This window comes from Flavobacterium pectinovorum, assembly GCF_022802975.1.
Classification (GTDB): Bacteria; Bacteroidota; Bacteroidia; order Flavobacteriales; family Flavobacteriaceae; genus Flavobacterium; species Flavobacterium pectinovorum_B.
In genome coordinates this window covers 461,372-512,621 of the sequence record NZ_JAFEVZ010000002.1, presented here as the reverse complement: position 1 = coordinate 512,621, position 51,250 = coordinate 461,372, and the positions used below count along the sequence as shown (strand labels likewise).

Annotated in this window: 48 protein-coding genes, 3 tRNA genes, 1 pseudogene and 1 riboswitch; of the genes and pseudogenes, 28 read left to right on the top strand and 24 right to left on the bottom strand. The window is 34.2% G+C overall.

Annotation, left to right across the window (positions count from 1 at the left end):
• Nucleotides 1–203: 203 nt before the first annotated feature.
• The 3 genes from FLV_RS04970 to FLV_RS04960 all read right to left on the bottom strand — a co-directional run bounded on the left by FLV_RS04970 (nt 204) and on the right by FLV_RS04960 (nt 514).
• Nucleotides 204–286 (bottom strand) — tRNA-Leu (locus FLV_RS04970).
• 42 nt (nt 287–328) lie between these two features.
• Nucleotides 329–401: transfer RNA gene (locus tag FLV_RS04965), tRNA-Lys, on the bottom strand.
• A 40-nt stretch (nt 402–441) separates the two neighbouring features.
• A tRNA-Lys gene (locus tag FLV_RS04960) sits at nt 442–514 on the bottom strand.
• 126 nt (nt 515–640) lie between these two features.
• Here FLV_RS04960 and FLV_RS04955 point away from each other — a divergent pair.
• Entirely contained in the window at nt 641–1,159 is a 519-nt protein-coding gene (locus FLV_RS04955; RefSeq protein WP_243231378.1) for a shikimate kinase, read from the top strand.
• Here FLV_RS04955 and FLV_RS04950 read toward each other — a convergent pair.
• Nucleotides 1,151–1,651, bottom strand: coding sequence for a phosphoribosyltransferase family protein (locus FLV_RS04950; protein WP_243231375.1), 501 nt, complete (start codon nt 1,649–1,651; stop codon nt 1,151–1,153). The two genes, FLV_RS04955 and FLV_RS04950, sit on opposite strands and share 9 nt — an antisense overlap.
• 152 nt (nt 1,652–1,803) lie before the next feature.
• The gene (locus FLV_RS04945) at nt 1,804–2,193 is read right to left on the bottom strand and encodes an RNA-binding S4 domain-containing protein (RefSeq protein WP_243231373.1); all 390 of its coding nucleotides are present in this window, start codon (nt 2,191–2,193) and stop codon (nt 1,804–1,806) included.
• A 79-nt stretch (nt 2,194–2,272) separates the two neighbouring features.
• Here FLV_RS04945 and FLV_RS04940 point away from each other — a divergent pair, with 79 nt between their 5' ends.
• Complete coding sequence (locus tag FLV_RS04940; RefSeq protein ID WP_243231371.1) at nt 2,273–3,493, top strand: FKBP-type peptidyl-prolyl cis-trans isomerase; 1,221 nt, start codon at nt 2,273–2,275, stop codon at nt 3,491–3,493.
• A 467-nt stretch (nt 3,494–3,960) separates the two neighbouring features.
• On the opposite strand, the gene FLV_RS04935 is transcribed toward FLV_RS04940, so the two are convergent.
• From FLV_RS04935 to FLV_RS04910, 6 genes are all read right to left on the bottom strand, one after another.
• A complete protein-coding gene (locus FLV_RS04935) occupies nt 3,961–4,515 on the bottom strand; it encodes an REP-associated tyrosine transposase (protein ID WP_243231368.1) in 555 nt (184 codons plus the stop codon).
• Nucleotides 4,516–4,918: 403 nt separating this feature from the next.
• A complete protein-coding gene (locus FLV_RS04930) occupies nt 4,919–5,428 on the bottom strand; it encodes a hypothetical protein (protein ID WP_243231361.1) in 510 nt (169 codons plus the stop codon).
• 207 nt (nt 5,429–5,635) lie between these two features.
• A complete protein-coding gene (locus FLV_RS04925) occupies nt 5,636–7,075 on the bottom strand; it encodes a TolC family protein (RefSeq protein WP_243231359.1) in 1,440 nt (479 codons plus the stop codon).
• Nucleotides 7,068–10,235: an efflux RND transporter permease subunit gene (locus tag FLV_RS04920; protein WP_243231358.1), complete on the bottom strand. Its 3,168-nt coding sequence runs from the start codon at nt 10,233–10,235 to the stop codon at nt 7,068–7,070. Before FLV_RS04920 ends, FLV_RS04925 begins: the two co-directional genes overlap by 8 nt.
• 147 nt (nt 10,236–10,382) lie before the next feature.
• Nucleotides 10,383–11,462 carry an efflux RND transporter periplasmic adaptor subunit gene (locus FLV_RS04915; protein WP_243231355.1) on the bottom strand — a complete coding sequence of 360 codons (1,080 nt, stop codon included), beginning with the start codon at nt 11,460–11,462 and terminating at the stop codon, nt 10,383–10,385.
• 172 nt (nt 11,463–11,634) lie between these two features.
• Nucleotides 11,635–12,015: a hypothetical protein gene (locus FLV_RS04910; RefSeq protein WP_243231354.1), complete on the bottom strand. Its 381-nt coding sequence runs from the start codon at nt 12,013–12,015 to the stop codon at nt 11,635–11,637.
• A gap of 283 nt (nt 12,016–12,298) precedes the next feature.
• Here FLV_RS04910 and FLV_RS04905 point away from each other — a divergent pair, with 283 nt between their 5' ends.
• From FLV_RS04905 to FLV_RS04885, 5 genes and pseudogenes are all read left to right on the top strand, one after another.
• On the top strand, nt 12,299–13,189 hold the full coding sequence (locus tag FLV_RS04905; RefSeq protein ID WP_243231353.1) for a Fic family protein: 891 nt from the start codon (nt 12,299–12,301) through the stop codon (nt 13,187–13,189).
• Nucleotides 13,190–13,309: 120 nt separating this feature from the next.
• Nucleotides 13,310–13,810: a tetratricopeptide repeat protein gene (locus FLV_RS04900; protein WP_243231346.1), complete on the top strand. Its 501-nt coding sequence runs from the start codon at nt 13,310–13,312 to the stop codon at nt 13,808–13,810.
• A gap of 107 nt (nt 13,811–13,917) precedes the next feature.
• Nucleotides 13,918–14,145 (top strand): annotated as a pseudogene (locus tag FLV_RS04895) (Inward rectifier potassium channel Irk); the annotation flags it as partial.
• 73 nt (nt 14,146–14,218) lie between these two features.
• Nucleotides 14,219–15,118: a MerR family transcriptional regulator gene (locus FLV_RS04890; RefSeq protein WP_243231345.1), complete on the top strand. Its 900-nt coding sequence runs from the start codon at nt 14,219–14,221 to the stop codon at nt 15,116–15,118.
• A 239-nt stretch (nt 15,119–15,357) separates the two neighbouring features.
• Nucleotides 15,358–16,653, top strand: a complete 1,296-nt coding sequence (locus tag FLV_RS04885; RefSeq protein ID WP_243231344.1) for a cryptochrome/photolyase family protein — start codon at nt 15,358–15,360, stop codon at nt 16,651–16,653.
• 267 nt (nt 16,654–16,920) lie between these two features.
• Here FLV_RS04885 and FLV_RS04880 read toward each other — a convergent pair whose 3' ends face one another.
• Together FLV_RS04880 and FLV_RS04875 are read right to left on the bottom strand one after the other, a co-directional pair.
• Entirely contained in the window at nt 16,921–18,225 is a 1,305-nt protein-coding gene (locus tag FLV_RS04880) for an ABC1 kinase family protein (protein WP_243231343.1), read from the bottom strand.
• Nucleotides 18,222–18,884, bottom strand: coding sequence for a TetR family transcriptional regulator C-terminal domain-containing protein (locus FLV_RS04875; protein ID WP_243231337.1), 663 nt, complete (start codon nt 18,882–18,884; stop codon nt 18,222–18,224). Before FLV_RS04875 ends, FLV_RS04880 begins: the two co-directional genes overlap by 4 nt.
• A 98-nt stretch (nt 18,885–18,982) precedes the next feature.
• On the opposite strand from FLV_RS04875, the gene FLV_RS04870 reads away from it, so the two are divergent.
• Nucleotides 18,983–19,894, top strand: a complete 912-nt coding sequence (locus FLV_RS04870; protein ID WP_243231336.1) for a TIGR01777 family oxidoreductase — start codon at nt 18,983–18,985, stop codon at nt 19,892–19,894.
• 6 nt (nt 19,895–19,900) lie between these two features.
• Here the strand turns inward: FLV_RS04870 and FLV_RS04865 are convergent, their stop codons facing one another.
• The 4 genes from FLV_RS04865 to rmuC all read right to left on the bottom strand — a co-directional run bounded on the left by FLV_RS04865 (nt 19,901) and on the right by rmuC (nt 23,075).
• Nucleotides 19,901–20,467: a YceI family protein gene (locus tag FLV_RS04865; RefSeq protein ID WP_243231335.1), complete on the bottom strand. Its 567-nt coding sequence runs from the start codon at nt 20,465–20,467 to the stop codon at nt 19,901–19,903.
• A 213-nt stretch (nt 20,468–20,680) separates the two neighbouring features.
• A complete protein-coding gene (locus tag FLV_RS04860) occupies nt 20,681–21,070 on the bottom strand; it encodes a VOC family protein (protein WP_243231334.1) in 390 nt (129 codons plus the stop codon).
• A gap of 18 nt (nt 21,071–21,088) precedes the next feature.
• Complete coding sequence (locus FLV_RS04855) at nt 21,089–21,637, bottom strand: acyl-CoA thioesterase (RefSeq protein ID WP_243231333.1); 549 nt, start codon at nt 21,635–21,637, stop codon at nt 21,089–21,091.
• Between the two features lie 64 nt (nt 21,638–21,701).
• Nucleotides 21,702–23,075 (bottom strand): DNA recombination protein RmuC, encoded by a 1,374-nt coding sequence (gene rmuC / locus FLV_RS04850; RefSeq protein WP_243231331.1) that lies wholly within the window; start codon nt 23,073–23,075, stop codon nt 21,702–21,704.
• 189 nt (nt 23,076–23,264) lie between these two features.
• Here rmuC and FLV_RS04845 point away from each other — a divergent pair, with 189 nt between their 5' ends.
• From FLV_RS04845 to FLV_RS04825, 5 genes are read left to right on the top strand one after another with little or no spacing between them, the layout of a single operon-like run.
• Nucleotides 23,265–24,128: a protease complex subunit PrcB family protein gene (locus FLV_RS04845; RefSeq protein WP_243231330.1), complete on the top strand. Its 864-nt coding sequence runs from the start codon at nt 23,265–23,267 to the stop codon at nt 24,126–24,128.
• Nucleotide 24,129: 1 nt separating this feature from the next.
• Entirely contained in the window at nt 24,130–24,528 is a 399-nt protein-coding gene (locus tag FLV_RS04840) for a hypothetical protein (protein WP_243231327.1), read from the top strand.
• A gap of 50 nt (nt 24,529–24,578) precedes the next feature.
• Entirely contained in the window at nt 24,579–25,130 is a 552-nt protein-coding gene (locus FLV_RS04835; RefSeq protein ID WP_243231324.1) for an RNA polymerase sigma factor, read from the top strand.
• On the top strand, nt 25,127–26,863 hold the full coding sequence (locus tag FLV_RS04830) for a hypothetical protein (protein ID WP_243231321.1): 1,737 nt from the start codon (nt 25,127–25,129) through the stop codon (nt 26,861–26,863). The genes FLV_RS04835 and FLV_RS04830 overlap by 4 nt, the downstream gene beginning before the upstream one ends.
• A gap of 16 nt (nt 26,864–26,879) precedes the next feature.
• Nucleotides 26,880–27,413, top strand: a complete 534-nt coding sequence (locus FLV_RS04825; RefSeq protein ID WP_243231318.1) for a MepB family protein — start codon at nt 26,880–26,882, stop codon at nt 27,411–27,413.
• A gap of 60 nt (nt 27,414–27,473) precedes the next feature.
• Here FLV_RS04825 and FLV_RS04820 read toward each other — a convergent pair whose 3' ends face one another.
• On the bottom strand, nt 27,474–30,893 hold the full coding sequence (locus tag FLV_RS04820) for a T9SS-dependent choice-of-anchor J family protein (protein ID WP_243231316.1): 3,420 nt from the start codon (nt 30,891–30,893) through the stop codon (nt 27,474–27,476).
• 337 nt (nt 30,894–31,230) lie between these two features.
• On the opposite strand from FLV_RS04820, the gene FLV_RS04815 reads away from it, so the two are divergent.
• From FLV_RS04815 to FLV_RS04805, 3 genes are all read left to right on the top strand, one after another.
• Entirely contained in the window at nt 31,231–31,797 is a 567-nt protein-coding gene (locus FLV_RS04815) for a pseudouridine synthase (RefSeq protein WP_243231315.1), read from the top strand.
• 141 nt (nt 31,798–31,938) lie between these two features.
• Complete coding sequence (locus FLV_RS04810; protein WP_243231313.1) at nt 31,939–32,394, top strand: tRNA (cytidine(34)-2'-O)-methyltransferase; 456 nt, start codon at nt 31,939–31,941, stop codon at nt 32,392–32,394.
• Nucleotide 32,395: 1 nt separating this feature from the next.
• Nucleotides 32,396–32,884 carry a hypothetical protein gene (locus FLV_RS04805; protein WP_243231307.1) on the top strand — a complete coding sequence of 163 codons (489 nt, stop codon included), beginning with the start codon at nt 32,396–32,398 and terminating at the stop codon, nt 32,882–32,884.
• On the opposite strand, the gene FLV_RS04800 is transcribed toward FLV_RS04805, so the two are convergent.
• The 4 genes from FLV_RS04800 to FLV_RS04785 all read right to left on the bottom strand — a co-directional run bounded on the left by FLV_RS04800 (nt 32,871) and on the right by FLV_RS04785 (nt 36,470).
• Nucleotides 32,871–33,647, bottom strand: coding sequence for an ABC transporter ATP-binding protein (locus FLV_RS04800; protein WP_243231304.1), 777 nt, complete (start codon nt 33,645–33,647; stop codon nt 32,871–32,873). The genes FLV_RS04805 and FLV_RS04800 overlap by 14 nt on opposite strands.
• Nucleotides 33,648–33,742: 95 nt before the next feature.
• Nucleotides 33,743–34,156, bottom strand: coding sequence for a GxxExxY protein (locus FLV_RS04795; RefSeq protein ID WP_243231302.1), 414 nt, complete (start codon nt 34,154–34,156; stop codon nt 33,743–33,745).
• Between the two features lie 141 nt (nt 34,157–34,297).
• Nucleotides 34,298–35,326: an iron ABC transporter permease gene (locus FLV_RS04790; RefSeq protein WP_243231300.1), complete on the bottom strand. Its 1,029-nt coding sequence runs from the start codon at nt 35,324–35,326 to the stop codon at nt 34,298–34,300.
• A gap of 1 nt (nt 35,327) precedes the next feature.
• Nucleotides 35,328–36,470 (bottom strand): ABC transporter substrate-binding protein, encoded by a 1,143-nt coding sequence (locus tag FLV_RS04785; protein WP_243231297.1) that lies wholly within the window; start codon nt 36,468–36,470, stop codon nt 35,328–35,330.
• Between the two features lie 148 nt (nt 36,471–36,618).
• Between FLV_RS04785 and FLV_RS04780 the strand changes: the two genes are divergently transcribed.
• The 8 genes from FLV_RS04780 to FLV_RS04745 all read left to right on the top strand — a co-directional run bounded on the left by FLV_RS04780 (nt 36,619) and on the right by FLV_RS04745 (nt 45,164).
• Complete coding sequence (locus FLV_RS04780; RefSeq protein WP_243231294.1) at nt 36,619–36,981, top strand: DUF5522 domain-containing protein; 363 nt, start codon at nt 36,619–36,621, stop codon at nt 36,979–36,981.
• Nucleotides 36,982–37,155: 174 nt separating this feature from the next.
• A complete protein-coding gene (gene cobU / locus FLV_RS04775; RefSeq protein ID WP_243231290.1) occupies nt 37,156–37,665 on the top strand; it encodes a bifunctional adenosylcobinamide kinase/adenosylcobinamide-phosphate guanylyltransferase in 510 nt (169 codons plus the stop codon).
• Nucleotides 37,666–37,889: 224 nt separating this feature from the next.
• Entirely contained in the window at nt 37,890–39,569 is a 1,680-nt protein-coding gene (gene cobT, locus FLV_RS04770) for a nicotinate-nucleotide--dimethylbenzimidazole phosphoribosyltransferase (protein WP_243231283.1), read from the top strand.
• 78 nt (nt 39,570–39,647) lie between these two features.
• On the top strand, nt 39,648–40,433 hold the full coding sequence (locus tag FLV_RS04765) for an adenosylcobinamide-GDP ribazoletransferase (protein WP_243231280.1): 786 nt from the start codon (nt 39,648–39,650) through the stop codon (nt 40,431–40,433).
• The gene (cobC, locus tag FLV_RS04760) at nt 40,418–40,951 is read left to right on the top strand and encodes an alpha-ribazole phosphatase (RefSeq protein WP_243231278.1); all 534 of its coding nucleotides are present in this window, start codon (nt 40,418–40,420) and stop codon (nt 40,949–40,951) included. The genes FLV_RS04765 and cobC overlap by 16 nt, the downstream gene beginning before the upstream one ends.
• A 70-nt stretch (nt 40,952–41,021) precedes the next feature.
• Nucleotides 41,022–41,227: riboswitch (cobalamin riboswitch) on the top strand.
• A 27-nt stretch (nt 41,228–41,254) separates the two neighbouring features.
• The gene (locus tag FLV_RS04755; RefSeq protein ID WP_243231276.1) at nt 41,255–43,090 is read left to right on the top strand and encodes a TonB-dependent receptor plug domain-containing protein; all 1,836 of its coding nucleotides are present in this window, start codon (nt 41,255–41,257) and stop codon (nt 43,088–43,090) included.
• 2 nt (nt 43,091–43,092) lie between these two features.
• Entirely contained in the window at nt 43,093–44,124 is a 1,032-nt protein-coding gene (locus FLV_RS04750) for a YncE family protein (protein WP_243231269.1), read from the top strand.
• 53 nt (nt 44,125–44,177) lie between these two features.
• Complete coding sequence (locus FLV_RS04745; RefSeq protein ID WP_243231267.1) at nt 44,178–45,164, top strand: T9SS type A sorting domain-containing protein; 987 nt, start codon at nt 44,178–44,180, stop codon at nt 45,162–45,164.
• Between the two features lie 134 nt (nt 45,165–45,298).
• Here FLV_RS04745 and FLV_RS04740 read toward each other — a convergent pair whose 3' ends face one another.
• Nucleotides 45,299–45,607, bottom strand: coding sequence for a GNAT family N-acetyltransferase (locus tag FLV_RS04740; RefSeq protein WP_243231266.1), 309 nt, complete (start codon nt 45,605–45,607; stop codon nt 45,299–45,301).
• A gap of 263 nt (nt 45,608–45,870) precedes the next feature.
• On the opposite strand from FLV_RS04740, the gene FLV_RS04735 reads away from it, so the two are divergent.
• Both FLV_RS04735 and FLV_RS04730 read left to right on the top strand, forming a co-directional pair.
• Complete coding sequence (locus tag FLV_RS04735) at nt 45,871–46,530, top strand: alpha/beta hydrolase (RefSeq protein ID WP_243231264.1); 660 nt, start codon at nt 45,871–45,873, stop codon at nt 46,528–46,530.
• A 163-nt stretch (nt 46,531–46,693) separates the two neighbouring features.
• Nucleotides 46,694–47,191 carry a hypothetical protein gene (locus tag FLV_RS04730; RefSeq protein ID WP_243231261.1) on the top strand — a complete coding sequence of 166 codons (498 nt, stop codon included), beginning with the start codon at nt 46,694–46,696 and terminating at the stop codon, nt 47,189–47,191.
• A 172-nt stretch (nt 47,192–47,363) separates the two neighbouring features.
• Here FLV_RS04730 and FLV_RS04725 read toward each other — a convergent pair whose 3' ends face one another.
• Nucleotides 47,364–47,879: a DUF2892 domain-containing protein gene (locus tag FLV_RS04725; protein ID WP_243231258.1), complete on the bottom strand. Its 516-nt coding sequence runs from the start codon at nt 47,877–47,879 to the stop codon at nt 47,364–47,366.
• Between the two features lie 166 nt (nt 47,880–48,045).
• Between FLV_RS04725 and rpmH the strand changes: the two genes are divergently transcribed.
• Entirely contained in the window at nt 48,046–48,207 is a 162-nt protein-coding gene (gene rpmH, locus FLV_RS04720; protein ID WP_008464848.1) for a 50S ribosomal protein L34, read from the top strand.
• 147 nt (nt 48,208–48,354) lie between these two features.
• The gene (gene carB, locus FLV_RS04715; protein WP_243231256.1) at nt 48,355–51,210 is read left to right on the top strand and encodes a carbamoyl-phosphate synthase large subunit; all 2,856 of its coding nucleotides are present in this window, start codon (nt 48,355–48,357) and stop codon (nt 51,208–51,210) included.
• Nucleotides 51,211–51,250: the final 40 nt, after the last annotated feature.

Sequence of the window (51,250 nt, the reverse complement as noted above, 5' to 3'; positions counted from 1 at the left end):
TTTCAATGCAAAAATAAAAGCTTTTAGAGCCCAGTTCAGAGGCGTAAGGAATGTAGAGTTTTTCCTTTTTAGGTTAACTAATATTTATGCCTAAATTTTATCAATCCACAGGTTTTTGCATTGATCCAAAATAAAGACACAATTTTCAAACCATAAAAAAAGCCCGAGAATATAAGGATTCTCAGGCTTTTTGTTTTTTGAAGTGACCATGGAGGGATTTGAACCCTCACGCCCTTGCGAACACCACCCCCTCAAGATGGCGAGTCTACCGTTTCTCCACATGGCCTTAAATAAAAAAAGGTCAAGTAAATTAATACTCGACCTTTTGTGACCCGACTGGGGCTCGAACCCAGGACCCCATCATTAAAAGTGATGTGCTCTACCGACTGAGCTATCGAGTCATTGCTTTCAAGAGACTTAATTTGTTAATCACAAAATTTGTGACCCGACTGGGGCTCGAACCCAGGACCCCATCATTAAAAGTGATGTGCTCTACCGACTGAGCTATCGAGTCATTATGTCTCTTGAATGCGGGTGCAAATATAAGGAGTTTATTTTATTATTTGCAAGCATTTTTATTATAAATTTGTCTTTTTTTAATCAAAATTTACAACACCTTCGTTTATAAGGTTTTATTACAATGAAAAAAATCATCTTATTAGGTTACATGGGTTGCGGAAAGTCAACAATTGCCCAAAATTTATCAAAAACTACCAATATTCCGTTTCTTGATTTAGACAAATGCATCGAAAAAAGAGCAAATTTATCCATAAATGAAATTTTTGAACAACATGGTGAAGTCTTTTTTCGAAAATTAGAGCATGAAATGTTTGTAGAATTACTTCAATCTTCAGAAAATAGTATAATTGGTTTAGGTGGCGGAACACCCTGTTATGCCAATAATCATGAATTATTAAAAAGAGATGATGTTACCTCGGTTTATTTAAAGGCTTCTATAGACACTTTATATGACAGACTGGTGCATAATAAAAGTAAGCGCCCTTTAATTGCCAATATGAATGAGGAAGAAATGAGAGAGTTTATTGCGAAACATTTATTCGACAGAAGCTTTTATTACAACCATGCGCAGCATAAAGTTTCTGTCGATGATAAAACTGTAGAGGAAACAGTTCAGGATATTCTTGAAATATTAGCTTAAAGAAGCATAATTGCCTCCATTTTCGTCAAAAACAACCTTAACATGTTCTAACAAGGATGTAGATAGCGAAATTCCTTTAAAATCCGCTTTTACAGGGTATTTTTTGTGATTTCTGTCAACCAGCACTGCCGTTTTGAATTTCTTTAAAGGAACATCCAGGAAATGACGAACGGCATAGATTAATGTAGTTCCTGAATTTAAAACATCATCAACCAATACCAAACCTTTGTTTTCATATTCTGATACAGCCAAAGAAGTCTGTATAGGTAATTGAGGATTTTGTTTGTCTACAATAACTTCGCACAAAGAAATCTTAAGTGTCGATATGCTGCTTAAAGCTAAAGCAATTTTTTCGGCAAAAACAGATCCGTTGGTCGCTATTCCGGCAATTACAACTTCATCTTCGTCAACAAAAGTCTCATAAATTTGATAGGCGATACGTTTTATTTTATGTTCAATTTCCTGATTGGTTAAGATGATATTATGACTCATGATTTATTTTTTTGCTAAAGTACAAATTTTAAATTCCAATTTATAAAAGGAAATTCCAAGTTTTTTAAATCCCAAATTCCAATTACAGAACTCAGGTTTGTTGAGGTTTTAGTTTTTTTTGAATTTGGATTTTGGATTTTTTATATTGGATTTTAACTTTCATCTTCCTCGTCAAAAATTTCATTCCCGTACTCATCAATATCCCTTCTGTCTTTTTTTGTTGGCCTTCCGGTTCCGCTTTTGCGATAGTGTTCTTTGGACAGTTTTAACAGTTCTAAATGAGCGTAAGCTTCCGGAGGGGTTTCATTCTTTCTGTAAATATCAACCAATTTTGCCCCAACACGGCTCTCGGGAATATCCAGAACTGTTATAATCTGTGTAATCTGATCTTTTCTAAATGTAATTCTGTCTGTAGGAAAAACTTCTTTAGAAGGTTTTGCAACCTGACCATTTACGGTGACATGGTTCTTTTTACAGGCTTCGGTAACCATATTTCTGGTCTTATAATATCGAACACACCAGAGGTATTTATCTATTCGCATAATTTTTCTAAAATCGGAGTTAAATTCTTTACAAAAATAAATCAATATTGTATCTTGCGCACCTAAAAAATTAACAATAATGAATAAATTTAAATATTTTTTTATTTTACTGATAGCTTCTACCGCTTTGGTTTCCTGTAATAAAAATGATGATAATGATGATATAACAGTAGAGCCGCTTAGAGATTATGGAACACAGTACAAAACTGACAATGATAATATTGAAGATTATTTAAAAACATATTCTATTACAGTAATTAATAGTCCCGGCAATCAGGAAGATCAGGATGTTACTATTACTAAGATTACAGATCCGGCAAACCAGCCTTCTATCATGTCGTATCTTAACAGCCCTACTTTCCCTAAGCTTTTAACAAGAAATGTTAATTTATATGGTGTTGATTACAAAATGTATTATTTGGTATTAAGAGAAGGCACCGGAACTTCGCCTATGAATACGGATGGTGTTTTAGCTGCTTACAAAGGAGAATATTTAACACGCGTTGAAGCTACTACTACTGAACCTGTAGTACCGGCTCACTTAACAACAACTTTATTTGAGGAAATTAAATTTCCTCAAGCCGATAAAAACTTAGTAGATTTATATCGCGCAGTGGTAGGCTGGGCTGAAATTTTTCCACAATTTAAGACTGGAACCAGTACGGCACAAACAGATGGAACTATAAAACATGAGAATTTTGGTGCAGGAGTAATGTTCATCCCTTCAGGATTAGGGTATTATACAGGATACAATTCTATACCAGCATACAGACCTTTAATTTTTAGTTTTAAATTATATGATGTCCAAAGATTAGATCATGATGGAGATCAGATATTAGATATTAATGAGGATCTAAATAGTGATGGCTATATATATGATTATCGTAGTACAACTTTATATCCTAATCCACCAGTAAATCCAGATGACACAGACAAAGATGGTATTCCGGACTTTATCGATATAGATGATGACGGTGACGGCTATGCAACTCGTTTAGAAATTACAAAGCCAGCCGGAGAGGTTGGAGGTAATTTTGGACCTAGTAGTTACTACCCTTTCGAAGCATTTACCGTTTTAGATGATCCATCAACGCCTTATATAAATGAAGCATTAAATAGTGAGGATAAAGGTATTCCTGCATTTTTAAGAACAGTGTTAGTACCAGATCCTACAGATCCTACAGGGGTAAAAAAAATAACTGTAAATGAATATGATTATACTACTGCCGGGAGACTTAAAATACACCTTGATAAAGATCACAACACAACCAAAGTTACTACAGTAACGGCAAAACGTTAGTTGATACAAAATATAAAAACACAAAAACCTCGAAATTGATTTCGAGGTTTTTTTTATAAAAAAAATCTTACCAAAGCCAGTTGAGGTTATTTAATTATCAATTAAGGATATTTACCCCACGTATGTGGCTCCAAATACCACCGAACACGTTCCGAACCCATAATTATACCCTAAACACCCTCAAATTTGTGGTTCGAAACCCCAATTTACACCTCTTTTCCTCTAACGATGTTCCCTTGAACCTCATCGTTAAGATTCATAACCACATCAACGCAGCTTAGAACCGCAAAAGACCGTATTTAAATAAAACAAAAAAACCTCCCGAAAATTTTTACTTTCCAGGAGGTTCTCATCTACAATCAATAACCTAACAATAATTATTTCCAGCCGCCGATCCTCTGGTGCTCGTTTGCAACGAGTACCTAATTACTTCAAACACTAACAGAAGCGTTTGCAACGCGGGTCATTTACCACAAGGGTTCAATTGAAACATTACAAAAAACAGCATTATCGTCTTCATAATTTCTGTAACTACTATTTACATAATCACGTTCGTGAAAAACTACCTGAGCCTCTACTGGATTATAATGTATGTATTTTACTCTTTGTTCAATTTTTTCTAATGTATCAAGTATAACCGGATGAAAACCATCTTGCCAAAGTTTATAGTTTTTTGCTCTTCCGGTTGTTATTGCTTCAAAGCTAAATTTCCGCAAAAGCCATTCACGCCTGCTTTCCGGATGCTCTTTTATAGCTTCGACTATTTTTTTTGAGGTAAACTTTTTAAAATCACGAACAATATTTGGCAATTCTCCATCGGGTGCAGTGACAATTAAATGAATATGACTACTCATATACACATAAGCGTGAACACTTAACCCCTTTTCTTTGATACAATAATTTAATGATTCGTCTAAAATATCACAATAAACAGGTCTTATAAATAGATCTACCCAGTCTACTACTGTTATCGTTATAAAAGTGGGAACTGTACTGTCTATTACTTTGTACTTTTCTGACATTGTTTATTGTTTCAGATACATTTTTTCGTTTGTTATTACTTTTGTCTTAGTTAGCCGCGTCGCAAACGCTACCACCATTCTTTTAATTTATGTAGATACTCGTTGTAAACGAGCACCAGAGATCGATATTTCGTTTGTTATGACTGTTTGTATTAGTTAACCGCGTTGCAAACGCTACCATCATCCTTTTAATTTATGTAGGTACTCGTTACAAACGAGCACCAGATTGAGTAGGAACTGTACTGTCTATTACTTTGTACTTTTCTGACATTGTTTATTGTTTCAGATACATTTTCGTTTGTTATGACTTTTGTCTTAGTTAGCCGCGTTGCAAACACTACCATCATTCTTTTAATTTATGTAGGTACTCGTTGCAAACGAGCACCAGATTTATTGCTTAGAATTATATTTTATTATTGTTTATAGTATTCATAAAAACAAAGTCTTCCTTACCTGATTTCATTCCCATCATTTTATGACCGTCTTTAAAAAAAATATTAATTTTTTCATTATTATCTGATGTATATACATAAGAATCCATTCCTTTTAAAACACCTAAACTTACTTTATCAGTTAAATTGTATTCATAAGTTTTTCCATCAGGCATATCGATAATTATTTGTAATTCATCGTTTTTTCCACTAACAAAAAGCACGTTTGTTTCTGCTTTAATAACATTCCCTTTTGAATAGATGTAATAATATACTTCAAAAAGCTCATCTGGTGTTGGTTCTTCTTCCAATCTTTGTTGATTTTTGTATTGTGTTAAAGTATCAGCTTCATATGAATATTGTTCTGAATTTGTGTCGTATTCATAAGTCGGTTCTTTAGTAGCTGTAGTTATTTCTTTTTTACCACAAGAATAGAAACCTATTAATATTACTGAAAACAATATATTTACTTTTTTAATCATACTTAAAATTTAATTATTTACAAAACGTCCTACAATACCCATTTTAGAGAGCTTTGTATAATAAATCATACTAGAATTAATTTCAGCTAATATAATAATCTTATTATTACAAAATCCTTTCAATCACCAAATCATCCACAAAAAAAACCTCCCGAAAATTTTTACTTTCCAGGAGGTTCTCATCTACAATCAATAACCTAACAATAATTATTTCCAGCCGCCGCCTAAATCTTTGTAGACATAAACCGCTGCGTTGAGCTGTTCTTTTTTGGTATCTATCAATTCCAGTTTTGATTCTAAAGCATCACGCTGTGTCATCAAAACTTCGAAATAATCTACCCTTGCTGATTTAAACAAGTCATTTGAAACTTCGATCGATTTATTTAAAGCGTCCACCTGCTGTGATTTCAAATCGTAGCTTTTCTGTAAATTATCGATTTTAGAAAGCTGATTCGAAACTTCCAGATACGCATTCAAAATCGTACGGTCGTAATTGTACAAAGCCTGAAGCTGTCTGGCATTGGCACTTGAAAACTCGGCTTTGATAGCGTTTCTGTTAATCAGTGGTGCTGCTAGGTCTCCTGCGAGCGAGTACAAAATAGATTCGGGAAACGTAAATAAATAAGACGGTTTAAAGGCCTGCACACCAAAAGCTGCCGAAATATCAAGCGAAGGATAGAATTCGGCACGGGCTACTTTTACATCTAATTTGGCTGCCACCAGTTCTAATTCGGCTTGCTTAACATCCGGGCGGTTCATCAGTAACTGAGACGGAATTCCGGAGTTTACTTCTGCAGGCAATAAGGTCAAAAAGTTACTGTTGGTTCTCTTTACTTCCTGCGGATATCTTCCCAATAAGAAATTGATTTTATTCTCGTTCTCCTTAATTTTCTGAAGAATATCAAACTCTAAACTTTTTGAAGTCAAAACCTCAGCCTGAAATTTCTGAACACCAAGTTCTGTAGCTCTGGCTGCCTGTTTCTGAATCTTTACGATTTCTAAAGCATTGGTCTGCAATTCTATGGTTTGTTTTACAATATCCAGCTGACTGTCTAAAGCCAATAATTCGTAATAGGAATCGGCTACCTCAGCAATTAGGTTGGTAATCACGAAGTTTTTGCCTTCTACAGTTGCCAGATAACGGTTTACTGCCGCTTTTTTAGAATTGCGCAGTTTTTTCCAGATATCCACTTCCCAGTTGGCGTAAGCAGCAATAGTAAAATCACCCAGCGGATCCGGAGTTTCTATACCCGGTTTTATTTCTGTAGTAGCATCACCCGCACCCTGACTGGTGTAGCGTCCTACTTTTTCTACTCCTGCTCCGGCACGTACACCAACAGACGGTAGTAAAAGGCCTTTTTTAACACGGATATCATTTTTTGCAATTTCTATTTCCTGCAGCGTAATGTTCAATTCCTGATTGTTTTTTAAGGCTGCATCAATTAAGTCAATCAGATTTTGATCCTTAAAAAATGTTCTCCATTTCATGGAAGCCGTATTGACTGTGTCGAGGGTTTTCCCTGTTGCAAAAGATTCCGGAACGGGTGCACTTGCAGTTGAAGTCTCGGCTACAGGGGCTTTACACCCCACTGCAGCAAGACAAAGACTTAACGCAATACTATATTGATATGCTTTGAATTTATACATGATTATTGTCAATTTCTTCAGTTAATGGATTTTCTTCTTCATGTTTCACTAGCTTATATTTTTCGGCAATTCTACCAAAAATGTAATACAGTCCAGGGATCACAAATACTCCGCAAATAGTTCCGATAAGCATCCCTCCTGCCGCTGCCGTACCAATGGTTCTGTTTCCAATTTTACCCGGACCGGTGGCAAAAGCAAGCGGTAATAATCCAGCGATAAAAGCAAACGAAGTCATCAAAATAGGACGGAACCTTGCTTTAGAACCTTCCATAGCGGCTTCCAAAACTGATTTTCCTGCAGCATGCCTTTGAATAGCAAACTCTACAATCAGTACAGCATTTTTACCTAATAGACCAATAAGCATTACCATGGCAACCTGAGCATAAATGTTGTTTTCTAATCCGGTTAATTTCAACAGAAGGAAAGCGCCAAAAATACCCGCCGGCAGTGAAAGAATTACAGATAATGGTAAAATGAAACTTTCGTATTGCGCTGCTAAAACCAAATAAACGAATCCTAAACAAATTAAGAATACCCAGATAGCCTGATTGCCCTGCGCTACCTCATCGGCAGAAATTCCTGCCCAGTCAATATCATAACCTCTTGGCAGTTTTTTCGCAGCCACTTCCTGAATCACCTTAATTGCAGTTCCTGAACTGTATCCCATCGCAGGACCACCACTGATTTCAGTTGAAGTGTACATATTGTGTCTTGTAATTTCTGAAAGACCGTACACTTTTTCCAGTTTCATAAAGGCAGAAAAAGGTACCATTTCGTCACGGTCATTTTTTACATACAATTTCAGAATATCATCCGGCTGAGCACGATATTCAGGTGCAGCCTGAACGATTACCTTATAGTTGATTCCGTATTTAATGAAACTGATTTCGTAGTTACTTCCCACAAGTGTTGATAAAGTATTCATCGCATTTTCGATCGAAACTCCTTTTTGCTGTGCCAGATCATTATCGACTTTCATCATGTACTGAGGAAAGCTCGCACTAAAGAAACTGAATACGTTTGTTAATTCAGGACGTTTGTTCAGTTCCTCAACAAACTCTTTATTCACTTCTTCCAGTTTTTTGAAATCACTTGTACCGGTTTTATCCAGTAAACGAAGCTCAAAACCTCCAGCTGCTCCATATCCCGGAACTGCCGGTGGCTGGAAAAATTCGATATTGGCTCCCGGAATGTCTTTCGACTTTTCTTCGAGTTCAATCATAATTTCCTGAACAGATTGCTTTCTGTCGTTCCAGTCTTTCAGGTTGATCAGACAGGTTCCTGCGTTTGCTCCCGTACCTTCTGTCAAAATTTCGTAACCTGCCAGTGACGAAACCGATTTTACGCCTTCTATTCCTTCTGCTATTTTTTGTAACTGCTCTGCAATATTATTTGTTCTTTCCAAAGAGGAACCTGGTGGAGTCTGAATAATAGCATAAAACATTCCCTGATCCTCATTCGGGATAAATCCGGAAGGAACCGTGCTGCTGATTAACCATGTTCCGGCACAAAAACCTAAAAGTGCCACAACCGTAACGACTCTTCTGTTTACAATTTTTGCCAGTACATTTTGGTATTTACCCTGAGCCAGATTAAACTTATTATTAAAACCATCGATGAATCTGTTCACCGGTGTTTTCTTCTTCGGTTTACCGTGATTGTTTTTCAGCATCATCGCACAAAGCGCCGGAGTTAAAGTCAGGGCCACGATACCCGAAAGTATAATTGCAGTTGCCATCGTAATCGAGAACTGTCGGTAGAAAACTCCAACAGGACCAGACATAAACGCAACCGGAATAAATACTGCCGCCATTAAAAAAGTGATTGCAATAATGGCCCCCGCAATTTCATGCATCGCTTTCTTTGTTGCTTTAAATGGCGACAGATGTTCTTCTTCCATCTTGGCGTGGACGGCTTCGATCACTACAATCGCATCATCGACGACGACTCCAATTGCTAATACCAATGCGAATAATGTAATTAAGTTAAGTGAAATATCGAAGAAAGTCATAAATACAAAGGTCCCCACCAACGAAACCGGTACCGCAATGGCCGGAATGACTGTAGAACGCCAGTCTCCTAAGAAAAGGAACACGACCAAGCCTACCAGAATAAAGGCTTCAACCAAAGTGTGAATTACTTTTTCGATAGAAGCATCAAGAAATTTAGAAACGTCATACGAGATTTCGTAATCCATTCCTTTTGGGAATTTCGTTTTAAGTTTTTCCAGTTTGGCTTTTACATCTTCAATCACCTGATTGGCGTTACTTCCAAAAGATTGTTTCAATACGATTGCTGCAGATGGTTTTCCGTTCAGATTTGAATAAATATCATACATAGAACTTCCAAATTCAATATTGGCAATATCTTTTAAACGTAAAAGTTCTCCATTAGGATTGGCACGAACTACGATATTTCCGTATTGCTCTTTGGTTGTAAAACGTCCCGAATATTTCAAAACATATTCGAATGCCTGGGAACGCTTACCGGAACTCTCTCCTGTTTTACCAGGCGAAGCTTCCAGACTCTGACTTGATAATGCCTCCATTACCTCTTCGGCAGAAATTTTATACGCCAGCATTCGGTCCGGTTTCAGCCAGATACGCATGGCATATTCACGTGTTCCTAAAATATCTCCGGATCCTACACCGTTTACCCTTTTCAGTTCTGACAATATATTGATATCTGCATAATTGTAAAGAAACTTCATGTCGGTATTTTTATCCGTACTGAAAAGATTCACATACATCAGCATACTCGGAACCTCACGAGTAATCTTTACCCCTTCTCTAACCACCAGTGGAGGAAGTTTATTGGTAACCGAAGCCACACGATTCTGAACATTAACGGCAGCCTGATTCGGATCTGTACCCAAGTTGAATACTACCTGAATACTGGCTTCACCATCGTTCCCGGCATCTGAAGTCATATATTTCATTCCCGGAACACCGTTTAAGGCTCTTTCCAGCGGAATAATAACCGATTTGATCATCAACTCTCCATTCGATCCCGGATAATCTGCTGTAATGTTAACCATCGGAGGAGAAATCGAAGGGAATTGGGTAATCGGTAAACTTATTACCGACAATATCCCTAAAAAGACAATGACAAGCGATATTACAATCGACAGTACAGGTCTTTGTATAAATTTATTAAACATCTGTTTCTTTTTTTAATGATTGGACTAAAGAGAAAGTTTAAAATTTGTTTCAGGTTTCAAGTTTCAGGTTTGCTCCGCTAATTCACCTAAAAGCCTCGTGTCAGGTTTCCGTATAAAACTTGAAACCTGAAACTTGAAACAAAAAAGCTACTCCGCTTTTAATCGTAAATTGTTGATTACCTTTTGCGGAGCGATATAACCGTAATTGATTTTATCATCTTCTTTTACTTTCTGAACCCCTTCGAGCAAAATTTTATCATTTTCGGTAAGTCCGCTGCTGATTACATATAAATCCGGAATTTCACCTGTAATCGTGATTTCTTTTGATGCTACTTTATTGTTTTTACCTACTATGAATACGTATTTTTTATCCTGAATTTCATAAGTCGCTTTTTGCGGAATCACAATAGCATTTTTCAATGGAACCAGCATCTGAATTTTTCCGGTTTCACCGTTTCTAAGTAATTTTCCGTTATTAGCAAATCTGGCTCTGAAAGCAATATTTCCGGTTTCGTTATCAAATTCACTTTCAATAAGTTCAACTTTCCCTTTGTATTTAAAAGATTCGCCATTAGCCAAAAGTAAGTTTACATTATTCCCTGCACGATCTTTTACATTAGTCTGATATTGAAGATACTCCGGTTCAGAAACATTAAAATAAGCAAACATCTGAGAGTTGTCTGAAAGACTTGTCATCAATTCGCCTTCATCAATAAGACTTCCTAATTTTAAAGGAATTCTATCGATTGTTCCGTCAAACGGCGCTCTGATTTCTGTAAATGATAAATGCAGTTTTGCCAGTGCCACTTCTGCTTTCGCCGATTGCAATTTTGCCTGAGCAACACTCAGTTCGTTTCTGGAAACGATATTTTTATCTGCCAGCGTTTTGGCATTCAAAACTTCAATCTCTGCTGATTTTTGTTCAGCCTGCGCTTTCAGTAATTCTGCCTGATACATGTTCGGCATAATTCTGAACAATAGCTGACCGGCTTTTACAAACTGACCTTCATCCACATAAATATTTTGTAAAAACCCTTTTTCCTGGGCGCGGATTTCGATGTTTCGTACAGAACGGATCTGCGAAACATACTCTTTGGTAAACGAAGTATCAATTTTTACAGGATTGGTTACTGTAAATTTTTCGGCTTCCTCTTTTTCTTCTTTTTTAGATGTACAACTGGTTAGGCACACCAGGGCAATTAAGCCTGTGAGAACAATTCTTTTCATGATTTAAGTATGGAAATTAAGCGATTGAATGCCGGGAATACATAGATTCCCTTAAAAGTAAAAGCACCAGTAACCATAGTCAGAACAGAACTGTCCCATGTAAGAAGTAAAAAAAATATACATCTATGAGATATGAAAGATCATAACTCAGGCAACTGATGTATAGGATTTATCAGATTCTTAAAACGCGCTGCGTAATATAAATAGGATTTGAATAGCCACAAAATGGCACAAAGAATTTGAAATGACTGTGATAATTAACCGTAATCTGATCAGAGAATGTCAGATACCAATTATCAAGCAGACTATAATTTACAGCGAAAACTTTACCGCTTAAATCATTTTTAAGAGCATTATCACCCAGAAATTCCTCATCAAGATCAAGGTCAGCTTCTTCTATTATAGAAGTTCCCTGCTCCTGACTGGTATATTTCACATGATGTTTGTGCCCGTAATTATGAATAGAATTTTGATATGTACCGGCACTAAGATATTGCCCTCCGCCAAACAGAAGGAAATTCATGAAGACCAGAAATACAATTATTCTTCTCATATTGGTTGCGAAAGTAAGCAAAGAATTGTAACAAAAAAATAAATTTTAATAAGGTTTAACAACTAAAACCAAACAAAAACGTTTTCAATGGCTCATTAAAAATTTAACAATTCGATTTTCAGATTTAATTTGTAAAAAATAGAAGACTTTTTCCACAATAGTTCTGTATAAGAACTTTTAATTTGATTTTAAAGATTTTTCCTTGCCTTTATCGGCAAAAAAATAATATTTTAGAGCGTGATTTTGTTATATATTTGCCGATAACGGCAGATTAAATAAATTTATGAGATATATTTCAGTTAGTGAATTCGCTCAAAAATGGAAACTATCCGAAAGGACTGTGCGTCACCATTGCGCTACAGGAAAAATAAATGGAGCTTTCCTGACTGGTAAAACATGGAACATTCCCGAAGATACTACATTAGCTGAAAAAGGAAACAAAAAATTCAGTAATAACATATTGCTCAATCTCTTAAAAGAGCAAAAAGAGATGAAACTAAAAGGTGGTATTTATCATCGGACACAAATTGATTTTACTTATAATTCGAATCGCATTGAAGGGAGTAAACTTACCCAGGAGCAAACACGTTTTATTTTTGAAACCAACACAATTGGAAGTTCTAAGGAAAGTGTCAACGTAGACGATATTATTGAAACTTCCAATCACTTTCGCTGTATTGATTTGATTATTGATAAAGCAAAAAGCAAGCTTACAGAGGGTTTAATTAAAGAGTTACACTTTTTATTAAAGTCAGGCACATCAGATAGCAGAAAAGATTGGTTTAATGTTGGTAATTATAAAAAACTGCCTAATGAAGTCGGAGGTAATGAAACTTGTCCTCCTAATAAAGTTTCCGCAAAAATCAAAGAGTTACTTTTTAACTATCATAAAAAAGAAAAGAAAACCTTTGAAGATATTATTGCCTTTCATCAGCAATTTGAAATCATTCATCCCTTTCAGGATGGCAATGGCCGCGTAGGAAGATTAATTATGTTTAAAGAATGTCTTGCCAACAACATTGTTCCTTTTATAATTGATGAAAAACTAAAATTATTCTATTACAGGGGCTTACAGGAATGGAATCTTGTGCAGGAATATCTTTTAGATACTTGTCTTACTGCTCAGGACAACTATAAATCTCTGCTTAATTATTTTGAAATAGACTTTAAATAATGGCTTTCGAATACAGAAAATTTAATTTTTTATTTCCATTTTTTAAACAAAACAACTTCTCTTAGAAAAGAAATATTTCTATATTCGTTTCCTATTAATTTAAACCCCAAATTAGTTTTTATGAAACACGTATTCCTTACATTAATTTTTATGGCGACCTGTTCAGTATGGTCGCAATCAGCAACTGCTTATTTCGACAAAGCAATGAAAAAGGCCGAAGCAGGAAACACAAAAGGCGCCATTGCAGATTATACTAAAGCAATCAGCATGAATTCAAAATTTGTAGAAGCTTATCAAAACAGAGGTGTTGCAAAATTCAAGCTGAACGATTTACAGGGAGCTTTAGCCGATTTTAGCAAAACCATCGAATTAGACAATATGAATGCTGATGCTTTTACCGGCAGAGCCAATGTTAACTACAAACTGTTAAATTATGCCGATGTTATAAAAGACTGTTCTTACTCAATTCTTTTAAATCCAAAAGACTATGTGGCTTACAACCTGAGAGCTTTAGCCTATAACAAATCAGGTGACAAAAAGAATTGTTGTAAAGATTTCACTAAAGCAATAGAATTAGGAAGTCAGAGCGCTATTAAAAACAGGGCTACTTTCTGCAAATAAAACATTCATAACGAATCATACTGGGCGATCTGTAGAATTTACTTTTTACAGATTGCTTTTTTTATACCGAAACAGAAACCTTATTCAACCTCTAAAACAGTCCTTTATATAATTTTACCGAAAAAGATTTCAAAAAGAATCATGGTGAAATTTTAGTATTCATAACCACTTTTGATGCTCTGTTCAGTAATACCGTTGCTGCAAGGACTTCATATACTTTCAATGAAATTATTTATGGAGCCAAATTTCATACCATGTATAACCGAAGTAAAGAAGGCTCAAAAACCATTTTGCATTTAGATTTATTAAACAGTATTGAAGCAATAACCCTCTAATACCTATCATTTTAATCAAGTTTTAAATATAATCTCAGATTTTATTTTAATTTTGTTTATCCAATTACAAAAAATGATAAACAATATTAAGACGGTCTTCAGTATAAAAGATCTTGAAAACTTATCCGGAATAAAAGCACATACTATTCGCATATGGGAAAAAAGATATAATATTCTTGAGCCCATGCGTACAGATACCAATATAAGGCTTTACAATATAGCCAACCTGCAAAAGCTGCTAAACATTACATTACTCCATGAATACGGCTATAAAATATCTAAAATAGCCACTTTTCCTGAAGAAAAAATTCCTCAATTGGTTCGTGAAATTATTTCCATGAAAAATTCACAGAATTACGCTATCAATTCTTTCAAGATGGCAATGATGAATTTCGATCAGGAACTTTTTTTCAACACCTTTGACTGGCTGATTACTGAAAAATCATTTCAGCAGGTATTTAAGGAACATTTTCTTCCTCTATTGAAAGAAATAGGACTTTTATGGCAATCACAAACCATTAGTCCGGCAAATGAACAATTCATGAGCCATTTGATTAAGCAAAAAATATTAATTTATACCGAAGGGCTTCAAATTTTGAAACCTGTCAAAACAGATAAAATTTTTGTACTCTCATTACCAATGAATGAGATTCATCAAATAGGATTACTGTATCTTCAATATGAAATTTTACTTAAAGGTTACAAAACCATTTATTTAGGAAAAAGTATGCCTATAGAAAATCTGGAAGATCTTACCAAACATTTCAACAACATCATTTTTGTAACTTTTATGACTGTACAACCCGACCGCAGTGTTGTTAATCAGTATGTAAAAACAATGGAGCAAAAATTACTCTTAAAAAGCAACGAAATCTGGCTGGCCGGAAAAATGGCCGAGCATATTGACCGAAAAAACTTATCAGAAAGAACCTTTGTTTTTGACTCAATGGAAGAAACAATTTACAAAATATAATTTTCGTTTACTATTTTACATTTTTATCAAACAAATAAAAACTGACTGAAAATCATGTTTTTGATTACCGTCAGGATAAAACAGACGCATTATTTAATTCAAAATAAAATTTCAGCGCAACGTTTGTCATTCCGTAGGAATCCCGATACGTTTTCGGAACCTTAAAGACTCCTACGGAATGAGAAAAATTGTCTATAAATCTACAACCAAAAAACATCCGCTAGACGGAATTACATATAATGACAAAACAAAAAGTTACTTTTTTCTGGTTCAGACGCGATTTACGGTTAGAAGACAATACCGGATTATTTCACGCCTTACAATCAGATTTTCCTGTGATTCCGCTTTTCATTTTTGACGATGCAATTCTGGAAAGTCTTCCTGAAAATGATTCCAGAGTGAGTTTTATCTATGATTCACTTGAAAAAATAAACGCCGAATTAAATGCTTTAGGATCTTCAATTTTAATTAAAAAAGGAAACACTAAAAACGTTTGGAAGTTCCTTATTGAAGAATTTGATATTCAAAACGTTTTCTTCAATAAAGATTATGAACCTTTTGCGATTAAACGTGATGCATCTATTATTGAATTATTCAAAGAAAAAAATATAGAATCCTTCTCTCATAAAGATCATGTAATTTTTGAAGAAAAAGAAATCACAAAAGCTGACGGACTTCCGTACACGGTTTACACTCCTTACAAGAACAAATGGCTGGAGAAATATCATTTTTCAGGTTCAGCACCCGAATATGATACGAAACCCTACTTTTCGAATTTTGTGAAAAATCAGTTTCAATTTCCGGACTTATCGGCAATTGGTTTTGAGAGAAGCACCATAAAAGTACAGCCACATAACCTAACACAAATTGCCAATTACAAAGAAACAAGGGATTTTCCCGCTTTGGACAGTACTTCTTATCTTTCGCCACATTTGCGTTTTGGAACTGTTAGTGTCCGAAAATTAGTGAATTGGGCAAACCGAAAAAACCAGACTTTTTTAAGCGAACTGATCTGGAGAGAATTCTTTATTCAGATTCTGTTCAGCTTTCCGAATTGTGTCAATCACAATTTCAAATCGGCTTATGACGGGATTCAGTGGCGTAATAACGAAGAAGATTTCAAGCGCTGGTGCTCCGGAACAACAGGTTATCCAATGGTCGATGCCGGAATGCGTCAGCTAAACGAAACCGGATACATGCACAATCGCGTGCGTATGGTCGTTGCCAGTTTTTTATGCAAACATCTGTTGATTAACTGGCAATGGGGAGAAGCTTATTTTGCAGAAAAACTTTTAGATTTTGAACTGGCTTCAAACGTAGGAAACTGGCAATGGGCGGCCGGGACAGGCTGTGATGCGGCACCGTATTTCAGGGTTTTTAATCCGGAAATCCAGCAAAAGAAATTTGACGAAAAAGGAATCTACATCCGCAAATGGATTCCTGAATTCGATTTAGGATATAATGAACCAATGGTGGATCATGCTTTTGCGAGGGACAGAGCGATTGCGACTTACAAGGCGGGGATACTTAAATGAAATAATCAATTTTTAAATTCCAAATTCCAATTACACGCAATATTGTCATCCCGAGGAACGAGGGATCTCCGCAAGAAACTCCGCAAACAAAATCACCAATCTTTGTAGAGTTACTAACGGAGATCCCTCGTTCCTCGGGATGACATACTATACATTAAAAGTCATTATGAAAAACTGCCCTAGCCCAGATGGGAACGGCATCCTTTTGTGGCGTCCCGATAGCTATCGGGAGCCACAAAAAGGTACAGTGGACAGCTGGATTAGCTTCTAATATTTCAAATAATTCTCAACAACAATCTTCGCTTTCAGATCAAACATCAAATTGTACAAGCCGAAGAAGGTACGGTTCATGTAAATAAAATGCTTGGAACCGCGGTTGCCGTTCATTTTTTTGAGGTTGGTATCTTCTGAAAAACGTTTTCCTAATTCGGCGATAGCGTTGAAGAATTTTTCATCGGCAAAATCGAAAGTCTCATCCTGAAAAGGTTTCGTAAACAGCGACAATAAATCATGAAACATTGCTGTAAAATATTCAATTTCTGAAGGTGTATCGTCTGTACGAAGGATTTCTAATTCGAATAATTTATCGTTGAAACGATTTTTATCTGTAATGACATTTTTGTTGATGAGTTCAAAATACGGAATATAAAACTCGTTCGGAATTTGTTTCATACAGCCAAAATCCAAAGCAATCAGTCGGTTTTGATCGTCTACCAAAAAGTTTCCGGGATGTGGATCGGCGTGTACTTTTCGTAACACATGAATTTGGTACATATAAAAATCCCAAAGTGCCTGCCCTATTTTGTCTCCGGTTTCCCGATCAAAATCTTTTGCCGTAAACTCAGAAAGATGAATTCCGGTCATCCAGTCCATCGTAATGATTTTCTCTGATGAAAATTCCGGATAGTAATTCGGGAACAAGATGTTTTCAATTTTACTGCAGGCTTTTACCACTTCTTCGCTTTGCTTTAATTCCAGTAAATAGTTGGTTTCTTCGATCAGTTTGTCCTCAACTTCCTTAAAATATTTATCAGAATCTTTTCCCTGCAGATTAAACATTCGGATGGCAATTGGTTTTACCAAAGCCAAATCGGATGAAATGCTGTTGGCAACACCCGGATACTGAATTTTAACGGCCAGTTTTGTATCACCTTTCTTTGCCAGATGCACCTGCCCAATACTGGCTGCATTTACAGAATTGGCATTAAACTCATCAAAAATCTCATAAGGCGTTTTGCCAAAATTACTTTTGAACGTCTTTAAAACTAATGGAGCCGAAAGCGGCGGAACTGAAAATTGTGACAATGAAAATTTCTCTACATACGCCTGAGGCAAAAAATTCTTGTCCATACTCAGCATTTGGGCAACTTTCAAAGCGCTTCCTTTTAGACTTTTTAATCCGTCGTAAATGTCTTCGGCATTATTTTCATTGAGTTTATCGCGTGTCAAATCGGGATTGACTATTTTTTCGGCATAATGTTTAACATAGTTTACTCCAATTTTAGCTCCGGTCTGAACGAGTTTTCCGGCTCTCTCTATTTTTGAAGTGGGTATATAATCGATTGTTTTCATGATTTGCTGTATATTTTTTCTTTGAAGAGAAATTTCCCTAAATCTATCAGATGGTTCATTGGTGCTACATTCATTAATTCGAAAGAAGCATTTACGGATTTCTCTATAAAAATATCTGTTTTTTCAAAAGCGGCTGATGAATCGTCTATCCAGAATTTTATGGTCATCATCAATTGCAGCCAGGCACTTTCCTGAATGGCTTTTTCCTGAAACTTCTGTAATTTTTCCTGCTCTAACCTGTAATCATCTGTCAGGATTTCAGAAACATATTCTTTGAAACTGTCTCTTAATAAAGTCAGCTGAACCAAATTCTTCAACGGATTTCTGTCCAGTTTGAGCGATTGTAGAACGTAACTTCTGTTAGCAGTTAATACTTCAAAAAAAGTAAAATAAAAACTCAGCATTTTGTTCTTCATATCGTATTCTGAATAATCGGTATTTTTCTGCAGCAAATCAACTGTGTTGGCAAAAAACAATCTAAAAATTTCTTTTTCCAAACCTTCCAATGTTCCAAAAAAGGCATAAAATTCGGCCTCTGTAAAATCATTTTCTTTGGCAAAATGATAAACCGATTTTGGTTTCTGACCTTTTTCCAAAACTTCATTCATGTATATTGAAACGATATCTTCTTTACTGATTACCTTCTTTTTAGCAGCCATTTCTTTTAAATTTAGAATTCGCTCTAAAGGTAAGCAATGTTTAAGTATCTTTACGAATGTCTAAATAGCTGGCACTGTTAAATATATTATAAACTATCATGGCTAAAAACGTATTACTCACCGGAGGAAGTGGATTCATTGGTACCTACCTTACCCATGTACTTATTGAAAATGGTTTTTCAGTATCTGTTTTAAGTCGTTCAGACAGAAATAACACGGATTTCATTACCTATTACAAATGGGATTTAGACCATAATTATATTGATGAAAATGCGATTTTAAATGCCAATTTTATTATTCATCTGGCAGGCGAAGGAATTGTAGAAAAACGGTGGACAGAAAAACGCAAAAAAGCCATTTTAGATAGCCGTACCAAACCCATTGAGCTTATTTATTCTGTTTTGCAAAAACACAATAAGTTGCTGAAAGCTTTTATTTCGGCTTCGGCTGTTGGGATTTACGGAGCCGTTACCTCTGATGAAATTTGTACCGAAGAGACACTTCCTGCAAATGATTTTTTAGGCACAACCTGCCAAATCTGGGAAGATGCTGCTGCTAAAATTGAATCATTAGGAATCCGGACTGTAAAAGTGAGAACCGGAATTGTGCTGGGAAGAAATGAAGGCTTTTTAAAAAAATTAAAACCCAGCTTTAAATTGGGTTTTGGGGCCATTTTAGGAAACGGAAACCAATACCTCCCCTGGATTCATATCGAAGATTTATGTACTGTTTATTTAAAAGCTATTCAGGATGAGCAAATAAATGGTAATTATAATGCAACTGTTTTAGACAACACAACCAATATCGTATTATCTAAAACACTTGCAAACTTTTATGGTTATTCTATCTGGCTGCCCAAAGTTCCGGATTTTGTTCTTAAATTAATTTTAGGTGAAATGAGCGTTGCTGTCCTGAACGGACAAAGGGTTTCATCAGAAAAAATTAAAAAAGCAAGTCTAAATTTTCAGTTTGATGATCTGGAAACGGCGCTTTCACGTTGTATCTCGTGACCAATTTTATTTTAAAGTCAGAAACATTTCGTCATTACCAATCACCCCGTTTAACTCCGTATTGACTGTTTTTGCGATTTTAGCAGCAATTCTGTTCGGTATTTCAATATCAAAATCGGAAATAGTTATCGGAAAATCAGACTTAATCTGTATCCCGCCATATACTTTTTTCAGCAAAGCTTTTACCGAAATATCTTTGTATTTTCCGCGAATCATTAATTTCCCTTTAATTACATATTCTTTTTCGGTTTCATCGATATCTTTCAAATCAAATTTTGCGATTTTACCTTTAAAAAAAGCTTTAGGATAGCGATCACTTTCTACATAATTTTCATTAAAATGTTCTTTCATCAAATCCAGTTTAAAATGAAAATCTCGCATGACAACAGTACATAATAAAGTACTTGCTTTAGGATCCAAAATAATCATAACCGATTTGTTTACCGCTTTTATTTCCTCAAAAAAGGGTACGGTAGCTTCAAAATTTATTATTGCCTTGTTTGTAGTAATTTTTTCCTGAGCAATAAGAGAACAAGCGGTAAACAATAAAATAAAAAATACAGTTCTTTTCATAATCGTCATCATTTAAACAATTATGTCATTCGGTTTTTTATTTTAAGAAGAAAGAAAAACTAAGATCAAAAAATCGAATGGCGTACTCCGTGAAAACATACAATAACTCAATACATTATCTACTTAAAGTTACGAAATTTTCAGGAATAGGGTTGACGATTTTATGCTAAATATTTGTGAATCTTTCAAATACGAACTATTGCTTATGGAATGTTAAATTGGTGTGCAGATTTCAAGTAAAAAACCATCCAAATCCCTGACATAAGCTACAATTTGCCCCCAAGGCTTCATCTTTGGCTCTGTCACTAATATAGCCCCGAAAGAAGTTGCTTTTTGAACCAATTCTACAACTTCATCTGTTATAAAACCTAATTCGATCGCAAAAGGCTTATCTTGTAAATTACTTTCAATAAAACCCTCTGATAAATTTTGAGAAGCCAGTTTCTTTGAAGCAAATGAGATTGTCGTTTCGCCAGTACTCAATTCCCCATAATCATTATCAGGAGTTATAAATTTTCTTGAAAACCCAAAAATACTTTCGTAAAAAACTAAAGATCTTTCTACATCTTCTACATATAATATTGTATAGCCAAACTTTACCATTTTGCTTTATTTATTATGTTAACCAATCTCTACCAATACATTATATTTATCCAAACTTGCCAAATCTTCAATTGAATTTACTTTGGCTTCTCTGGCATGTTCTTCTATTTCTTTTCTGGTTTCAATTTGCTTGATACATTTTCTAAAACGGCGTACTTCATCCAGATTGGTTAAAATGAGTCCCGGAACCTGAATGCTTTTACCATCTTTGTCTTTGGCTACCATTGTAAAATAAGATGAATTGCAATGTTTGATTACGCCGGTCTGAATATGTTCTGCCTCTACACGAATACCTACAATCATTGAGCTGCGTCCTACATAATTTACCGATGCCTTCATGGTTACCAGTTCACCAACTTCAATAGGTTTTAAAAAGTTTACCGTATCCACAGAAGCTGTTACGCAATAATTACCGCAAAATTTTGAGGCACAGGCAAAAGCAATCTGGTCGAGTAATTGTAAAATGTATCCTCCATGAATCTTTCCGCTGAAGTTGGTATGCGACGGAAGCATTAGTTCTGAAATACTAATTTTTGATGAAGAAACGGGTCTGAAATCTGTAGTCATTAATGTAATTGTTTATAGTTGTTGGTTTTTGGTTTACGGCTGTTTTTTTTGTTTTAATGAAAGTTTAATTTAATAATTGATTTTCATCAGTATTTGAAGCTCTTGCAATAATATTTTCCGGAAGCGATTTTTTAGCTTTAGCTCCCATTTTTCTTAATTTTTCAACACTCGAAATCAGATTTCCTCTTCCTTCAACGAGTTTGTTCATGGCGTTTTCATATTCGGTTTTGGTGTCTTTTATTTTGTTCCCGATTTTTACCAAATCGGTTACAAAACCTTCAAATTTATCATACAACGCCCCTGCCTGACGAGCAATTTCAAAAGCATTTTCCTGTTGTTTCTGATTGGCCCACATACTGTCAATAGTTCGTAAAGTAGCCAATAAGGTCGTTGGGGTAACGATTACAATATTTTTGGCAAAAGCTTTATTGTACAAAGCCGAATCTTCGTTTAAGGCAATGGCAAAAGCGGGTTCAATAGGAATAAAAAGCAAAACAAAATCCGGACTTTCAATTTGGTACAAATCGTGGTAATTTTTGCTTCCGAGCTGCTCAACGTGTCTTTTTAAGGAATTGACGTGTTCCTTCAGAAATTCATTTTTAAGGTTTTCCTCCTCTTCATTGACCCATTTTTCATAAGCAGTAAGAGAAACTTTCGAATCGACAATCATTTTTTTACCGTCCGGCAAATTAATTACCACATCAGGAAATACGCGATTTCCTTCAGCACTCATAAAACTTTGCTGTACTTCGTATTCTCTTCCTTTTTCAAGTCCCGATTTTTCAAGCACACGTTCTAAAACCAGTTCGCCCCAATTGCCCTGTATTTTACTGTCGCCTTTCAGCGCTTTTGTCAGATTTAAAGTCTCTTTGCTCATCTGAACATTCATTTCGCTTAAACCTAAAATCTGCTGGCGCAGGGCTGCATGGTAATCAATACTTTCTTTATGAGTCTGTTCTACCTTTTGCTCGAAACCCTGAATTTTATCCTGCAAAGGCAACAGGATGTTTTTCATGTTTACGGAATTCTGTTCTGTAAATTTTGCCGATTTTTCTTCGAGAATTTTATTGGCCAGATTTTCGAATTCTTTGGTAAATTTTTCCTGTAGCGCAGTAATTTCAGCTTTTTGTTCTTTATGGCGTTCCCACAAATTTTCAAAATCAACCTCTTTTTTAGAAAATTGAATCGCTAAGCTATCTTTTTCATTCCGAATATTTTCCTTTTCAGAATTTAGCAAATGAAGCTGTTTTTCGAAGCTCAGTTTTTCATTTTGAAATTGTTCTTTCTGCAATTGAAATTGTGTACCGGCTGCATTAAGTTTTTCATTCAAACTTACTTTTTCTGAATCAGATTTAGCCAAAGACAATTTTCCTCCTAAATAAATCCCCAGGAACAAAGCAATAACAAAAACTGATAAAAGCGGAAGAATATCCAACATAACTACGTTAATTTTTAAGTAAAAGTACGCAATAATACGTAGTTCTTAATCTATAAAAAATAAAATTTCACGAATTAGTAACCATTCTAAATTAAATAAACAATTACTCAAATTCTATAAAATTATTTTTTCACGCAACCATTTCAAAACAATTACATCTTTAATAAATAAACATAAAATAAAAATTTCATGAAAAAGTTAATATTAAGCTTATTTATAGCTTTTGGATTCAGTGCCTGCTCTATAAATGACGATTTACCTCAGAACACTTGTGGAGAGTACGTTAATGTTCCTTTTAGCGGCTTTCCTCTTTCTTGTAACTATACTATAAAAGAACAATTTCTTAACCCTTCAGCACTTGTTGTAAATACAGAGGAAAAATTAAATCAGTATTTTACAAAGCATAACAATACCTGCACAGTAGCAAGTGATCCAAATATTGATTTCACTAAAAACTTTTTGGTTGGAATTTTTTCCGGTCAAAAATCAACTACCGGTTATGGTATAAAGATTACTTCGATAGTAGAAAACGATTGTCAGATTTTTGTTAATTTTTATGAGCATGGTCCACAAACCGGAGAAACAACTACTCCGGGTGTAAATTATCCTGCTGATTATGTTTTGATTCCTAAAACGACAAAACAGATCTATTTTAACAAAACAAATGAAAACAAAGACAATATTGTAATTGGAACTTTTGGGACCGCTAATGACTTTTTTCAGTTAAATGATTACAACATTCTTAAATTTTTAAATGTTGCTGTAGGAGCTTATGAATTTGGCCAATATAAATATACCGCTACAATAAAAAGGGGTGAATATACGTTGTTCCTGAAAAGTGTCCCAACTGAAATCTTAAACTTAAAAGGCCAAACCAAAACCTACGGAACTCCTGATGCAGCAAACCAGGGTGGTGTTTATTTTGAATTACACCAAGGCGCCAGTACAACAAAAATCTATATCGACAATAACGATACCGATGATCAGAGTACTGAAGTTAAAGTTTTCAAGAAGGCGATTAAAGACAAAATCCTTCTTTTAAAATTAAACTAACATGACAAAAAAACTATTCTTTTTTATTGTATTTGGAATTTTCACAACAGCTTATTCATTAGGAACAAAAACCACCGAAAACAGTAAAATTATCAACACCTGGGTTTGGGAAAAAACAATAGGCGGCGAAACCAATCCTTATGTTTCTACTCCAAAAACAATAGGATTCAATAAAAAAATAGTTTTTACTCCTGACGGAAAAATAATTACCTACAAAGATGATGTCGAAATTCGTAACAGCACATACGAAATCAAAAAAGGAACCAGTTTTTTTGATCAGTCAGAAAAAGACCTGATTTCTTTTGAAGGCAAAACATACGCTATAGAAAACCTTGACAGCCAGAACTTAACAATTATAAGCAATGACTCTGAAGGTACACGTACTATCTATAAAAAATAGGTTAAGAGTCTAAAAAGAGCTATTTTTGCAAAAACCAAACCATCCTGTTTTTGAAAGACGATTTAGACATATATATTAAACAATGCATACAAAATGACAGAGCAGGACAACTGAAAATTTATCAGTTGTTCTCTCCTGTCCTGTATGGTATTTGCTTAAAATATATGAAAAATGAAGATGATGCCAAAGATGTTTTTCAGGAAGCTTTTATTATCGTTTTTCAAAAAATCCATCAATATAAATTTGAAGGCAGTTTTGAAGGCTGGCTTAAACGAATTTTTATTAACAAACTAATCGAAACATTAAATAAGAAAAAAAAGGAAAGTTTCTTTTTGGATGTTTTTGATCCTGATACCGATTTTACAGAGGATGAGGAATTAGATGTTATACCGATTCCACAAGAAAAATTACTCGAATATATTAGAGAATTACCAGATCAATACCGCATGGTTTTTAACTTATATGTTTTTGAAAAAATGAAACATAGAGAAATTGCGGAGCAACTCAAAATTTCAGAAGGAACTTCAAAATCCAATTTAAACAGGGCAAAACGAATTTTACAGAAAAAAGTTTTGAGTATTAAAAATTTTAAAATAGCATGAAAAAGCAAAAAATAGAAGATATTTTTTCATCAATTGAAAACTTTTCGAGTGTTCCACCACCCGAATTGTGGAATAAAATTGAAGAAGAACTTGATAAACCTAAAAAGAAAAAGAAAGTAATTCTTTGGTGGTCTGCTGCTGCATGCCTTTTATTAGGATTATTACTTCCTACTGTTTTACATTTTAATTCTGACAAGGAAATCGAAACAATCTACAACGGATCGATAGAAAAAAGTGTTGTTCTTGATGAGAATAAAAATGACTTAAATAACAACGCAACAAGATCTGTTGAAAAAAACATTATCAAAAAAGAATCTGATGTTATTGAAAATCAACCTTTAGAAAACACAATAAATCCATCCAATAATTCCCAAAACAACAATACATCTAGAACAACTATTACTCATACCAGTTCTAACAACAAAATCAATTCAGGCATTTCTAACCAAAATAGAAACGTTGGAACAGTAAATACGAATCAGGCTGTAGCCGAAAAAACAGCTGCTGCAGGAAAACAATATTCATTCAATTCTTTTTCAAACAACCAAACATCGACTGAAAAAAGAAATGGAAATCAGGCTCTAGCTGAAAAAATATTTGGTGCTGGTAAACAAAATTCGTTTAATTCCTTTTCAAATAATCAAATATCTACTCAAGAAAGAAATGAAAATCAGGCTGTAGCTGAAAAATCATTTGTTACTGGTAAACAAAATTCATTTAATTCTTTTTCGAACAACCAGATACCAAATTCTATTTTTGAAGATAAACCGACTTCAAAAAACAATACTGCAGTTGCTTTAAACTCTTCAAATTTTATTTCAGATAAATCAAATTCTAAAAATGAGAATTCTAATGACCCAATAATTACTAAAACAATTATTGCAGAGAATATTCAAAAAAACAACTCAATCTCAACCAATTCATTGAGCAAACAAGATTCTGTTCAATTGGCCGAATTACAAAATTTAGAAAAAGGCATTGCCGAAGTTAAAACTGAAAAAGAAAAGGAAATTACAACAGCATCAAATTCTGAAAAATGGTCATTGGAAGTTTTTGCAGGAATTGCGAATTCTGAAAATTACAATAAGCAAAAAACACTGGGAAATGTTAATGAATCTAAACAAACAAGTACATACGGTGTAAAAACAAATTACAAACTCAATAAAAAATGGGCTGTGAGTTCAGGTTTTAAAATTAACGAATTAGGACAAAGCATTGCCAATGTTTCTTATTTTAACAATACTTATGCAGCGTCAGCACCAATAATTAACGATTATTTTAGTCCAAATTCAATTGCTAGTGAAGTTACACCAAGAATAACAAACAATTCGGGTTATGTATTTGTTTCAAAAAACACCCGAAATGCTTTAAAAAGCGATAATCTGGAAAACGGAAAAATCGATCAAAGTTTAAAATATATTGAAATGCCTCTTGAAGTTTCTTATTCGCTTTTCAATAAAAACAAAACCAGCATTAGCTTAAATACAGGTGGTTTTGTGGGGAAATTAATTTCAAACAATGTAACTTTAAACGGAAATTCAATTGGTGATAATTTAAATGCCAGTGACTTTGTTTATGGAACTTTATTAAGCAGTACTTTACAATATCGTTTATACAAAAAAACACATGTTTTTGTTGAGCCGGGAATGAACTATTATGTCAATCCGTTAAACAATCAAACTTTTAATCAATTTCAATGGGCATTCAATTTTGGTTTGAATCTTTCATTTTAAACCAAAATATTACAGCATGACAACTCAGGGCACTTGGAATAACTTGGAAAGAATTCCACATGATCTAATTTTGGTAAAAGAATTAGTTTATGATTTTTGCAGCTTTGCCTGTACACAACCTCAACCAGAAGCAGAAAGCGCTGAATATAATGCTTATCGTTTTGAGATCAATAAAAAAACAATCTGCTACAGAGAAGCTAAAATTACGCCAACAAAAACAGGGCAGTTTGTCACTTTATGGAAACGAAATATATCAGGAACCATTGAACCTTTTGATTTTTCGGATCTAATAGATTTTGTCGTTATTAGTGTTCGAAAAGAAAATAGTTTTGGACAATTTATTTTTCCGAAAGCTGTTTTATTAGAAAAAGGAATTTTTTCTACACAAACCAAAGAAGGCAAAAGAGCGACAAGAGTTTACCCGCCCTGGGACATTACTACCAGCAAACAAGCCCAAAAAACACAAAACTGGCAGTTGGATTATTTTTTAGATCTTTCAAATAAAAAAGCTGCGGTATCAAAGGCAAAATTATTGTTCGACATTCAATAAAATTTCAAAAAAAAGGCAGTTCAAATTTGAACTGCCTTTTGAATAAAAAATTATTTCTGCTTATTTTTTTATCACTTTTCCTTTAAAAACAACTTTGTTATTTTCTGTCAATGTAAAAATGTAAATTCCTTTTTGCAGATGACTTACCGGAATTACTGTAGTACTTACATCCTGTCCAGCTTTAATTTCAACAGGATTCCCAGTCAAACGTCCGTTGATATCATACAATCTTAATTTTAGATTTTTATCTGTATTACTTTTTACAAAAACATTTAACACATCAGTTACAGGATTAGGAAATGCTTTTACGGTAAATCTTTTATTGGTTTCAAAATCAATTGTCCCCAGATTATCCTCTTTCAATTCAAAACGCGCAATTACAGGTCCATGGTCTGAAGTTGTGGTTGTATAACTGGCAATATCTGCACGCGGATCATAAACAGCAATCGAATTTGATAGGTATTCATCTGTCAATTCATTTGAAATAACAATATGGTCCAAAAATCCTCCAGAACTTAAAAAACTGTAAGCCCCAGCCTGGCTAATACCTAACGTAAGCGCATCATATCTGTTGGTATCATTCACAAAAGCTTCATAAGAAGAAGGATTTGGAGTGATAACAGATGCTTTTACATCATCGTTAAAATCTCCCAGAATTATCAGATTAGAATCAGGGTAATGAACATCTAAACTGTCTTTTAACAATTCGACATCATATTTACGCATATTGTATCTCGATATATCAGACCCGCTGTTAGCACGAGCGTGAAGATCAATCAGGTTGATTTCTTTTTTAACACCACCAATATTGGTTTCAATTTGTACCAGATAAGGCAAACGACCTGAAGAGAAAAAACTAGCCCCGTTTCCGCCCGGATAATTAGGCAAAGTTGTAGTTCCTGCACGAACCTCATCGTATAAATCTTTAAACATTACACGAGCATTTTTTACAGTTGTAGTCTGCGTATTATAAAGTACCACTAATTTTTGAGGCGGAAAATTTGGATCCGGTGCATTAAATGAATACGACCATGATGTCGAAATTGATTTATCAAATGTTTTACCGTTAATACTTATTTTTTGAATCAATGTATCAATAGACGGATCATCAGATACTTCCTGAACCACATAAACATCGGCATTTAATTTGTTCATTACCTTCGCCACATTATCTATCTGTAAAGCATCATCCGTTGGACCAAACTCTACATTGTCAGTTCCTTTTACATCGGTACCAAAAAACTCTAAATTGTAGGTAACAACATCAAAAGTATCTGCTTTTGGAATTGAAGAACCCGTTAAGTTTCCAATTTGTTTATTTAAAGAAGTTCCGGTTACTGTTAATACTCCGGAAATAGTTAATGCTTTTACCGAAGGAGTGAATCTTGCATAAATTGTTTTTCCTGCTGATGCATCAAGAGCATCTACAACAACATGGGACTGAAAAGAATTATTATCTAAAGACAACTCATAATCAGCAGGAGCAGTAATGGTAATATTTCCATAACCTTCGGCTTTGAAAACAAAAGACTGACCGGCAGAAACAGCATTCTCATTTACATCACCAAAATCCAAAACCGGATTTGCATCTACATAACCTGCATCATCTGTAATGGCTACATCATCTAATGACCATTCTGCAGCAAAATTGGTTCCTCCTGCTGTAGTTTCATACACCCAGGCCAAATAAGTACTATTGGTTTTATATGCTGCTAAATTTATAAATTGTGACGGCACATAAGTTCCTGTTGTTGTTGGAAATTTACCGTCTAATTCTATCCATGAAGCTGTTTCCGGATTGCTTTTTCCATCATAATTTGTCGAAACCATTAATTTCAAACTTGTACCTGCATAAAATTTACGGGAATAAAAAGACAGTAACGCAAATTGATTAAAATTATCCAAACGTAATCTAGGCGAAATTAGCCAGTCTTTACTGGCTCCTGCATCAGAATACCCGTTCATAAGTACAGCACCGGTTCCTGAATTTACGTTTCTGGCAACAGTTGTACTTGTCCAGCTATTTACATTTCCCGCAACGCTATATTGTGTCCAGCCACTATTTGTTAACACATTTACATCATTAAATCCCTGAACATAAGGATCAATCCCTGTACCGGACAAAGTGATACTTTTTGTCACTGCACCTGTTGACTCATGTGTTATCTGCCCTGTAAAACTTCCCGTAGAAGTTGGTGTAAATCGAACATATATGGTTTGAGGAGTATTTGAGATAAAATCAGCTGCTGTGTAAATCAAAGAAGAACCAAACGAAATATTGTTTTTAGAAATTGTAAAATTTACAGGAGCTGTAACTGTTACATCCGCAGTAAGGTTTAATCCCTGAATTTGGTAATTTAAACTTTCAGGACTATAATTTGCTTCAGAAAAACCTAAATCAAGAGACGAAACTGAAGTTGATAAAGATGGAATAGCAACACTTGAGGTTGTAGCATCGACTTTATTAACAACAGACTGAACATTTCCATAAGGATCTTCAGAAACAGAAAATACAGCATAAGCAGTATTCAGACTCAATCCTGAAAAACTTTTTACATATTCCTGAGAAGCATCCGTAATATCCAAATATCCCGCTTGTAAAGCTGACGCACCGGCTGCATCCTGACCTGCTTTAACCTGAGTAACTGATGGCGTAGCGCTTCCTGCAGATAACAACACATAATAGGTTTTACCAACTTCATCGATTTTGTTAATGAAATCGAAACTTTCTGATAAAACATTAGCTGTTTTGGGATAATCTGCCTCACTGATTGGAGCAACAATATCACTTTTGATATCAATATTATCAATTGCAAAAGACGGACGGGAACCACTACCGGATTCTTGTCTGGAAATCCATCTGATTTGAACTTCAGGCTGATTATCACATTCTGCCGGTAAAGTAACTTTTATAGTTTTAGAATTTTGTGGTGCAATAATTCCTGAACCGGTTTGTGTAGTGGTATTATTTCTATAGGCCGTTTCTAATAATGATTTAAAAGGCGCTATAGTACCTACTCTATATTGCAGCACCATTTCATTAATACGGATGTTGTTTCCTCCGTCATAAGGATTACGAATTGTCATCGCATCATACTTGACCTGTATCGCTTTTTCTCCAGTCGCATTAAAGGCAAACGCAATAGTTAAGTTCAAATTAGATCCTCCGTTTAGAAATCCAATTTTCCCATTATAGTTATGTACGTTTCCACTATTAGTACCAGCAGAACTATTTGCCGTTAAATTTTTGTCAGAGCCGGCTGGCAAAGTACCACTGGTGGTATATGTTGTTGCAGCCGCAGCAGTCGCTAACCAGCCCTGAAAACCTGCCGGATAAGTTGTTGAATTATGTGCCAATAAATCAAAATTTTGCACGTATGGCAAATCCTGAGCGGCCGGCATAGTCTGGGCACTTACAGAAAAGCAATAAAAAAAACTTAAAAAAGCCATCAGATGGCGTACAGTGTAGATCTTTTTCATATCAAAAAAATAGAGTTTTTATAAGCCAAATTTATATCCTTTAAAGTTAAGGGAATATTATAAAACCATAAACTTAAGACCCTTAAACTTATAAACATTTCATATCAAAAAACACAAAAAAAGCAAACTATTTAAATTATTCTCAATCATTACTCAATTGCAATGATGATATTACTTTTTAAACTCCTTCGTTTTCGAATCATTATTACTTAAAATTTCTATATTAATATTACAAATTCAAAAACTCGGATAGAAGTCATTTAGCATAGTTTAGGTTTATCTAATTTTGTTCTTTCAATGCTTATCAAACAAAACTATCTTTGCATAAAAACTAAAAATGCATCAACACTTCATTCTTTTTAAACCTTACGGCTACCTCAGCCAATTTATATATGAACTAAAAAGAAAGAAAAAGCTTTTAGGTGAATTATATAATTTCCCTGAAGGCACAATGGCTATTGGCCGATTAGATGAAGATTCTGAAGGCTTGCTTTTGCTTACTACTGATGGAAAAGTCAGCGAACAAATAAGAAGTAAAAAAGTAGACAAGGAATATTATGTTCAGGTTGACGGCATCATTACAGCCGAAGCTATTGAACAATTGCAAAAAGGCGTAGAAATTGGTTTTGACGGCGGAAAATACAAAACAAAGCCCTGCAACGCTTTTATCGTTACCGAAATTCCGGATTTTGGTACAAGAGCCAAAAAAATCAGAGACGAACGCCACGGCCCAACTTCATGGGCTTCGATAACAATCAATGAAGGAAAGTTTCGTCAGGTTCGAAAAATGACTGCGGCTGTTGGTTTTCCTACTTTGCGTTTAGTCCGTGTACGAATAGGAAATGTATATTTGCAAAACTTAAAAGCAGGTGAAGTCCTTGAAGTAGATCAATTTGAGAATTAGATAATTTGAAAATGTGTCAATTAGGAAATTATTTAAAATAATCTTTTAATCTTTTAATCTTTTAATCTTTTAATCTTTTAATCTTTTAATCTTTTAATCTTTTAATCTTTTAATCTTTTAATCTTTTAATCTTAAAAAATAATGCTAAACATTGTTCTTGTAGAACCGGAAATACCAAATAACACCGGAAATATAGGTCGCTTATGTGTAGGGACAGAAAGCCGGTTACACTTAATTCACCCCTTTGGTTTTGTAATTAATGATAAAAACCTAAAACGTTCCGGGTTGGATTATTGGGTACATCTTGATGTGACTGAATATCAAAATATAGAAGAATGGATTGCACAAATCCCGGATCAGTCACGTGTGTTTTTAATGAGTTCGCATGCTGAGAAATCGTATTTGGAAACTGATTTTGAGGATGGAGACTGGCTGGTTTTCGGAAAAGAAAGTGTTGGTTTGAGCAAAGAAGTTTTAGCACGTTTTGAAAATCATTTAACGATTCCGATGTCTAAGTTAATCCGCAGTTTTAATATCGCAAATTCGGTGGCATTTGTTGTTGGGGAAGCTAAGAGGCAGATCGGATTGAAGAAATAATATGAGACCTTTAATTGATGAAAATAATTTAAGTTATTCTAAAGAATTTCTAATTTATTATAGCCGAGGTATTATTCTTTGGAGAATATTGCTTATCGTTGGAGCTTTCGTAGGGTTTATTTATTTCTACATGCAAAACGAACTTATTGTCGTTGCATGTTTGTTTTTTCTTTTTATTTTTCAAATTCCTTTACTTATCAAATCAATAAAAAGAGTTGACGAAATTCAGTTTAGAATTAACTCTAAAGGCATCCAATATAGAAATAACTCTTTGATTCCATGGAGTAATATTGAAAACGAAAGAGCTATTTGGGAAGATAGTGAAAACAAAAATGACAGCACAACATACTTTATCTATCATATTATCGAGCCAAGCCAAATCATGAAATTTAATCTTGCTGGATTAAGTACAGACATAAGCGAATTAAGCATAGCCCTTACGATTCACAGGAATAGATTTAAGAAAGAAAACAATATTAATTCACAATAAACTTCCCTTTTTCTGCATCAAAAACAATATGTTCGTCTTTAAACAAAGTGTCGAAGCTTCCTTTCGAAATTAAATTACAAGGTTCATCCTGCACCACCATTTCGGGTGTCATGATAATCATTTCGTCGCTTAACTGAATTGCCAGATCAATGTCGTGTGTCGAAAATAAAATACATTTTTGGGTTTCCTGCGTTAGCTTTTTCAGCAATTTGAACAGTGAAACTTTATGCAGTAAATCAAGGTGCGTTGTGGGTTCGTCCAGAATAATCAAGGGCGTGTCCTGTGCCAGAGCTCTTGCAATTAAAACTTTTTGCAATTGTCCGTCACTGATTTCAAAATGTCTTTTTAGAGCCAAATGTTCTATTTGGGTCAGTTGCATGGCTTCGTTAACTTTTTCGATATCGGTTTGTGACAAAGTACCAACCCAATTGGTATAAGGCTGACGTCCCAAAGCTACCAATTCAAAAACCGAAAGATTACTTGGCGGCAGTTTTTCGGTTAAAACCAAACTTAAATTTTGTGCTAATTCTAATGGTTTGTATGTGTTTATATTTTTGTCATTCAGAAAAACATTTCCTGCCAAAGGCTGTTGAATTCCGGTAATCGTTCTCAATAAAGTAGATTTACCAATTCCGTTTGCACCTATTAATGAAATAAGTTTTCCTGAATTTAAATTCAAATTTAAGTCTCCGGCAATAGTCACAACACTCTTTTTGGACTTGTAACCAATGGCTAAATTTAATGTCTTTAATATACTTGTCATAACGATTATTTTTAAACACATAGAAAAATAGATTTTCTTTTGTATTTGAAAGTTGATTAAAAATTTACTAGTAAATTAACACATAGCTTTTGAACTTAAAACTTTGGCAATAATTTGTAATATTCATTTACAAATGTTTTTTGCCCTTCTTTAAAAATATTAAAGCAATTAAAATTTATTATTATTCCTTTTGGCGCTTTCAATAGTTTCATATAGGTCATTATTTGCGCTTCATGAATGGGATTTATTTCTAAAACAGCTTTCAATTCAATAACTAAACAGTCCTCAACAAATAAATCACATCTCATGTCTGCATTTAATTCTTTATTTTTATAAATTAATGGAACTTTCATTTCTGTTAAGAAGTTTATGTTTCGATATTTTAATTCTTCTTTCAAACATTGATGATAAATGTTTTCTAGTAAACCCTTTCCAATTGTTTTATGCACTTCAATACAAGCGCCAATAATATTATAACTTAATTCATCTAAATATTTCTGCGTGATCATTATTAGTTAATTAAATAGAGAACTAGTTTTAATTTCTGCAAACTCTATGTTTGTTTAAAAAAGTGAAACGCCTTTCACGAGCTTTTAAAACTATGTTTCTATGTGTTTAAAAAACTAAGATATTAAATATTTTGTAAGCTTTTACTGAAAATTTCTTTTTCTTATCAATAACCAAATCACAACCGGCGCCCCAATTATAGACGTAATAGCATTTATTGGAAGCGTTACATCAAAGCCCGGCATTTGAGAAACGATATCACAGAATAGCACGATAATGGCTCCAAAAAGCAAAGTACTCCAAAACAAAATCATATGATTGCTGGTTTGAAACGTCAGTTTTGCGATATGCGGAACTGCAAGACCAATAAAGGCAATCGGACCTGCAAAAGCGGTGATACTTCCGGCTAAAATACTGGTTGCAAAAATAATGATCAAACGTGCTTTATTGAAATTCAGCCCCATGCTTTTTGCATAATTTTCACCCAGAAGCAAAGCGTTTAAAGGCTTGATACTTCCTGCGCTTAAAACCAATCCAAAAAGCACGCTTACTGCCAAAACAGTTATTGATTTCCAGGAAAGGTTTCCAAGATTTCCTAACGACCAAAAAGTAAATTTCTGAAGCTGTTCAGCGGTACTAAAATAAGTTAAAACACTCACAATTGCCGTAGTAAAACTCCCAAACATCAATCCCACAATTAGAATGGCCATTGTATCTCGTAATCGCTGTGAAACTACCAAAACCAATAACAAAACAAGCGTACTTCCTAAAGTCGAAGCCAAAACAATTCCGTATGATGATAATGCAATCGTTCTCAAAAAGGAAGGCAGAAATCCTGCGCCCAAAATTACAAATGCCACTCCTAAACTTGCACCGGAGCTTAATCCCAGAACATAAGGTCCTGCAAGCGGATTTCGGAATAAAGTCTGCATTAACAAACCGCTTATTGAAAGCCCGGTTCCAACTAAAATGGCGGTAATGGCTTTTGGCAAACGGTAATTAATTATAATATATTCCCAGGTTGATTTACTGGCCTCACCACCGGTTAAACTTGCATAAACATCTTTAAACGGAATATTTACTGACCCCAGACTAATGCTGGCAAAAAACATCAGAAGAAGTCCTAAAGCCAAGATGGCAAATAAAATTGTATTTCTTTTTTGGTTCGCCAATTTAATTCAGTTTGGTTGCAAAAGTAAACTCATACCCAGGCAGTAAATCCGGGTGGAAAATTTTGATATAATCTTTGAGTACCAAATCCGGACGGCTTGGGGATAATTCATAATAAATAGTTCCGCCGGTAGCACCAAACTTACTTTCTAAACAATAAACTGATTTATTGGCAAAAGCATCAAATTCACTATAATGCGGATTCGCTTTCTGTAATTCGTCTAGGGTTTTAAAAGAACCCGAAACAATCCAAAAATTGGCTGTTTTGGCTTTATCCAGAACTTTTTCAAATGACAAACCCTGACTTCCTGTTCCTTCTAAATCTGACCATAAATAATTAGCCTGAGCATCTTTCATAAATTGGGCAACCCAACTATTTCCTTTGGCAACATACCAGACATCTTCGTACATCGAACCGTATAAAACAGTAGAACTTGCAGGTTTTTCAGCTACTAATTTCTTAGCCTGATTATAACTTGTAACGATTTTGTCGAACAATTCTTTTGCTTTGTCTTCTTTGCCAAATAAAGCTCCGTAAAGTTTTATCCATTCTGCTTTTCCTAAAGGGGACTGTTCCATCCAATCGCCCTGAATCAATACATTTAAACCACTTTTTTTCAAATTATCCAACATTGGATTATTATTGTCTACTCCAAAAGTCACAATTAAATCCGGTGCTAAATCTATTAACTGTTCTATATTTAATTTTTCGTTTTGACCAACGTTTTTAACAGAACCTTTGTCTATTAATGCTCTTGTTTTTTCAGAAGAAATATAATCTGTATGCGGAAATCCTGTCAGTTTATTTTCGACATTAAGCATTTCAAGAAACGGAATATTCGTTGTTGAAGTAACTACAACAGATTCTAAAGGAACTTTAATAGTAGTATAAGATTGCAAACTATCCGGGACTTTAACATCTTTTTCTTTTAAAACATATTTAAAATTTTTAGTAGCATTTGGCCATGGATTTGAAATCGTTACCACTGAATATCCTTCATGTTTTACGATCGAAAGCCCTGAGGCATATTCTATACTGTTTTGAGGGATTTTAGAAGTTATAATTTCTGTGTTTTCATTTTTCTTACATCCCGTCAGAAGAAAAAAAGATACAATAAAAATAAATTTGGAAAATAAATGTTTCATATAGGTGTTATGGTTTCAGGGAATATGGCATTATTATTGTCTGTTCTCATTGATGTCTTTATCAATAATGACAAAGGTAACGTAATTTATTATTTTTTTTATTTACCTTTATTCTTACAAATTCAGACAAACCAATTTTTACATATTTATGAATAGTCTAAAAACAAAAGTTTGTTCGAGCTGTGAATCCTCTTTTAGCTGCGGAAACATTTCTACTGAAAATAATTGCTGGTGTAATGATTTTCCTCCTATTTTTAATCTTTCAGAAGGAGGAGATTGCCTTTGCCCTAAATGTTTTAAAGAAGCATGCATTGACAAAATTGATGCCTATGTTGAAACTATTACTCCTAAAAAAGCACTTAAAAATAAAGCTATATCTTTACCAAAAACTGAAAAATTAGTTGAAGACATAGACTACTATATCGAAAATGGCAATTATGTTTTTAAAACCTGGTTTCATTTAAAGAGGGGAACCTGCTGTGGAAATGCCTGTCGTCATTGTCCTTATTAACTGTTAGATGTAAAATGTGATTTATTAAATGCGTGAAGATTGAATTTACAAATAAAACTATTCTTTTACATCTCGCTTTTCACAAATCACAAATCACAAATCACAAATCACAAATCACATTTTACATTTTTACATTTTTACATTTTTACATTTTTACATTTCACATTATAAACAATGATTTACTTAATAACCGGAGGCGAACGATCAGGAAAAAGCAGTTATGCACAAAATCTGGCTTTACGACTTTCTGATACTCCAATTTATGTGGCAACGGCCAGAAAGTGGGATGATGATTTTCAAAACCGAATTAACCGTCACCAGCAGGAACGCAACGAACAATGGACCAATATTGAGAAAGAGAAGTATTTGAGCGAAATTGATTTTTCAGGCAAAACTGCCTTGATCGACTGTGTAACGCTCTGGCTGACCAATTTTTTTGTTGATACCAAAAATGATGTTGCCTTATCACTGGAAGAAGCAAAGGCTGAGTTTGAAAAAATAGCCCGTCAACAAAACACCAACCTGATTATTGTAACAAACGAAATTGGTATGGGCGTTCATGCCGATACCCACATTGGCAGAAAATTTACCGAACTGCAGGGCTGGATGAATCAGTTTCTGGCTTCAAATGCTCATGAAGTTGTACTGATGGTTTCAGGAATACCTGTCAAAATAAAAGGGTAGGCAAATTTCAATGACAAAAATCATTATCAATGGCAATTTCAAAAATCAATATAAATAAAGAAATTCCAAATTTTAAATTCCAAATTCCAAAGCGCTGTCTTAACTTTACATAAATTCAAACATTCAGATTGCTTTTTGATATTGAATTTGATGTTTGATATTGTTATTAAAATTGATTTTTGAAATTGCCATTGATATTTGACATTGTAATTGATTTTTGAAAAATGAGCTATTTAGACAATATATTAAAATCACGCCGTGATACCCGACATTTTACAAACGATGCTGTTCCTGACGAAGTGATTGAAAAAGCTTTACAGGCCGGACATTGGGCGCCTTCTGTAGGACTGACCGATGCCACGAGATATTACATCATCAAATCGACAGAAGTAAAAAGCGCTGTTAAAAAGCTGTTTTTGGATTATAATAAAAAGGCCGAGGAACTCACGGATAATCCGGAGCAAAAAGAGCATTATAAATCCCTTAAACTGGAAGCAATTGAAGAAGCTCCAATTGGACTCATCATTGCTTACGACAGATCGGTTCTGAATCAGTTTACGATTGGAACTGTAGGCAGTAATGAGGCAGTAAAATTTAGTTCGGTTTGTGCAGCGCAAAATATCTGGCTCTCGCTGACAGAACAAGGTTACGGAATGGGCTGGGTTTCGATTTTGAATTATTATCAGTTTAAAAAAATACTCGATTTACCCGAAAACATTGAACCTCTGGGCTATTTCTGCATTGGAAAACCAGCTACGAATTATGACAATCAACCGATGTTACAGCAATTGCACTGGAAACAAAAATCGGAAGCACCGGATTGTACTGAAATTAAAAATGTTACTCCAAATTATATTTCTGATTTTGTTTTAAAATCTCAACCTGAAACTGAAAACACAACGAATTTCAGCAGACTTTTACAGGAAAAAATAGATTCTAAAACCAAACCGCTTGGTGCTTTGGGAACTTTAGAAACTTTAGCTTTTCAATTAGGAATCGTTTTTAAAACTTTAAATCCCAAAATAACAAATCCGAATATTGTGGTTTTCGCAGCAGATCACGGAATTGCAAATCATGGTGTGAGTGCTTATCCGCAGGATGTAACCAGACAAATGGTTCATAATTTTCTCGAAGGAGGCGCCGCAATTAATGTCTTCTGCAATCAACATGATATAAAACTCTCCATTGTAGATTCGGGTGTCAATTATGATTTTCCAACGAATGCTAAATTAATCAATGCTAAAATCGCCAAAGGAACCCAATCTTTTTTGCATGCACCGGCAATGAGCGAAACCGAATTGCAATTGTGTTTTGAAAAAGGCAAATTAATTATTGAAACTATTGCCAAAACTGGTTGTAACTGTATTGGTTTTGGTGAAATGGGAATTGGAAACACTTCGACAGCTTCAGTTCTGATGAGCCTTTTAACTGGTTTTTCAATTGAAGAATGTGTTGGAAAAGGAACGGGAGTTCTTGATGACAAATTGATTCAGAAACAAAACCTGCTAAAAAATGCAATCGAAAATTATTCCGGTCCAGCCGAATTAATGCAGCAACTCGCTTACTTTGGAGGTTTTGAAATCATACAGATGGCAAGCGGAATGGTAACGGCTTTTGAAAATAAAATGATAATACTTGTTGATGGTTTTATTTGCAGTGTCGCCTTTTTAATTGCTTCTAAAATAAATCCTGATATTCATAAAAATGCTGTTTTTAGCCATTGCTCCGCCGAAAAAGCACATCAAAAATTATTAGATTATTTAAAGGCAAAACCAATTTTAAATTTAGATTTACGCCTAGGCGAAGGAACTGGCTGTGCAATTACTTTTCCTATTTTAAAATCGGCAGAAGCTTTTTTAAACGAAATGGCCAGTTTTGAAAGTGCAGGCATTAGCAGAAAGTAAATACAATATCAATTGCAAAAATCAATTGCAAAAATCAATTGCAAAAATCAATTGCAAAAATACCACAAACCAATTTCAATGAAAAAAGAACTACATATTTTCTTCACTTGTCTAATGTTTTACACCCGGATTCCATGTCCGAAAAACATCAGTCACGATCCTGAATATTTAAACAAGGCTACGCGTTATTTTCCTTTTATTGGCTGGATTGTCGGGAGCATCTCATTTCTTGTTTTTTATATTGCTTCTCTTTTTCTCTCTACAGAAACGGCTGTAATTTTAGGAATTATCGCTTCAATATTAACAACTGGCGCTTTTCATGAAGACGGTTTTGCCGATGTTTGCGACGGTTTTGGCGGAGGCTGGACCAAAGAAAAAATTCTGACAATTATGAAAGACAGTGCCATTGGTGCTTATGGAGCCATTGGTTTGGTGCTGCTTTTTTTATTGAAATTCAAATTACTCTCAGAAACCATCTCACATTTTACAAATTACAATTTTCTGATTTTTCTTTTGTTTATTTCTGCTCATTCTATAAGTCGTTTAGCCGCAATTTCAATTATTTTTACTCATGAATATTCGCGCGATGACGCTTCCAGCAAAAGCAAACCAATTGCAAAAAAATATAGCTGGAAAGAAGTTTTCGGAGCTTTTTTCTTCGGATTACTGCCGTTAATAGTAGTTTCCTATTTTCAATACAAAATACTTTTCACTTTAATTCCTGTTTTCCTGACTCGTTATTTTATGGCTCATTATTTTCAGAAATGGATTGATGGTTATACAGGAGATTGTTTAGGAGCGACTCAACAAGTTTGCGAAGTAGTTTATTATTTAAGCATTCTTTTTTTATGGAAATTTATCTAGTACGTCATACCGAAACGATCTGCGAAAAAGGAATTTGCTACGGACAATCTGATGTGGATTTGGCAAAACCTTTTGATATTGTTTTTGAAAATATTCTTACGCAATTACCTCAGGAAGCCATTATTTTTTCGAGTCCTTTAAAACGCTGTGTGATTCTGGCAAAATACATTGAAAAGAATATTAAACCCATTTCGTACCAAGAAGACGAACGCTTAAAAGAAATGAATTTTGGCGATTGGGAATTAAAAAACTGGAATGATATTCCGCCCGAACAACTCAATCCCTGGATGGAAAATTTTGTCAACATAAAAGTTGCTAACGGAGAGTCTTTTTCTGAACTTCATAAAAGGGTTAAAAGTTTTTTGTCTGATAAAATTTCAGAAACAATTCATCCTGTCATAATTGTTGCCCATGCAGGCATTATCAGAAGCCTTTTGTGCCACCAAACTTCATTGCCTTTAAAAAAAGCATTCGAAAACAAAGTAAATTTCGGACAAGTTATCAAACTAAACCTGTAATTCCTCTCACTGTTTTGCATTATAATCTGAAAAGTAAAACAAATTTTGAATATTCAATATATTTAACTTTATCTTTGCACCAAATTAAGGTTGTGTTTTTATTAAACACATTAAAAGGGAATCAAGTCAAATCTTGAGCTGTACCCGCAACTGTAAGCTTAGTTCTGTATTAAAGAATGCTTGTTGTTAACTACAAACCACTGTCATATCATACGTGATGGGAAGGTAAACAACAAGACGCAAGCCAGGAGACCTGCCTTTATAAACAAATATCGAACTCTCGGGAAAAAGAGTGTAGAAATTATGATTTTAAAAAAACGATTTACTTTTTGCTTGCTGCTTTTGTGCCAGTTTATTTTGGCGCAACATGACTCTATTACAAAACTGAAAGAGGTTGTTGTATCGGACTCAAATCTTAAAAGATTTTCGAATACACAATCAATTCAACGATTAAGTGATTCTATTATCAGTAAAAATGAATCTTCATTAACTTCCCTTTTAAACTATAACACCGTTATTTATTTTAAAGAAAATGGTTTGGGAATGACTTCATCTCCATCATTTAGAGGAACTACTTCGCAGCAAACAGTTGTGGTCTGGAACGGAATAAACATAAACTCTCAATTACTTGGTCAGGCTGATTTTAATACTATCTCTACACGTAGTTTTAATTCTATTGATGTTAAAGCAGGAGGAGGAAGTGTTGTATACGGCAGTGGTGCAATTGGAGGCACGATTCATTTAAATAATGATTTAAAATTCACCGACACTTTCAAAAATGATTTTCAGATTTACTATGGTGAATTTAATACCTTAAGTGCTGTTTACGGTATTACAGCAGCAACCGAAAAATGGAGTGTGGATGCAAGTTTTACAAGAAACAGCTCAGACAACGATTTTAAATTTGTTGGTCAGGAAGTGTGGAATAAAAACGGACAGTATTACAATAACAGCCTTAATGCCGCCGTAGGCTATAAAATAAACGACAAAAACACTGTTAAGTTTTATAGTGAAATATTTGATGGCGAGCGTCATTTTTCGCTTACTTCTCCAAATGAAACCAAAACCAAATATCAAGACTACAATACCCGAAATTTATTAACCTGGAGCAGTAATTTTAGCAAATTTGAATCTAATTTAAGACTTGCTTACATTTCTGAACATTATAAATATTATGAAGATATAAAAAGGGAAGGTTTTACTTCCGGAGGAGTAAAAAGTTTTATTGGAAAATATGATATTGATTATGCAATCTCTTCTGCAATAAAAGTCAGCACAATTTTAGACTACACAAAAAATAACGGTTTAGGCTCAGGAATTGGCAGAAACAATCGTGAAATTGGCGGAGCAAGCATTTTATGGAAACATAATTTAAATGACAAATGGAATTATGAATGGAGTGCCAGAAAAGAGATTTCAGATGTTTATAAAAGTCCGGTTCTTTTTTCAGCTGGTTCCAGATATAATTTTTCAGATTTTTATCACCTTAAAGTTAATGTGTCCAGAAATTTCAGAATTCCAACCTTTAATGATTTGTACTGGGAAGGAAGCGGTAATCCGGATTTAAAACCTGAAAACTCTTTTCAGGCAGAAATAGGAAACGAATTTAAATATAAAGATTTTCGACTCACGGTTACCGCCTATGGAATGAAAATAAAAGATATGATTCGCTGGCTGCCAAACAATTCTGGAAATTGGTCTCCGGAAAACACAGACAGAGTTACTATTTATGGCGCTGAAGCACTTTTGGGATGGAAAAGAAACTTCAATAAGCATACATTTGATTTTAGCGGAACTTATGCATACACCGTTTCATTAAACGACAAAACTGATAAACAGCTTTTTTACGTACCCTATCACAAACTTACCGGTTCATTATCTTATTACTACAAAAAGCTTTCGGCTTATTATCAAATTATGTACACCGGAGAAATTTTTACCACATCAGATAATAATCCAAAGTACATTTTGGATGCTTATAATGTTTCAAACGTTGGTGCAGATTACAATTTCAGCAAAAAAAATATTTTTAAAATTGGTGTCAGAGTGGCCAATTTATGGAACGAGAAATATGAAGCGCTACCAAGCCGCTATATGCCTGGAAGAAACGCAACTATTTATTTAAACTTAAACTATTAAAAATGAAATTTAAAAATCTTTATTTAGGACTTATTGCATCTGTTTTTTTATTTGCTTCCTGTAGCAGTGATGACAATACTATAATTGATACCCCATTAGGAGCATACGACAATGGCGTATTGATTTTAAACGAAGGGAATTTTAAAACACCAAATGCATCGGTATCTTATATATCTAATGACTTAACGACTTCACAAAACAACATATTTGCTGTTGTAAACCCTACAAAAGTATTAGGAGATGTAGCACAATCATTAAGCTTCAGTGATGACAAAGCGTTTATTGTTGTAAACAATTCTAATGAAGTTGAAGTTGTAAATCGTTACACTTTTCAAAGCCTAGGGACTATTACTGAGAAATTAGAAAACCCACGCTATAGTGTAGTTTTAAACAATAAATTATATGTAACTAATGCTTTGTCAAATGCAGTAACAGTTTATGATGCAAAAACTTATGCCTATTCAAACTCAATATCTGTAGAAAAAACCGTAGAAAAAATTGTAGTAGCAAATAATAAACTTTATGTTATGAATGGTGCTTATGGTTATGGAAATGAAGTTACTGTGATTGACCCTTCAACAAATCAGGTTTTGACAACTATTACAGTTGAAGATGGAATAAATTCTATTGAAGAAAAAAATGGAAGTGTATATGTAATGTGCGGAAATAAGGACAACAGTAAATTGTATAAAATTAATACTAATACTGATACTGCAACATCTATAGAATCAACCACTTTAAAATATGTATCAAATATGGATATTGATGGAGATAAAATTTATTACACGCAAGAAGGCAGTGTGTATGCTATGGATCTAAATGCTGCAACTTTTAGCACAACCCCAATATTTACTAATACTTATGTACAATACTCTACCTTTTACGGATTTGGAGTTATTAATGGAAAAATTTATTCTGGTAATGCAAACGGATTTACACAAGACGGAATTGTTACCATATACTCTTCTACAGGAACAGTATTAAAAACTTTAACTGTTGGCATTGCACCAAATAGTTTTTATTCAAACAATTAAAAAACAAAAATGCCCTTATAATAAAACTGTAAGGGCATTTTTAAACCTTTATTATGATAAAAAAATTACTTTTCACCTTATTACTTACATCATCGATAATTTCTGCACAATCGTATGCCCCCGCAGCAGGTGAGACAGGCAGTACTGCCATAGCAAAAAGCAGTACAGTTTTTATAGGTTGGGCAACCGGTATTACTGTAGTAAGAGGCCCGCAGGATATTGCCAACCCAACAGGTCCTTTGGCTACTGGCGGAACCCCAAATGATGGAATGAAAGGCGGAACATCAGGATCAGGTGTTGTGTGTCTGGGTGACGGCGGGAGCGCAACCTTAACTTTTGATACTCCTATTGCCAATGGCCCCGGATTTGATTTTGCAGTTTTTGAAAATGGATTTAAGACCGGTGGTTCAGGGTTGGCTTTTTTAGAGTTGGCTTTTGTTGAAGTAAGTTCAGATGGAGTTAATTTTTTCAGGTTTCCTTCACACAGTGAAACACAAACTAATACTCAGGTTGGACCTTTTGCCGGAATTGACTGCAGATACATCAACAATCTAGCCGGAAAATATGTCAATGGCTACGGAACCCCTTTTGACTTATCAGACATTGCCGACAATGCATTTTTAGACAAAGACAACATTACACATGTTAAAATAATTGATGTTATTGGTACAATTGATCCATTGTATGCCTCTTATGACAGCTTTGGAAGAATCATTAATGATCCTTACTCAACTCCTTTTCCATCAGGTGGTTTTGATTTAAACGGAGTGGGTGTAATTAATCAAAAAACATTAGGAAATAAAGATTTCAATATTGATTCCGTGACATTATACCCAAATCCGGCTTCAAACATTGTTTATTTGAATACTGAAGAAGAAAAAAGCAGTATTGTAATTTATGACATTAACGGTAAAATTGTAAAAAAACTACCAAAATCAAATCATAAGGAGATTACTGTTTTTGATATGACTTCAGGTACTTATCTTTTTGAAGTGACCCTTCAGGAGAAAAAAATAATCAAAAAAATAATTATAAATTAGTTAATTTTTATTTTTAGATTTTGTTTCTGGACAAAAAGGCTTTCATTTCTGAAAGCCTTTTTTTGTATTTCATAACCTGATGTATCCTGTATCTATGCAAAACTTGGATTAGGAATCGGTTTTATCAGCGATTTTTAAATTCTTATTCCCGGCGGAAGCAATTCTTTATATTTTGGATTTTTTTTAAAAAAAACAGCAATTTTTGGATGAATTGGAACAACTCTGAACTTTTTCTCTATACTCAGTTCCATTATGTTTTTAAGCAGTATATCAATCATGGGCTGATTTTCAAAATTTTCAGGCATGTTAATTTTAGTCAAAAAAATCTTTTTTTCCTGAAATGAATATTCAACACTCAATAAGCCCTCCGGGACTGTAGCCTCAAATTGTCTTGCAAAAGTATTGTCTTTAATTTCCATTACGGCAGGTTCCATATTTATCATGTTTTTGGGGTGAATAAAAAATATTAGAAAATAAACGTGAAAATAATATCAGATAAAATCTTTAAAAAGTGTTTTATCTGTAAAGAATTCAGCTCACAAAGATAATCATTTGATTTTCAACATAACACATTATTATTAAAGAAGTAGAATCATTTTAAATAATAATTGGTTAGTAACTTTATAAAATAATTAAGTATAAGATTTACTCTACATATTAGCAAAAAAGGGTAAATTTATCTTCAACTTAAAACCGCTCTCTGAAAATGAGTAAGATTCCTGTTTATTTTATGCCCGGATTAGCAGCTAGTCCCACCATTTTTGAAAGAATAAAACTTGACGAAACTGTTTTTGAAATGTTTCTGCTCGAATGGAAAATTCCACTTGTAAAAGAATCATTATCTGATTATGCGCTTAGAATCACAAAAAACATCAAACATGAAAATCCGGTTTTAATCGGGGTTTCTTTTGGTGGGATTTTGGTTCAGGAAATAGCCAGACATATCGAAGCCCGAAAAGTTATAATTATTTCGAGTGTGAGGAGCAATACAGAATTCCCAAGGAGAATGAAAATCGGAAAAACCACAAAAGCCTATAAACTGATTCCGATGAAACTCATTTTGAATATTGAAAATCTTGCAAAATACTCTTTCGGAGAAAAAGTAAACAAACGCATCAAATTGTACGAAAAATTTCTGGCTGTCCGGGATTTGAATTATTTACAATGGGCCGTCGAATCTGTTATTTTGTGGAACCGAAATCAAATAGACGAAAAAGTCATCCATATACACGGCGATCAGGACGATGTTTTCCCTATAAAATACATCAATAAATGTATTGTGGTAAAAGGCGGCACTCACATTATGATTTTGAATAAATACAAATGGCTGAACGAAAATTTACCTTCTATTATATTGGAGGACTAAAATAACGTTTACTACTTCTATTGTCATCCTGAGCGGAGTCGAAAGCTTTAGAATTCAAAAAAAGCTTCGACTAAGTTTATCCAGAAAGAAGACGAATGGACTGAGTCTGACATACTGAAAAGAACTTTGATGAAGTAGATTTAATCTATTAAGAAAATTTTATATGAGAATCTTTATAATAATTGGATTACTTCTTTTATTAGGATGTGAATCTCCCAAAAAGAAGTATGATTTTACTTTTTTTAAATGGAATATTCGTGAGTCCTATTATTTGAAGTTCAATTCTTCTGATACGCTTTATTATGTTGATGTGTATGGATATAAGGAAGAAACATCTTTTGCAATTTTAAATAAAGATGAAAAAGAAAGAATTGAAAACATATTAGATACAATTACTTTTCTTAAAGAAGAAGTTTTTGATAATAACATGATTGAAGATGGGCAGACTTATGCTTTTTTATTAAAGAATGATAAGCAATCCAGAAAGTTAAAAATTCATGGTCGTAATGGTCCAACGCAATTTTGGATGTTTGGTGAATCGTTGGAAAAAATTAAAGATAATCATACATTCATTAAAATGAACAAAAAAATTAATTTGAGGGAAATTAATAAAATGGTTATAATGCCTCTTCCTCCAAATTTTAAAGTTGATATTGATTAATAAATTGTTTTTAATGCGCAAACAAAGTCATTGCGAAGAACGAAATAACCTCACTAAGATTGATAATATTAATAAAAGATATGCTGTATGAGATTACTTCGTTCCTCGCAATGACAAAAAAATCCCAAACTCGCTAGAATTTGGGATTTAAAATATTGTAATTTTAGAAAAATTAGATTTTCTTCATTTGTTCTTTCATCATCGTGATTTGTTCTTTCAGCATTCCTTGTCTGTCTAATTTTTTAGCTTCGTTTAATAAATTAGTCGCTTCCAGTTTTCTTCGGCGTGACATGGCTACTCCCGCAAGATTTAATTTTGCTACCGCTAAATCCATATCCATAGACAAACCAAGTTCGATAGCTTTTTTGAAATGCTTCTCAGCCTGATTGATGTTGGTTTGCGACAACATGATTCCGTGAAGGTAATTAAAGTACCCCTGTTGCTTTCTTACCAAAGCAGTTTCAGGATTTTTAATGTATGCCAGCCATTTTTTAGCGCCCTCGAAGTCTTGTTTTCTTAATTTAAGGAAAGCTAAAAGGATAAATTCGTTTTTAAAGTAAAGAAACACAGGAATTGCAGTCAGTAAAATAAGGAAAATTCCATTGCCGATATTACTTTCTGTAAATTGCCAAACGCCAGCGACTACAAGAAGTCCGGCTAAAATAAGTTTAATATTTTTATGAAACATAATAGGTGTATATTTGTAACTGCAAATATAGTAAAATGAATTAAAAATATTTTTATAAAACTACTTGCCAGAAAAAAAAGTCTTTGTATATTTGCACTCGGTTTTGGGATAACGATATTCAAAAACAGAAAAGAGATATTAGATACCATTTTAAAGATACAAAGCAATGAGCAAAAGAACGTTTCAACCATCGAAAAGAAAAAGAAGAAATAAGCACGGATTTATGGACAGAATGGCCTCTGCGAATGGAAGAAAAGTTCTAGCGCGTAGAAGAGCTAAAGGAAGACATAAATTAACTGTTTCTAGCGAGCCTAGACACAAAAAATAATGTTTGTATAAACATACATAAGGCGATTACTTTTTTAGTATCGCCTTTTTTTATACCTTGTTGGTAAAAATTTTCTCAACATTCTAGTTTTTAGCACACTAAGAATGGTTTTTAAAATACTTATATAACTACACAATACATACAAAAATGCCTAAAGACACATCAATTAAATCAGTTTTAATAATAGGTTCAGGACCTATTGTTATTGGTCAAGCTTGCGAATTCGATTATGCGGGATCCCAATCTGCACGTTCGATTCGTGAAGAAGGAATTGAAGTTATCTTAATTAACTCCAATCCAGCGACAATTATGACCGACCCAACCATGGCCGATCATGTTTATCTGAAACCTTTAACTACAAAATCGATTATTGAAATTCTAAAGGAACATCCACAAATTGATGCTGTTTTACCAACAATGGGAGGACAAACAGCTTTAAACTTGTGTCTGGAAGCTGATGAAAAAGGAATCTGGCAGGATTTTGGAGTAAGATTAATTGGTGTTGATGTAAATGCCATCAATATTACCGAAGACAGAGAGCAATTTAAACAATTGCTTCAAAAAATAAATGTTCCTACTGCACCGGCAAAAACTGCTACTTCTTTCCTTGAAGGAAAAGAAATTGCTCAGGAATTTGGTTTTCCACTAGTAATTCGCCCTTCATTTACACTTGGAGGAACCGGAGCTGCTTTTGTTCACAGTAAAGAAGAATTTGACGAAAAACTAACCTACGGATTAGAAATGTCGCCAATCCATGAAGTATTGATTGACAAAGCTTTATTAGGCTGGAAAGAATACGAATTGGAGCTTTTGAGAGATAAAAATGATAATGTTGTCATTATCTGTTCGATTGAAAACATGGACCCAATGGGAATTCATACCGGAGATTCGATTACAGTTGCTCCGGCAATGACATTATCTGATACCACTTTCCAAAAATTACGTGATTATGCCATCTTAATGATGCGCAGTATCGGAAACTTTGCAGGTGGATGCAATGTACAGTTCGCAGTTTCCCCTGACGAAAAAGAAGATATCGTTGCTATCGAGATTAATCCTCGTGTATCCCGCTCTTCTGCTTTGGCCTCTAAAGCGACTGGTTACCCGATTGCTAAAATCGCTTCTAAATTGGCGTTAGGATACAACTTAGACGAATTACAAAACCAAATTACAAAATCAACTTCTGCTTTATTCGAGCCGACTTTGGATTATGTAATCGTAAAAATACCACGTTGGAACTTCGATAAATTTGAAGGCGCCGACAGAACTTTAGGACTTCAGATGAAATCTGTTGGTGAAGTAATGGGAATTGGACGTTCGTTTCAGGAAGCTTTACACAAAGCCACTCAGTCTTTAGAAATCAAAAGAAATGGCTTAGGTGCTGACGGAAAAGGATACACCAATTACGAACAAATTATTGAGAAACTGACTTTTGCCAGCTGGGATCGTGTTTTCGTGATTTATGATGCAATCGCAATGGGAATTCCATTGAGCCGTATTCATGAAATCACAAAAATCGACATGTGGTTCTTAAAACAATACGAAGAACTTTATACATTAGAAAAAGAAATTTCGAACTATAAAATATCTAATCTCCCTAAAGAGTTATTACTTGAAGCGAAACAAAAAGGTTTTGCCGACAGACAAATTGCACACATGATGAATTGTCTGGAAAGCGAAGTACATACTTTACGTATGGACCAAAATATCAACCGTGTATTTAAACTGGTTGATACTTGTGCCGCTGAGTTTAAAGCACAAACACCTTACTATTACTCTACTTTTGAGGCTGAGATCGAAAAAGCAAATGGCGAGCGTTATGTAGATAACGAAAGCATTGTTACTGATAAAAAGAAAATCATCGTTTTAGGTTCAGGGCCAAACAGAATTGGACAAGGAATTGAATTTGATTATTCTTGTGTTCACGGAGTTTTGGCTGCAAAAGAATGTGGTTACGAAACCATCATGATTAACTGTAACCCTGAAACAGTTTCGACAGATTTTGACACAGCGGATAAATTATATTTTGAACCGGTTTTCTGGGAACATATTTACGACATCATTCAGCATGAAAAACCGGAAGGAGTAATTGTTCAGTTAGGTGGTCAGACTGCTTTGAAATTAGCTGAGAAATTATCTAAATACGGAGTAAAAATCATCGGAACCAGTTTTGACGCACTAGATCTTGCAGAAGACAGAGGTAGATTCTCAGACTTATTGAGAGAATTACATATTCCTTTCCCACAATTCGGAATCGCTGAAACAGCTGATGAAGCTTCTGCCCTTGCAGATACTCTTGACTTTCCGTTATTGATTCGTCCTTCTTATGTATTAGGTGGTCAGGGAATGAAAATCGTTATCAACAAAAAAGAACTGGAAGAACACGTAATCAATTTATTGAAAACAATTCCAGGAAACAAATTGCTTTTAGACCATTATTTGGCAGGAGCAATCGAAGCTGAAGCTGATGCTATTTGCGATGCTGACGGCAATGTTTATATCATCGGAATTATGGAACATATCGAACCTTGTGGAGTTCACTCCGGAGACAGCAACGCCACTTTACCTCCTTTTAACTTAGGAGAATTCGTAATGCAGCAAATTAAAGACCATACTGAAAAAATAGCAAGAGCATTAAAAACAGTAGGTTTAATCAACATTCAGTTTGCAATAAAAGACGACACAGTTTACATCATCGAGGCAAACCCCAGAGCTTCCCGAACGGTTCCGTTTATTGCAAAAGCTTACGGAGAGCCTTATGTTAACTATGCTACCAAAGTAATGTTAGGACACAATAAAGTAACTGACTTTGATTTTAATCCAAAATTAAACGGATATGCCATCAAGCAGCCGGTTTTCTCTTTCAGCAAATTCCAAAATGTAAACAAAGCATTAGGGCCAGAAATGAAATCGACAGGAGAAAGCATCTTGTTTATTGATGATTTAAAAGACGATCAATTCTACGAATTGTACTCAAGAAGAAAAATGTATTTGAGCAAATAATCTCAATTTCAATAAAAAAAGCCTCAAAATTTTAGATTTT

Bases quoted from the DNA above. Each gene is read 5' to 3' on its own strand.
- cobT (WP_243231283.1), top strand. From the start codon at position 37,890: ATGAGCTATTTAGACAATATATTAAAATCACGCCGTGATACCCGACAT.
- cobC (WP_243231278.1), top strand. From the start codon at position 40,418: ATGGAAATTTATCTAGTACGTCATACCGAAACGATCTGCGAAAAAGGA.
- FLV_RS04860 (WP_243231334.1), bottom strand. From the start codon at position 21,070: ATGGTAAAGTTTGGCTATACAATATTATATGTAGAAGATGTAGAAAGA.
- FLV_RS04805 (WP_243231307.1), top strand. From the start codon at position 32,396: ATGAGACCTTTAATTGATGAAAATAATTTAAGTTATTCTAAAGAATTT.
- FLV_RS04870 (WP_243231336.1), top strand. From the start codon at position 18,983: ATGGCTAAAAACGTATTACTCACCGGAGGAAGTGGATTCATTGGTACC.
- FLV_RS04765 (WP_243231280.1), top strand. From the start codon at position 39,648: ATGAAAAAAGAACTACATATTTTCTTCACTTGTCTAATGTTTTACACC.
- FLV_RS04935 (WP_243231368.1), bottom strand. From the start codon at position 4,515: ATGTCAGAAAAGTACAAAGTAATAGACAGTACAGTTCCCACTTTTATA.
- FLV_RS04925 (WP_243231359.1), bottom strand. From the start codon at position 7,075: ATGTATAAATTCAAAGCATATCAATATAGTATTGCGTTAAGTCTTTGT.
- FLV_RS04885 (WP_243231344.1), top strand. From the start codon at position 15,358: ATGACAAAACAAAAAGTTACTTTTTTCTGGTTCAGACGCGATTTACGG.
- FLV_RS04735 (WP_243231264.1), top strand. From the start codon at position 45,871: ATGAGTAAGATTCCTGTTTATTTTATGCCCGGATTAGCAGCTAGTCCC.
- FLV_RS04810 (WP_243231313.1), top strand. From the start codon at position 31,939: ATGCTAAACATTGTTCTTGTAGAACCGGAAATACCAAATAACACCGGA.
- FLV_RS04745 (WP_243231267.1), top strand. From the start codon at position 44,178: ATGATAAAAAAATTACTTTTCACCTTATTACTTACATCATCGATAATT.
- FLV_RS04845 (WP_243231330.1), top strand. From the start codon at position 23,265: ATGAAAAAGTTAATATTAAGCTTATTTATAGCTTTTGGATTCAGTGCC.
- FLV_RS04730 (WP_243231261.1), top strand. From the start codon at position 46,694: ATGAGAATCTTTATAATAATTGGATTACTTCTTTTATTAGGATGTGAA.
- FLV_RS04865 (WP_243231335.1), bottom strand. From the start codon at position 20,467: ATGAAAAGAACTGTATTTTTTATTTTATTGTTTACCGCTTGTTCTCTT.
- FLV_RS04750 (WP_243231269.1), top strand. From the start codon at position 43,093: ATGAAATTTAAAAATCTTTATTTAGGACTTATTGCATCTGTTTTTTTA.
- FLV_RS04815 (WP_243231315.1), top strand. From the start codon at position 31,231: ATGCATCAACACTTCATTCTTTTTAAACCTTACGGCTACCTCAGCCAA.
- FLV_RS04755 (WP_243231276.1), top strand. From the start codon at position 41,255: ATGATTTTAAAAAAACGATTTACTTTTTGCTTGCTGCTTTTGTGCCAG.
- FLV_RS04725 (WP_243231258.1), bottom strand. From the start codon at position 47,879: ATGTTTCATAAAAATATTAAACTTATTTTAGCCGGACTTCTTGTAGTC.
- carB (WP_243231256.1), top strand. From the start codon at position 48,355: ATGCCTAAAGACACATCAATTAAATCAGTTTTAATAATAGGTTCAGGA.
- cobU (WP_243231290.1), top strand. From the start codon at position 37,156: ATGATTTACTTAATAACCGGAGGCGAACGATCAGGAAAAAGCAGTTAT.
- FLV_RS04940 (WP_243231371.1), top strand. From the start codon at position 2,273: ATGAATAAATTTAAATATTTTTTTATTTTACTGATAGCTTCTACCGCT.
- FLV_RS04800 (WP_243231304.1), bottom strand. From the start codon at position 33,647: ATGACAAGTATATTAAAGACATTAAATTTAGCCATTGGTTACAAGTCC.
- FLV_RS04855 (WP_243231333.1), bottom strand. From the start codon at position 21,637: ATGACTACAGATTTCAGACCCGTTTCTTCATCAAAAATTAGTATTTCA.
- FLV_RS04910 (WP_243231354.1), bottom strand. From the start codon at position 12,015: ATGAGAAGAATAATTGTATTTCTGGTCTTCATGAATTTCCTTCTGTTT.
- FLV_RS04920 (WP_243231358.1), bottom strand. From the start codon at position 10,235: ATGTTTAATAAATTTATACAAAGACCTGTACTGTCGATTGTAATATCG.
- FLV_RS04780 (WP_243231294.1), top strand. From the start codon at position 36,619: ATGAATAGTCTAAAAACAAAAGTTTGTTCGAGCTGTGAATCCTCTTTT.
- FLV_RS04875 (WP_243231337.1), bottom strand. From the start codon at position 18,884: ATGGCTGCTAAAAAGAAGGTAATCAGTAAAGAAGATATCGTTTCAATA.
- FLV_RS04890 (WP_243231345.1), top strand. From the start codon at position 14,219: ATGATAAACAATATTAAGACGGTCTTCAGTATAAAAGATCTTGAAAAC.
- FLV_RS04825 (WP_243231318.1), top strand. From the start codon at position 26,880: ATGACAACTCAGGGCACTTGGAATAACTTGGAAAGAATTCCACATGAT.
- FLV_RS04955 (WP_243231378.1), top strand. From the start codon at position 641: ATGAAAAAAATCATCTTATTAGGTTACATGGGTTGCGGAAAGTCAACA.
- FLV_RS04820 (WP_243231316.1), bottom strand. From the start codon at position 30,893: ATGAAAAAGATCTACACTGTACGCCATCTGATGGCTTTTTTAAGTTTT.
- FLV_RS04900 (WP_243231346.1), top strand. From the start codon at position 13,310: ATGAAACACGTATTCCTTACATTAATTTTTATGGCGACCTGTTCAGTA.
- FLV_RS04740 (WP_243231266.1), bottom strand. From the start codon at position 45,607: ATGATAAATATGGAACCTGCCGTAATGGAAATTAAAGACAATACTTTT.
- rpmH (WP_008464848.1), top strand. From the start codon at position 48,046: ATGAGCAAAAGAACGTTTCAACCATCGAAAAGAAAAAGAAGAAATAAG.
- FLV_RS04945 (WP_243231373.1), bottom strand. From the start codon at position 2,193: ATGCGAATAGATAAATACCTCTGGTGTGTTCGATATTATAAGACCAGA.
- FLV_RS04880 (WP_243231343.1), bottom strand. From the start codon at position 18,225: ATGAAAACAATCGATTATATACCCACTTCAAAAATAGAGAGAGCCGGA.
- FLV_RS04950 (WP_243231375.1), bottom strand. From the start codon at position 1,651: ATGAGTCATAATATCATCTTAACCAATCAGGAAATTGAACATAAAATA.
- FLV_RS04905 (WP_243231353.1), top strand. From the start codon at position 12,299: ATGAGATATATTTCAGTTAGTGAATTCGCTCAAAAATGGAAACTATCC.
- FLV_RS04785 (WP_243231297.1), bottom strand. From the start codon at position 36,470: ATGAAACATTTATTTTCCAAATTTATTTTTATTGTATCTTTTTTTCTT.
- FLV_RS04795 (WP_243231302.1), bottom strand. From the start codon at position 34,156: ATGATCACGCAGAAATATTTAGATGAATTAAGTTATAATATTATTGGC.
- FLV_RS04930 (WP_243231361.1), bottom strand. From the start codon at position 5,428: ATGATTAAAAAAGTAAATATATTGTTTTCAGTAATATTAATAGGTTTC.
- FLV_RS04915 (WP_243231355.1), bottom strand. From the start codon at position 11,462: ATGAAAAGAATTGTTCTCACAGGCTTAATTGCCCTGGTGTGCCTAACC.
- rmuC (WP_243231331.1), bottom strand. From the start codon at position 23,075: ATGTTGGATATTCTTCCGCTTTTATCAGTTTTTGTTATTGCTTTGTTC.
- FLV_RS04830 (WP_243231321.1), top strand. From the start codon at position 25,127: ATGAAAAAGCAAAAAATAGAAGATATTTTTTCATCAATTGAAAACTTT.
- FLV_RS04840 (WP_243231327.1), top strand. From the start codon at position 24,130: ATGACAAAAAAACTATTCTTTTTTATTGTATTTGGAATTTTCACAACA.